This window comes from Mycobacterium sp. (genome assembly GCF_039583785.1).
Lineage (GTDB): Bacteria > Actinomycetota > Actinomycetes > Mycobacteriales > Mycobacteriaceae > Mycobacterium.
In genome coordinates, this window is record NZ_JAVKSG010000004.1 from 1 (window position 1) to 56,088 (window position 56,088).

The 56,088-nt window shown below is 67.2% G+C and carries 52 protein-coding genes and 7 pseudogenes; 31 read left to right on the forward strand and 28 right to left on the reverse strand.

The annotated features are described in order from the left end of the window. Positions 1-213 precede the first annotated feature (213 nt). Positions 214-1,452, forward strand: a complete 1,239-nt coding sequence (locus ABDV69_RS03460; protein WP_343571944.1) for an alpha/beta hydrolase — start codon at positions 214-216, stop codon at positions 1,450-1,452. A gap of 128 nt (positions 1,453-1,580) precedes the next feature. On the opposite strand, the gene ABDV69_RS03465 is transcribed toward ABDV69_RS03460, so the two are convergent. Then, positions 1,581-3,158 carry a helix-turn-helix domain-containing protein gene (locus ABDV69_RS03465; protein WP_343571945.1) on the reverse strand — a complete coding sequence of 526 codons (1,578 nt, stop codon included), beginning with the start codon at positions 3,156-3,158 and terminating at the stop codon, positions 1,581-1,583. Positions 3,159-3,241: 83 nt separating this feature from the next. Here ABDV69_RS03465 and pruA point away from each other — a divergent pair, with 83 nt between their 5' ends. Further along, positions 3,242-4,873, forward strand: coding sequence for an L-glutamate gamma-semialdehyde dehydrogenase (gene pruA / locus ABDV69_RS03470; protein WP_343571946.1), 1,632 nt, complete (start codon positions 3,242-3,244; stop codon positions 4,871-4,873). A gap of 62 nt (positions 4,874-4,935) precedes the next feature. Beyond that, positions 4,936-5,895, forward strand: a complete 960-nt coding sequence (locus ABDV69_RS03475; protein ID WP_343572014.1) for a proline dehydrogenase family protein — start codon at positions 4,936-4,938, stop codon at positions 5,893-5,895. Between the two features lie 120 nt (positions 5,896-6,015). Here the strand turns inward: ABDV69_RS03475 and ABDV69_RS03480 are convergent. After that, a pseudogene (locus tag ABDV69_RS03480) lies at positions 6,016-6,234 on the reverse strand (hypothetical protein); the annotation flags it as partial. Positions 6,235-6,362: 128 nt separating this feature from the next. On the opposite strand from ABDV69_RS03480, the pseudogene ABDV69_RS03485 reads away from it, so the two are divergent. Beyond that, positions 6,363-6,507: pseudogene (locus ABDV69_RS03485) on the forward strand (alcohol dehydrogenase catalytic domain-containing protein); the annotation flags it as partial. A 53-nt stretch (positions 6,508-6,560) separates the two neighbouring features. On the opposite strand, the gene ABDV69_RS03490 reads toward ABDV69_RS03485, so the two are convergent. The 8 genes and pseudogenes from ABDV69_RS03490 to ABDV69_RS03525 all read right to left on the reverse strand — a co-directional run. Then, a complete protein-coding gene (locus ABDV69_RS03490; protein ID WP_343571947.1) occupies positions 6,561-7,163 on the reverse strand; it encodes a TetR/AcrR family transcriptional regulator in 603 nt (200 codons plus the stop codon). Positions 7,164-7,166: 3 nt separating this feature from the next. After that, positions 7,167-7,988 (reverse strand): annotated as a pseudogene (locus tag ABDV69_RS03495) (hypothetical protein). Further along, the gene (locus tag ABDV69_RS03500) at positions 7,985-8,434 is read right to left on the reverse strand and encodes a MaoC family dehydratase (protein ID WP_343571948.1); all 450 of its coding nucleotides are present in this window, start codon (positions 8,432-8,434) and stop codon (positions 7,985-7,987) included. The pseudogene ABDV69_RS03495 and the gene ABDV69_RS03500 overlap by 4 nt, the downstream one beginning before the upstream one ends. Beyond that, entirely contained in the window at positions 8,431-8,886 is a 456-nt protein-coding gene (locus tag ABDV69_RS03505; RefSeq protein ID WP_343571949.1) for an acyl-CoA dehydrogenase family protein, read from the reverse strand. The genes ABDV69_RS03500 and ABDV69_RS03505 overlap by 4 nt, the downstream gene beginning before the upstream one ends. A gap of 1 nt (position 8,887) precedes the next feature. Then, complete coding sequence (locus ABDV69_RS03510; RefSeq protein WP_343571950.1) at positions 8,888-9,286, reverse strand: Zn-ribbon domain-containing OB-fold protein; 399 nt, start codon at positions 9,284-9,286, stop codon at positions 8,888-8,890. Further along, positions 9,286-9,828, reverse strand: a complete 543-nt coding sequence (locus tag ABDV69_RS03515; protein ID WP_343571951.1) for a MaoC family dehydratase N-terminal domain-containing protein — start codon at positions 9,826-9,828, stop codon at positions 9,286-9,288. Before ABDV69_RS03515 ends, ABDV69_RS03510 begins: the two co-directional genes overlap by 1 nt. Next, positions 9,825-10,053: pseudogene (locus ABDV69_RS03520) on the reverse strand (acyl-CoA dehydrogenase); the annotation flags it as partial. The pseudogene ABDV69_RS03520 and the gene ABDV69_RS03515, both read right to left, overlap by 4 nt. A 135-nt stretch (positions 10,054-10,188) precedes the next feature. Then, a pseudogene (locus tag ABDV69_RS03525) lies at positions 10,189-10,287 on the reverse strand (hypothetical protein); the annotation flags it as partial. A gap of 416 nt (positions 10,288-10,703) precedes the next feature. On the opposite strand from ABDV69_RS03525, the gene ABDV69_RS03530 reads away from it, so the two are divergent. From ABDV69_RS03530 to ABDV69_RS03545, 4 genes are all read left to right on the forward strand, one after another. Then, complete coding sequence (locus ABDV69_RS03530; protein WP_343571952.1) at positions 10,704-12,182, forward strand: aldehyde dehydrogenase family protein; 1,479 nt, start codon at positions 10,704-10,706, stop codon at positions 12,180-12,182. A gap of 15 nt (positions 12,183-12,197) precedes the next feature. Continuing rightward, positions 12,198-12,464: a hypothetical protein gene (locus ABDV69_RS03535; RefSeq protein ID WP_343572019.1), complete on the forward strand. Its 267-nt coding sequence runs from the start codon at positions 12,198-12,200 to the stop codon at positions 12,462-12,464. 9 nt (positions 12,465-12,473) lie between these two features. Further along, a complete protein-coding gene (locus ABDV69_RS03540; RefSeq protein ID WP_343571953.1) occupies positions 12,474-13,874 on the forward strand; it encodes an acyl-CoA synthetase in 1,401 nt (466 codons plus the stop codon). A 73-nt stretch (positions 13,875-13,947) separates the two neighbouring features. Beyond that, a complete protein-coding gene (locus ABDV69_RS03545) occupies positions 13,948-15,246 on the forward strand; it encodes an MFS transporter (RefSeq protein WP_343572015.1) in 1,299 nt (432 codons plus the stop codon). Between the two features lie 124 nt (positions 15,247-15,370). On the opposite strand, the gene dapD is transcribed toward ABDV69_RS03545, so the two are convergent. Further along, on the reverse strand, positions 15,371-16,324 hold the full coding sequence (gene dapD / locus ABDV69_RS03550) for a 2,3,4,5-tetrahydropyridine-2,6-dicarboxylate N-succinyltransferase (protein ID WP_343571954.1): 954 nt from the start codon (positions 16,322-16,324) through the stop codon (positions 15,371-15,373). 25 nt (positions 16,325-16,349) lie between these two features. Between dapD and dapE the strand changes: the two genes are divergently transcribed. The 3 genes from dapE to ABDV69_RS03565 all read left to right on the forward strand — a co-directional run bounded on the left by dapE (position 16,350) and on the right by ABDV69_RS03565 (position 19,925). Continuing rightward, positions 16,350-17,414 (forward strand): succinyl-diaminopimelate desuccinylase, encoded by a 1,065-nt coding sequence (gene dapE / locus ABDV69_RS03555; RefSeq protein ID WP_343571955.1) that lies wholly within the window; start codon positions 16,350-16,352, stop codon positions 17,412-17,414. 80 nt (positions 17,415-17,494) lie between these two features. Further along, on the forward strand, positions 17,495-19,381 hold the full coding sequence (locus ABDV69_RS03560) for an alpha/beta hydrolase (protein ID WP_343571956.1): 1,887 nt from the start codon (positions 17,495-17,497) through the stop codon (positions 19,379-19,381). 79 nt (positions 19,382-19,460) lie between these two features. Next, positions 19,461-19,925 (forward strand): hypothetical protein, encoded by a 465-nt coding sequence (locus ABDV69_RS03565; RefSeq protein ID WP_343571957.1) that lies wholly within the window; start codon positions 19,461-19,463, stop codon positions 19,923-19,925. A 43-nt stretch (positions 19,926-19,968) separates the two neighbouring features. Here the strand turns inward: ABDV69_RS03565 and ABDV69_RS03570 are convergent, their stop codons facing one another. Together ABDV69_RS03570 and ABDV69_RS03575 are read right to left on the reverse strand one after the other, a co-directional pair. Beyond that, a complete protein-coding gene (locus ABDV69_RS03570; RefSeq protein ID WP_343571958.1) occupies positions 19,969-20,277 on the reverse strand; it encodes a type VII secretion target in 309 nt (102 codons plus the stop codon). 74 nt (positions 20,278-20,351) lie between these two features. Next, complete coding sequence (locus tag ABDV69_RS03575; RefSeq protein ID WP_343571959.1) at positions 20,352-22,433, reverse strand: AAA family ATPase; 2,082 nt, start codon at positions 22,431-22,433, stop codon at positions 20,352-20,354. Between the two features lie 84 nt (positions 22,434-22,517). Between ABDV69_RS03575 and ABDV69_RS03580 the strand changes: the two genes are divergently transcribed. The 7 genes from ABDV69_RS03580 to ABDV69_RS03610 all read left to right on the forward strand — a co-directional run bounded on the left by ABDV69_RS03580 (position 22,518) and on the right by ABDV69_RS03610 (position 28,196). Further along, entirely contained in the window at positions 22,518-23,081 is a 564-nt protein-coding gene (locus ABDV69_RS03580) for a TIGR00730 family Rossman fold protein (protein WP_343571960.1), read from the forward strand. Positions 23,082-23,150: 69 nt separating this feature from the next. After that, a complete protein-coding gene (gene fadD6 / locus ABDV69_RS03585) occupies positions 23,151-24,932 on the forward strand; it encodes a long-chain-acyl-CoA synthetase FadD6 (protein ID WP_343571961.1) in 1,782 nt (593 codons plus the stop codon). Positions 24,933-25,095: 163 nt separating this feature from the next. Continuing rightward, positions 25,096-25,920, forward strand: a complete 825-nt coding sequence (folP, locus tag ABDV69_RS03590; protein ID WP_343572016.1) for a dihydropteroate synthase — start codon at positions 25,096-25,098, stop codon at positions 25,918-25,920. Further along, on the forward strand, positions 25,917-26,909 hold the full coding sequence (locus ABDV69_RS03595; protein ID WP_343571962.1) for a glucosyl-3-phosphoglycerate synthase: 993 nt from the start codon (positions 25,917-25,919) through the stop codon (positions 26,907-26,909). Before folP ends, ABDV69_RS03595 begins: the two co-directional genes overlap by 4 nt. A gap of 45 nt (positions 26,910-26,954) precedes the next feature. Further along, on the forward strand, positions 26,955-27,299 hold the full coding sequence (locus ABDV69_RS03600; protein WP_343571963.1) for a DivIVA domain-containing protein: 345 nt from the start codon (positions 26,955-26,957) through the stop codon (positions 27,297-27,299). Beyond that, entirely contained in the window at positions 27,289-27,891 is a 603-nt protein-coding gene (locus ABDV69_RS03605; protein WP_343571964.1) for a DNA-3-methyladenine glycosylase I, read from the forward strand. Before ABDV69_RS03600 ends, ABDV69_RS03605 begins: the two co-directional genes overlap by 11 nt. Before the next feature lie 137 nt (positions 27,892-28,028). Further along, the gene (locus ABDV69_RS03610; protein WP_003406247.1) at positions 28,029-28,196 is read left to right on the forward strand and encodes a DUF3117 domain-containing protein; all 168 of its coding nucleotides are present in this window, start codon (positions 28,029-28,031) and stop codon (positions 28,194-28,196) included. A gap of 8 nt (positions 28,197-28,204) precedes the next feature. Here the strand turns inward: ABDV69_RS03610 and glgA are convergent, their stop codons facing one another. Next, positions 28,205-29,383, reverse strand: coding sequence for a glycogen synthase (gene glgA, locus ABDV69_RS03615; RefSeq protein WP_343571965.1), 1,179 nt, complete (start codon positions 29,381-29,383; stop codon positions 28,205-28,207). Positions 29,384-29,566: 183 nt separating this feature from the next. Between glgA and glgC the strand changes: the two genes are divergently transcribed. Then, complete coding sequence (gene glgC, locus ABDV69_RS03620) at positions 29,567-30,781, forward strand: glucose-1-phosphate adenylyltransferase (protein ID WP_343571966.1); 1,215 nt, start codon at positions 29,567-29,569, stop codon at positions 30,779-30,781. Between the two features lie 59 nt (positions 30,782-30,840). Here glgC and ABDV69_RS03625 read toward each other — a convergent pair. The 3 genes and pseudogenes from ABDV69_RS03625 to ABDV69_RS03635 all read right to left on the reverse strand — a co-directional run. Then, positions 30,841-31,254, reverse strand: a pseudogene (locus tag ABDV69_RS03625) (ATP-binding cassette domain-containing protein); the annotation flags it as partial. Beyond that, complete coding sequence (locus ABDV69_RS03630) at positions 31,241-31,882, reverse strand: TetR family transcriptional regulator (protein WP_343571967.1); 642 nt, start codon at positions 31,880-31,882, stop codon at positions 31,241-31,243. The pseudogene ABDV69_RS03625 and the gene ABDV69_RS03630, both read right to left, overlap by 14 nt. A 160-nt stretch (positions 31,883-32,042) precedes the next feature. Next, complete coding sequence (locus ABDV69_RS03635; protein WP_343571968.1) at positions 32,043-32,708, reverse strand: O-methyltransferase; 666 nt, start codon at positions 32,706-32,708, stop codon at positions 32,043-32,045. 187 nt (positions 32,709-32,895) lie between these two features. On the opposite strand from ABDV69_RS03635, the gene sigE reads away from it, so the two are divergent. From sigE to tatB, 4 genes are all read left to right on the forward strand, one after another. Then, positions 32,896-33,657 carry an RNA polymerase sigma factor SigE gene (gene sigE, locus ABDV69_RS03640; RefSeq protein ID WP_343571969.1) on the forward strand — a complete coding sequence of 254 codons (762 nt, stop codon included), beginning with the start codon at positions 32,896-32,898 and terminating at the stop codon, positions 33,655-33,657. Positions 33,658-33,804: 147 nt separating this feature from the next. After that, positions 33,805-34,278, forward strand: a complete 474-nt coding sequence (gene rseA / locus ABDV69_RS03645) for an anti-sigma E factor RseA (RefSeq protein ID WP_343571970.1) — start codon at positions 33,805-33,807, stop codon at positions 34,276-34,278. 86 nt (positions 34,279-34,364) lie between these two features. Further along, the gene (locus tag ABDV69_RS03650) at positions 34,365-35,864 is read left to right on the forward strand and encodes a trypsin-like peptidase domain-containing protein (protein ID WP_343571971.1); all 1,500 of its coding nucleotides are present in this window, start codon (positions 34,365-34,367) and stop codon (positions 35,862-35,864) included. Beyond that, on the forward strand, positions 35,864-36,259 hold the full coding sequence (gene tatB, locus ABDV69_RS03655) for a Sec-independent protein translocase protein TatB (protein ID WP_343571972.1): 396 nt from the start codon (positions 35,864-35,866) through the stop codon (positions 36,257-36,259). The genes ABDV69_RS03650 and tatB overlap by 1 nt, the downstream gene beginning before the upstream one ends. 2 nt (positions 36,260-36,261) lie before the next feature. Here the strand turns inward: tatB and ABDV69_RS03660 are convergent, their stop codons facing one another. The 4 genes and pseudogenes from ABDV69_RS03660 to ABDV69_RS03675 all read right to left on the reverse strand — a co-directional run bounded on the left by ABDV69_RS03660 (position 36,262) and on the right by ABDV69_RS03675 (position 40,738). After that, positions 36,262-37,392 (reverse strand): Mrp/NBP35 family ATP-binding protein, encoded by a 1,131-nt coding sequence (locus ABDV69_RS03660; RefSeq protein WP_343571973.1) that lies wholly within the window; start codon positions 37,390-37,392, stop codon positions 36,262-36,264. 45 nt (positions 37,393-37,437) lie between these two features. Next, positions 37,438-38,772 carry a lytic murein transglycosylase gene (locus ABDV69_RS03665; RefSeq protein WP_343571974.1) on the reverse strand — a complete coding sequence of 445 codons (1,335 nt, stop codon included), beginning with the start codon at positions 38,770-38,772 and terminating at the stop codon, positions 37,438-37,440. Positions 38,773-38,975: 203 nt separating this feature from the next. Further along, positions 38,976-39,446: pseudogene (locus ABDV69_RS03670) on the reverse strand (DUF1003 domain-containing protein); the annotation flags it as partial. Beyond that, positions 39,443-40,738: a CBS domain-containing protein gene (locus ABDV69_RS03675; protein ID WP_343571975.1), complete on the reverse strand. Its 1,296-nt coding sequence runs from the start codon at positions 40,736-40,738 to the stop codon at positions 39,443-39,445. The pseudogene ABDV69_RS03670 and the gene ABDV69_RS03675, both read right to left, overlap by 4 nt. A gap of 35 nt (positions 40,739-40,773) precedes the next feature. Between ABDV69_RS03675 and ABDV69_RS03680 the strand changes: the two genes are divergently transcribed. After that, the gene (locus ABDV69_RS03680; protein ID WP_343571976.1) at positions 40,774-41,745 is read left to right on the forward strand and encodes a CoA ester lyase; all 972 of its coding nucleotides are present in this window, start codon (positions 40,774-40,776) and stop codon (positions 41,743-41,745) included. Here the strand turns inward: ABDV69_RS03680 and ABDV69_RS03685 are convergent. Beyond that, on the reverse strand, positions 41,742-42,272 hold the full coding sequence (locus ABDV69_RS03685; protein ID WP_343571977.1) for a DUF4190 domain-containing protein: 531 nt from the start codon (positions 42,270-42,272) through the stop codon (positions 41,742-41,744). The genes ABDV69_RS03680 and ABDV69_RS03685 overlap by 4 nt on opposite strands. A 164-nt stretch (positions 42,273-42,436) precedes the next feature. Between ABDV69_RS03685 and ABDV69_RS03690 the strand changes: the two genes are divergently transcribed. Genes ABDV69_RS03690 through ABDV69_RS03715 form a run of 6 tightly spaced genes read left to right on the forward strand, consistent with a single transcriptional unit; the run spans position 42,437 to position 47,818 of the window. Continuing rightward, on the forward strand, positions 42,437-42,967 hold the full coding sequence (locus ABDV69_RS03690; protein WP_343571978.1) for a general stress protein: 531 nt from the start codon (positions 42,437-42,439) through the stop codon (positions 42,965-42,967). A 3-nt stretch (positions 42,968-42,970) separates the two neighbouring features. After that, positions 42,971-44,365, forward strand: coding sequence for an extracellular solute-binding protein (locus tag ABDV69_RS03695; RefSeq protein WP_343571979.1), 1,395 nt, complete (start codon positions 42,971-42,973; stop codon positions 44,363-44,365). Beyond that, complete coding sequence (locus ABDV69_RS03700; RefSeq protein WP_343571980.1) at positions 44,362-45,228, forward strand: sugar ABC transporter permease; 867 nt, start codon at positions 44,362-44,364, stop codon at positions 45,226-45,228. Before ABDV69_RS03695 ends, ABDV69_RS03700 begins: the two co-directional genes overlap by 4 nt. Then, positions 45,218-46,042 carry a carbohydrate ABC transporter permease gene (locus ABDV69_RS03705; RefSeq protein ID WP_343571981.1) on the forward strand — a complete coding sequence of 275 codons (825 nt, stop codon included), beginning with the start codon at positions 45,218-45,220 and terminating at the stop codon, positions 46,040-46,042. Before ABDV69_RS03700 ends, ABDV69_RS03705 begins: the two co-directional genes overlap by 11 nt. A 4-nt stretch (positions 46,043-46,046) precedes the next feature. Further along, the gene (ugpC, locus tag ABDV69_RS03710; protein ID WP_343571982.1) at positions 46,047-47,225 is read left to right on the forward strand and encodes a sn-glycerol-3-phosphate ABC transporter ATP-binding protein UgpC; all 1,179 of its coding nucleotides are present in this window, start codon (positions 46,047-46,049) and stop codon (positions 47,223-47,225) included. Then, positions 47,222-47,818, forward strand: a complete 597-nt coding sequence (locus ABDV69_RS03715; protein WP_343571983.1) for a suppressor of fused domain protein — start codon at positions 47,222-47,224, stop codon at positions 47,816-47,818. Before ugpC ends, ABDV69_RS03715 begins: the two co-directional genes overlap by 4 nt. 89 nt (positions 47,819-47,907) lie before the next feature. Here ABDV69_RS03715 and ABDV69_RS03720 read toward each other — a convergent pair whose 3' ends face one another. Both ABDV69_RS03720 and ABDV69_RS03725 read right to left on the reverse strand, forming a co-directional pair. Then, positions 47,908-49,014: a magnesium and cobalt transport protein CorA gene (locus ABDV69_RS03720; RefSeq protein ID WP_343571984.1), complete on the reverse strand. Its 1,107-nt coding sequence runs from the start codon at positions 49,012-49,014 to the stop codon at positions 47,908-47,910. 141 nt (positions 49,015-49,155) lie between these two features. Next, the gene (locus ABDV69_RS03725) at positions 49,156-50,784 is read right to left on the reverse strand and encodes a peptide chain release factor 3 (protein WP_343571985.1); all 1,629 of its coding nucleotides are present in this window, start codon (positions 50,782-50,784) and stop codon (positions 49,156-49,158) included. A 112-nt stretch (positions 50,785-50,896) separates the two neighbouring features. Here ABDV69_RS03725 and ABDV69_RS03730 point away from each other — a divergent pair, with 112 nt between their 5' ends. Continuing rightward, on the forward strand, positions 50,897-51,151 hold the full coding sequence (locus ABDV69_RS03730) for a pyridoxamine 5'-phosphate oxidase family protein (RefSeq protein ID WP_343571986.1): 255 nt from the start codon (positions 50,897-50,899) through the stop codon (positions 51,149-51,151). An 18-nt stretch (positions 51,152-51,169) separates the two neighbouring features. Here the strand turns inward: ABDV69_RS03730 and ABDV69_RS03735 are convergent, their stop codons facing one another. The 4 genes from ABDV69_RS03735 to ABDV69_RS03750 form a co-directional block, all read right to left on the reverse strand. Beyond that, positions 51,170-51,568, reverse strand: a complete 399-nt coding sequence (locus tag ABDV69_RS03735; protein WP_343572017.1) for a MerR family transcriptional regulator — start codon at positions 51,566-51,568, stop codon at positions 51,170-51,172. Between the two features lie 176 nt (positions 51,569-51,744). Next, positions 51,745-53,130 (reverse strand): PPE family protein, encoded by a 1,386-nt coding sequence (locus ABDV69_RS03740; protein WP_343571987.1) that lies wholly within the window; start codon positions 53,128-53,130, stop codon positions 51,745-51,747. Positions 53,131-53,206: 76 nt separating this feature from the next. Continuing rightward, positions 53,207-54,445 carry a PPE family protein gene (locus ABDV69_RS03745; protein WP_343571988.1) on the reverse strand — a complete coding sequence of 413 codons (1,239 nt, stop codon included), beginning with the start codon at positions 54,443-54,445 and terminating at the stop codon, positions 53,207-53,209. Between the two features lie 76 nt (positions 54,446-54,521). Further along, positions 54,522-55,781 carry a PPE family protein gene (locus ABDV69_RS03750; RefSeq protein WP_343571989.1) on the reverse strand — a complete coding sequence of 420 codons (1,260 nt, stop codon included), beginning with the start codon at positions 55,779-55,781 and terminating at the stop codon, positions 54,522-54,524. Positions 55,782-56,088 lie beyond the last annotated feature (307 nt).

Consider the following 56,088-nt stretch of genomic DNA (forward strand, 5'->3'; position numbering starts at 1 on the left):
GCCAACCGCTCAGGTGTGGTGAGCACATCGAACGTCAGGTCCACGGCGCGTTTGTAATCGGCCTCGAGCGCGTCGAGCACCTCGACGACCTCCTCACGACTACTAGAACACATGTTCGAATAATAACGACGGCGTGTGACAAGTTTTCCGACCGCGAAACCCAAGTGGCGCAAGTGGTTTAAGTGGCTAAACTGCTGTGGTTAAGTGGTGGCCGTGAAGAAACTGGTAGCTGTGCTGGCTTCGCTGGCCGGCGTCGCGGTTACGGCCAATGGCTATCGACCGCTGAGCAAGCGTGGATATCTGTCGATGTATGCCTTCAGCTTCGGGGTGTTCGCATCGGAATTGCCGCTGCACGTGATGGCCGCTCACTTCGCGATGCTGGCCGAGGTGACCCGCAAAATCTCGCCGCAGCTGTGCAGATTCAGCTGGCTGGTGTCGGCGCTGTCCTGGTTGGGTCTGCTAGGTCTCAATCGCATCGGCCACCAGTCCGGGCAGCCGCTGACTGCGGCGCTCGATACTGGGCTGGGTCCCGACCGCCGCACCGACTCCGCAGGCTTGTGGAAGCGCCCGGCGGGCCCGGGCACGGCGAAGTCGCCGGGCGTGGTCCGAATGGCGCGCATCTACGGCGACTATGCGCACGACACCGATATCGCCTACGGGGAACACGGCACGCGGAATCATCTCGACATCTGGCGCCGACCCGACCTCGACCGTGGCGGTAAGGCGCCGGTGCTGCTTCAGGTGCCTGGCGGTGCCTGGATGGTGGGAAGCAAACGGCAGCAGGCGTATCCGTTAATGAGTCACCTAGCCGAGTTGGGCTGGGTGTGCATCGCGATCAACTATCGGCTCAGCCCGCGTTCGACGTGGCCGGACCAGATCGTCGACGTCAAGCGCGCGCTGGCGTGGACCAAGGAACACATCGCCGAGTTCGGCGGTGACCCGGAATGGGTGGCGATCACCGGCGGCTCAGCCGGCGGTCACTTGAGCTCGCTGGCCGCGCTGACGCCGAATGATCCGCAATTTCAGCCCGGGTTCGAGGATGTCGACACCAGCGTGCGGGCCGCGGTTCCGTTCTACGGCCTCTACGATTTCACCCGCGACGATGCGATCCATCCGCTGCTGGCGCCAACGTTGGCCAAGTATGTGTTCAAGTTGAGGCGAGCCGAGCTCCACGAAGCCTTCCGCGCCGCGTCGCCGATCACGTACGTAACCCCGGACGCACCGCCATTTTTCGTCTTGCACGGAACCAACGATTCACTGATACCGGTAGAGCAGGGCCGGGCGTTCAGCACGCGCCTCGGCGAGGTCAGCCGGCAGCCGGTGGTCTACGCCGAGCTACCGTTGGCGCAGCACGCCTTTGACATCTTCGGGTCGGCGCGGGCCACCCATGCCGCGGTGGCCGTCGAGCAGTTCCTCGCCGAGATCTACTCGAAAACCAAGGTTTCGGTCTAGCGGGCGCGGGCTTTGCTTGTCGAGCAGGGCGATCGCTTGCGCGGCCATTTCATCGGTGGCGATCCCAGCGCGCCGCTCTTTCAACTACGGTCACGGCGGGCGCAATTATTGCGCGATTTCGTGCCGGCTCAACAGGTCCGCTCGACGGCCCGGAGGCCCAGCGAAAGGAGGAGCCGGACGTCGGGGTCGGCCAGCGACGTCGTGAGCATCGTCTCTATCCGGCGAACACGGTAGCGCACGGTGTTGGGGTGTACGTGCAGCTCTCGCGCCGCCGCCGAGACGTCGCCGAACTCATCGAGGTAGACCCGTAGGGTCTGAACCAGTGCTGAGTCGCGGGCCTGTAGCTCGCGGACCCGCGGGTCCACCAGTCGCTCGTCGGCGCCGATGATCGTGACGATCTCGTCGAGGAGCACGGTGGTCCGGGCTTCGGCCAGCGACGTCACGGTCGGGAACGAATCCGGATGGCGTTCAACACTATCCAACACGCGATCGACTTCCGTCCGCACGGTGGGCAGGCCGGCCAATCCAGCCAGCGGTGCGGCGACTACCGCCCGCAGCTGCAGCCCCAGCTCGGTGTGCAGCCCGCCGATAGTGCCGCGAATCCAGGACTGCAGCGGCGACCGCTTAGTGCTCTGAGGGAACAGCACGTACACCCGTGACCCGCGCGATCCTACCTGGGCATCGGCACGAAAAGCGCTGGCGCTCATAGCTAGAACCTTGGCAAGTCGGTCGTGTCGGCTTGGGTTATGGCTGTCTGAGCTGTCAAAGGCGACCAACGCGGCCTCGCCGTCGGCGGCCACACCCAGCTCGCGCACGATCGCGGCCACATCGACGGGCCCGCCGTCGGTGAGACCGAGCAGTTGCTGTGCCCGCAAGGCGTGCGTCGACGGCTTGGCGGCCAGCCGGGAGATGATGCGCGCCGCCAGCACCGCGGCGCCGCGCAGCATCTCCTCGGCGTCGTCGGCCAGCGGCCGGAATCCCTGCTGTATCCAGATGGCGCCGGCGAAACTCGGTGCCCGACGGGCCGGTTGGTGAATGCCGATCGCAAGCCGCGGTCGCAGCCCGAGCTCCGGCCGCTCGGCGACGCGGACCACCTCATCGCCGGCCCGCAGCATGTCGAAGATGCCCCATTGGGCGATCCACCTGAGATGTTCGGGCGGGCCGGCACGACCCAGGATCGACAACCGTCGCAATTCGTCGGCTTCGTCGTTGGATGCCGAATAGGCCAGCACGTGGGATTGCTCGTCTTCGATGCTCACCATACCGTGGATCCGTTCGGCCAGCGATTGCGCCAACCCGAACAAGTCTGTGCCGGAATCATTCTCGGCATCGCCGTGATGCTCCAGGACGTGATCGACCCGCCGATACAGCCGCTCCCAACGGGCCCGCGGATCGACGGCCACCACCGCTGTCCCGGTCGCGACGGCCCTGGCCACCAGCGCAGCGGACGGCTCCTTGGCGAAGACGGCCACCGGGGCTGGGCCGGTGGCAGATGTTTCCACCCAGTGCTGTGCCTCAGTGTCGGGGACGCCGAGCAGAAAGAAGATGTCGGCGGAGTCCGCGCCCCGGCCCATTCCGAGGCGTACGTCGTCCGCATCGATCAGCGCCACCGAGGCGACGCTTAGGTCGAGGCCCCGGGGCGCATCGACCAGCCTGGCCACCGTCGTGTCCAGGGCCAACAGCAGCTCGCCGAGCCCCACGCCCATGTTGTCCGATTCTACCAACTGATTGGTCTAAGCTTGTCGGATCGGCTAAGACGATAAGGCGTCCGCGCTGAGATCCTTCGGACATGGACGCGATTACCGATGTTCCGCAGCCCGCCAACGAACCCATCTATGACTACGCGCCGCATTCGCCCGAGCGGGCCCGGTTGCAGACCGCACTCGCCGAAATCGCCGGCCATCCCATCGACCTGCCACATGTCATCGGCGGCAGCCACCGGATGGGTGATGGCGAGCGGATCGACGTCGTGCAGCCACACCGGCACTCGGCCACACTGGGCACGCTGACCAACGCCCAACACCGCGACGCCGCGGCCGCCGTCCAGGCGGCGTCAATGGCCCGAACCGAATGGGCGGCAACCCCGTTCGACGATCGTGCGTCGATCTTCCTACGCGCCGCCGACCTGCTGGCCGGCCCGTGGCGGGAGAAGATCGCCGCGGCGACCATGCTGGGGCAGTCCAAGACCGCCTATCAGGCCGAGATCGACGCATCGTGCGAGACGGCGGATTTCTGGCGATTCAACGTCGACTTCGCTCGCCAGATCCTCGCGCAGCAGCCGCTGAGTACCCGCGGTGAATGGAACCGCACCGACTATCGCCCGTTGGATGGATTCGTCTACGCGATAACACCCTTCAACTTCACGTCGATTGCGGCCAACCTGCCCACCGCGCCGGCGCTGATGGGAAATACCGTGGTATGGAAGCCGTCGGTGACCCAGACGCTGTCGGCGTACCTGACCATGCAACTGCTGGAGGCAGCCGGACTGCCACCCGGTGTGGTCAACATGGTCACCGGCGACGGCTACGCGGTATCCGAAGTGGCACTATCGGATCCGCGGCTGGCCGGCATCCACTTCACCGGATCGACGACGACCTTCCAGTCGCTGTGGCAGCAGGTAGGCACGAATATCGCTCGCTACCAAAGCTATCCGCGACTGGTGGGGGAAACCGGCGGCAAAGACTTTGTGCTCGCGCACCGCTCGGCGCAACCGGACGTCCTGCGCACGGCGCTGATTCGCGGAGCGTTCGACTACCAGGGGCAGAAGTGCTCGGCCGCGTCGCGGGCGTTCATCGCACGCTCGGTCTGGCAGCAGATGGGTGACGACTTCCTCGCGGCGACAGCTGAATTGCCGTTTGGCGACATCGTCGACCTGACCAACTTCGGCGGCGCGCTGATCGACCGACGGGCGTTCGCCAAGAACGTCGCTGCTGTCGAGCGGGCGAAATGCGCGTCCGGGGTCACGATTGCGGTCGGGGGCGAATACGACTCCAGCGAAGGCTATTTCGTGCGCCCGACGGTGCTGTTGTCCGACGATCCCACCGACGAATCCTTCTGCACCGAGTACTTCGGCCCGCTGCTGTCGGTCTACGTATACCCCGACAACGAGTTCGACCGGATGCTCCACGTCATCGACACTGGTTCGCGGTATGCGTTGACCGGAGCGGTGATCGCCGACGACCGCGACGCGGTGCTCACCGCTGCGAACCGGCTTCGGTTCGCGGCGGGCAACTTCTACGTCAACGACAAGCCGACCGGGGCGGTGGTGGGCCGCCAGCCGTTCGGCGGCTCCCGCGGTTCGGGTACCAACGACAAGGCCGGCTCGGCGCAAAATCTGTTGCGCTGGACGTCCGCCCGCTCGATCAAGGAGACGTTCGTCCCGGCGACCGATCACCGGTACCCGCACATGGCGGTGGAATGATGGCGGGGCGATCGCAAGCGCGGCGGAGTCGGGCGCAGCGGGTGGTCCCGTTTGGACGGGACGTGTTCACCAAGACGCTGCGACCGGCAATCCTGGCTGCCGGTCGATCACGCGGGCTGCAGCACACCGCCGAACGGCTACCCGTCACCCGAAGCGTGGTGCAGCGGTTTGTGCCAGGTGCGACCCTGGACACGGTGCTCGACAGCACTGCGATCCTGCGCGATTCGGGCCGACTGGTCAGCATCGACTACCTGGGTGAGCAGGTCACCGACGCGGACGGCGCCAACGCTACGCTGACTGCCTATCTCCATCTGCTCGACGCACTGGGCCGGCGGCCGGACGCCATCCACGACGGCGTGCGACCGCTCGAGGTGTCGCTGAAGCTGTCCGCGTTGGGGCAGGCGCTGAGCTGTGACGGCGAGAGGATCGCGCTCGCATACGCCCATCGCATCTGCGAAAGGGCCGAACAGGTCGGCGCCTGGGTGACGCTTGACGCCGAGGACCACACCACCACCGACTCCACCCTGTGGATCGCCGCCGAGTTGCGCACCGACTATCCGAGGCTGGGAGTAGTGCTACAGGCCCACTTGCGGCGAACGCTCGGTGACTGCGAACAGTTTGCCGCGTCCGCGGCCCGGGTTCGACTGTGCAAGGGTGCCTATGACGAACCGGCGTCGGTGGCCCACCGGGATGCCGCGGCGGTGACCGCCTCGTATGTACGCTGTCTGCGCGTCTTGATGGCCGGGCCGGGGTATCCGATGATAGCCTCGCATGACCCGGTGATCATCGACGCTGTGCCCGCACTGGCCCGCGAAACCGGCAGGAGTGCAAACGATTTCGAATATCAGATGTTATACGGCGTTCGCGACCCGGAGCAACGCAGGCTTGCGGGCGCCGGCAACCGGGTTCGGGTCTACGTGCCGTTCGGCACCCAGTGGTACGGCTACTTCATGCGGCGGCTGGCCGAGCGACCGGCCAACCTGAGGTTCTTCATGCGGGCACTCGCGGAGCGGGGTCACTGAGGGTCGATAGTCTCTGGCTGCTGGTTCCATCGGCTCTGATGAGGTCCGCCTGGCCGCTGTCACGACGGCGACCTTCGAAGCCAGCAGCGCCGTGACCGGGTCGCGCCGCCCGACCTTGAATGCCTCCCGCGCCCAGCGATCGGTACTCAGCACTCGACTCCGATCGAGTAGCAACCGAAGCTGGCCGCGGTTGAGCACCCAGCGCCACGGCTGGCTGTTGTGCAACGACGGGGCGCGGCACGCTGCCGTCACAGCATTTTCGATGACTTCGGCTTCCACGATGGTGGCAGGCGTTGTCGACCTCCAGTTTCGGCTGCCTTCAGGGTCGTGGAGGACCAGCCCCGTCGCCAGGGCCATTGGTCCTTTAGCCGAGCGTCCTGAGACCCACTGGGCTGTACCGGCAATCGGCAGACGGTACGACATGAAGGACAAAGCTGTCACGTGGCACGGCAAACGCGATGTTCGCGCCGATGGGCATCGTTCGCGAGGTCGGCAATTCGCTGGGCGACCTGCGGTAACGGTGACCGGGTGGTGATCCCGTTCCAGATGTCCTGCGGACAGTGTTGGACGTGCAACGAGCAGCTCTGCACCCGGTGCGAAACCACCCAGGTGTCGACACCTCGGCCAGTCACGTTCCGCCCCCGACGAGCCTGAGGCGTGCGGCCCTAGCCGCGGCGGGGGCGCGACCGGTCGTTGGCGAAGCCCTGGACGACGTGTGCGCGCACGAAATCGGCGACCACCTCCGGGTCGTTCATATCCAGTGTCGACGATGGTGTGCTGAACAGCGAGAACAGGATTCGGGCGAACCATTCGCCGCTGGCCTGGATGTCGAGATCCTTGCGCACCTCACCGGTGAGCTTGGCCGCTGCCAGGTGCGGCGCGAGAAAATCGACGCATTCGCGCAGCAGCACGGTGGCATCCTTGGTCAGCAGCAGGCTGACCGCCTCTTCGTCGAAGTATTTCTCGGAGGCGATGGCCCGTCGCGCCTGCGTCACGAAAATCGCTGCGCGGGAAAGCTTCTCCTCCAGCGAACCACCCCTGTCCATGGCGGAAGACATCTGCCGATAGAACTGTACGGAGGTGTGCTCGGCGCAGGCTTCGACGATCGCGGCCTTGTCGCGGAAGTACTCGTAGATCGTGCTGCGGGAAACGTTTGCCACCCTGGCGATGTCGACGATCGTCACCTTCTGCAGTCCCTGTTTGCGAAAGCAATTGAACGCGGACTCGATGATGAGTTCGCGGGTGTCGGCTGCGGTGGCTTGCGTCATGGGCTATCCGGTCGACGTCAGGATCAGCCCACTGGTCGGCACCCCGGTGCCCGACGTGACGAGCACGTGCTCGACGTTGTCCACCTGGTTGTGCGACGTACCGCGAATCTGTCGCACCCCTTCGGTGATGCCGTTCATGCCGTGGATGTAGGCCTCGCCGAGCAGCCCGCCGTTGGTGTTGATCGGTAGCTCGCCACCCAGCGACAGCCGCTCGACGGTGGCGAAGTCTTTTGCCTCGCCGCGTCCGCAGAATCCGAGTTCCTCGAACTGGGTGAACACGAATGGCGTGAAATGGTGGTAGATGAACGCGGTTTGGATGGCGCTCGGCTTGAGTCCGGAATCGCGCCACAGCGTGTCGGCGACCACGCCCAGCTCGGGCAGACCGGTGATGTCCTCGCGGTAGTAGCTGGTCATCATCTCGCCGTTGAACGCCGCGCCTTGCGCGGCCGCGGAGATGACGGCCGGCGCAGATCGCTGGCTCGCTCGGTGCTGGTGCGACCGCTGCCGCCGAACCGCATCCCGGAACGCTCGTTGAAGGCGCGGTAGTTGACCACGACGTCGGCGACCCCCGCCGTCGTGCGGCACGCGGGAGAAGAAGGTCAGATCGCCGATGCCGACATTGCGGGCCACCTCGATCTCGTCGCTGGAATCCATCGTGAACGTGACCATGCCGTCGACGTCGCTGGGCGAGAGACCGGCGTCGTCGAGCGCGGCGCTGACCGCCTCACACGCCAATTGCAGCTCGCTGCAGCGGGATTCCTTGGAGAACTCGGTCTGGCCGATGCCCGTGATGGCGGTGTTACCGGCCAACAGCGACGTGCTCATGCCCCCGTCCCGTCGAGCAGGCTCACGACCGCGGTGCCAAAGACGTGATTGCCGAGGCTGTTGGTCGCCTGGAAGGTGACCTCGACGAAATTTTCGCCGTCGACTCCTTCGTTCTTGCCGGTGACGTTGCCGGTGAAACGCAGTGGATCGTCCGGAAAGCATGGCACGCCAAGGCGAACCGCCAACTTGGCGACCATCGCCTCGGGGCCGGCCCAGTCGGTGAGGAAGCGCACGCAGTATCCGTTCGAGGTCAAGATGTTCATGAACAGGTTGGGCGAGCCCTGCTTGTTGGCGTAGGCCGCGTCGTGGTGTACCGGCATGAAGTCACGCGATGCGATGGCGCCGGCGACGATCATCGTGGTGGTCACCGGGATCAGCATCTGCGTCACCTCGTCGCCGACGTTGATGTCAACCCACTTGCGCGTGGAGGTACGGGAGATCGTCATAGCCGTCCTTTGAGGGTATGTGCTGCCGATGCCGCCGTGCACGTGCTGCGTGATGGCAGCGATCCGGGCGCCGGCCTCGGCGGCCCAGAACTTCGCGATTCGACCAGTCGGTCGCCGTCAAGCTTGTCGGTGAGGGTTGCGCCGTCGAGGAATACGTCGGCGTGCGGCTCGCGGTTGGTGTTGGCCACCGGCCGGACTTCGACGCCCGGCGCGTCGGTCGGCAGCAGCGTCGCGTAGGCCGGCACCGGAGCGACCGTCGACCCGACTTCGGCCAGCACAATAGCGAGCTCGACGAAGCCGTCGCCGCAAACGCAGGAGCCGCCCGACGACTCCGGTAGCGCGGTGCCGAGCAGGTCGACGCCGGCCAGCTCCTTCCACAGGGCGGCGTCATATCGGAGTGCACCCGCTAGCTTGCTGAGAGCCTCCTGCTCTGCGGTGAAGGTGAAGTCCATATCACTCCGCCGGCCGAAATTGGTGCAGCACAACGTCTCCATCGAACTTTTGGAAATACACCTCCACCGACATGCCGCCCTGCACATCGGCCGGGTCGATGCCGGTTAGGTTCGACACGATCCGGACGCCCTCGTCGAGTTCGATCAGCGCGACGATGTAGGGATAGTCGAAGAACGGGAATTGCGGCTGGTGCGGCATCACATAGCTGTAGAGGGTGCCACCACCCGAGGACTCGATCGGCTCCCAGTCCAGCGATCGGCATCGGGGGCACATCGGCTGCGGTGGGTTGCGGACGGTCTGGCAACCGCTGCAGTGCTGGATCAGCAGCTTGTGTTCGCGCGAGCCGTTCCAGAAGAACTCGGCTTCCGGGCTGATCGCCGGTGCCGGTCGGGTCGCCATCAGTTCGCCGGCTTGAATCGCAGGACCCGAAACCGTTGCTGCCCGAGCACTTCACCGTACTGATCGGTGTAGGTGAGCACCCAGGTGAGGAAGAACCCGGTGCCCAGTGCCGTCGCTTTCTCGTCGGAGACCTCCTCGTACACCGACGTCGCGCTGATCTCGTCACCCAGCTTGGGGTAGCGGTTGATCTCGAATTCCGAGTTGGTCGCCACGATGCCGGTGTAGCCGGCCTCGTCGAGAAAAGCGGTGGGGTTGCTGCTGATTTCGACGGGAGAGCCGCCGCGCTCGCCGATCCCTTCGAGCTTCGGAGCGGGCATCGTCCAGGTTTGCAACATCACCGGCGGTGACACGATGCCGCCGAATCGAGACTTCGCCGCGAACTCCGGGTCGAGGTACACCGGGTTCATGTCGTCCAGCGCATGCGCCCAATGCCGGATCATCGGCTGGTTGACCGGATCCGGCGCCAGTGAAGGCTTTCCGGAGCCGCCGGTGGGCTTGCCGACGAGAGCCTTCAGTTGGGCGTGCAGGTCGATGTCGGTCACGCAGTTGTTCCTCCTGATTTCTCGGTTGCGCGAAGGTCACGTGGCGCGCGCGGCATGCCCAGTCCGGCCATCGCGATGACGTCTCGTTGGATTCGATGCGCACCGCCACCGAAGGTGCTGATCACTGCGACCCGGTAGGCTGATTCCAGCGTGCCGCGTAGCGGGGGCATCGGTACCGCAGCGTAACCCGTTGTGGTCCAGCACTTCCAGCAGCTGACGGGCCACGGGTCGGTGCGGGCGGCCAGCCAGATGTAGTCGGCGGAGCCGGCACCGCTGATGCACATCTTCTGGCCGTTGATCAGATTCTTTCGGCCATTCGACGCCGAGTAGGCCGGCCGCGGCCAGGGCCTGTACGCATTCGCGGACGGCGGCCTGGCGCGCCGGCGTCATCACCGTCTGCATGGTGGCGCGGACCTCGTCGCGCAGTTGCTCTTGTTCGGGGGTGTAGTCGAGGCGCATCTGCTCAGAAGCCCAGCCTGACCGGCATCCGCTTGACCCCGGGAACCATGGTGGCCCGCATCCGGTCGACCTCGCCGACCAGCTCGAGTCGGGGGAAGCGGCGCAGCAGCTCCGCTCAGCTCGATCAGGTTGCGCGTCGTCTCGTTGCCGGCCACCAGCAACAGGAAGGCAAAGCGGGACCGTCGAGCTGGACGTGACGTGCACCCAGGCCTCCTCGACGCTGATCGGACAGATGCTGATGATCTGTCCGGTTCAATTTGTCTACTCTGGGGCCACCGGGGATGTCAATATGCCTGCTGTGGAACTGAAATACCGGTGTGCACAGCGCGACCATTGACGACAACGGGCGGACGGGTGTAGACCAAACGGTGAGCCGCCGGACCGTCCACCGGCCCCGGATCTGCTAAGGAATGAAGATGGCTGACCCACGCTCACTGATCGACACCTACGCGGTCTACATCGACGGCCAGTGGGTCGAGCCGGACAGAACTGCTGGGGCCGGGGGTCGCTACGACGACATCAATCCGGCCACCGAGGCGGTGATCGCCTCGGCGCCCGACCCCAGTCATGCCCAGGTCGCCGGGGCGATCGCCGCGGCCAGGGCGGCGTTCGATTCCGGTCCGTGGGCCGATTCCGGACCCGAGCGGCGCGCGGCGTATCTCAACCAGCTGGGCGAGGCGTTGCTGGCGCATGCCGACGCGTTCTACGAACTCGCGCAGCAGGAATGGGGGTGCACGTCCAACGAGCGGGTGATCCATGTCGAGGGGCCGGCGTTCGCGGCGCTCAACGCGGCCGAACTGGCCACCCATCCGGTCGAAGAGCCGATCGACGCCTACGGCGCGGCGGGCAAGACGCTGCTGCGCTACGAGGCGCTGGGCGTGGTGTCGATTCTGACGCCGTGGAACTTCCCGCACACCCTCAACGTGATGAAAGTCTGCGCCGCGCTGGCCGCGGGCAACACCGTCGTGCTGAAGCCCTCGCCGCTGGCACCGCTGGCCGGTCTTGCGCTGGCCCGAATCATCCACGAGCACACTGACATTCCGCCGGGTGTGGTGAACGTGGTGACGCCGGCCGACATCGAAGCCAGCAAGCTGCTGACCGTCGACCCCCGCATCGACATGGTCAGCTTCACCGGGAGTTCGGTGGTCGGTCGCGAGGTGATGACCGCGGCCGGCGCGACCATGAAGCGGCTGCTGCTGGAATTGGGCGGCAAGTCCGCCAGCATCGTGCTCGACGATGCCATCATCGACGACGAGCGATTGCAGCGAATGCTGTTCGAGTCGTGCTCATTTCACGCCGGTCAGGCCTGCATCCTGCACAGCAGGCTACTGCTACCCGACGCCATCCACGACGAGGTGGTCGACAGGCTGGTCGCGCTGGCGCAGTCGGTGAAGGTCGGTGACCCTACCGATCCGGACGTCCAGATGGGTCCGTTGATCAGCGACGCGCAATGCAAACGCGTTCAGGCACATGTGAAGCGGGGGCTCGACGACGGCGCCAAGCTGGCCACCGGGGGCGGCCGGCCACCCGGGTTGGATCGCGGCTTCTACTTCGAGCCGACGATCCTCACCGACGTCACGCCGGACTCGACGATCGCCCAGGAAGAGGTGTTCGGGCCGGTGCTGTCGGTGCTGCGCTACCGCAGCGACGACGAGGCGGTGCAGATCGCGAACAACTCGCAATACGGGCTGTCCGGCGCGGTGTGGGGTACCGATGTCGACCGTGCGGTGGCCGTGGCCCGCCGGGTGCGCACCGGCCAGATCGCGGTCAACGGGTTCGGCCCGGGCGGCGCGCCGTTCGGCGGATTCAAGCAGAGCGGGATCGGCCGAGAAAGCGGCGGCATCATCGGAATTCGTCAGTACATGGAGCCGAAGGCCATGGGACTGCCGGCGTGACGCGCGCCGGCGACGATGCAGAGCGAAGCGATACTGAGGAGTGGCGCCAAGGTGCTCGACGCGCTGCCGTCGATGCTGCCGTATCCGATGCTGATGTGCGAACGCATGCGCGCCACGGGGTGGCCGCTGCGCATCACGCCGGGGCCGGCGCGTCAGCACCGCTTCACAGCGCCCACCCTCGGCCAGCACAACGACGAGATCCTCGGTGGCCTTGGACCGTCCGGTGCTGACCTGGACGTCCTGCGCCGTGACCTGGTGATCGGTGAACGGCCGATGGGCTAGCCTGCTGAGGTGCTGCTGACCTCGCTCGACCCGTCCGTTGTCGCAGGTGGCCGCGATCTCGAGGATGCCGTCCGGTTCGGTGACCTCACGCTGCGCCGCAGTGACGTGGTCGGGGCCGCCAACTCGGTCGCCGAACGAATCCGCGGCGCGGGCCGGATCGCGGTGCTGGCCACCCCCACCGTGCCGACCGCGCTGGCCATTGCCGGCTGCCTGATCGCCGGCGTTCCGGTGGTCCCGGTGCCCGCCGACGTCGGGCAGGCCGAACGCCGTCACATCCTGAGCGATTCGGGCGCGCAGGCCTGGTTGGGCCCGGTGCCGGACCAACCGGAAGGATTGCCGCACATCCCGGTTCGCACGGGTGCGCGGTCCTGGCACCAGCAGCCCGAGCCGTCGCCGCGCGATACCGCGCTGATCATCTACACCTCGGGCACCACGGGTCCGCCCAAGGGCGTGCAGTTGAGCGCTCAGGCGCTTGCCGCGGACCTGGATGCGCTCGCCGAGGCCTGGCAGTGGACCGCCGACGACACGCTGGTGCACGGTCTGCCGCTGTTTCACGTGCACGGTCTGGTGCTGGGGCTGCTCGGATCGCTTCGGGTCGGAAACCGCTTCGTGCACACCGGGAAACCGACACCGGAGGCCTATGCGGCGGCGAACGGGACACTGTATTTCGGGGTGCCGACGGTGTGGTCGCGGGTGGTCGCCGACTCGGCGGCCGCCGAGGCGCTGCGCTCGGCGCGGCTGCTGGTGTCCGGCAGCGCGGGGCTGCCGGTGCCGGTGTTCGACCAGTTGGTCCGGCTCACCGGGCATGCACCCGTCGAACGCTACGGCGCCACCGAGTCGCTGATCACGTTGTCCACCCGGGTCGACGGTGAACGTCGCCCCGGCTGGGTCGGCCTGCCGCTGGCCGGCATCGAGTCCCGCCTGGTCGGCGACGACGGAACCCCGGTACCGCACGACGGGGAAACCATTGGGCGGCTGCAGGTTCGGGGCCCGACGCTGTTCAACGGCTACCTGAACCGGCCGGACGCCACCGCGGAGGCCTTCGACGACGACGGTTGGTACCGCACCGGCGACGCCGCGGTCATCGACGGTGACGGGATGCACCGCATCGTCGGACGCGAGTCGGTCGACCTGATCAAGTCCGGTGGATACCGGGTCGGCGCCGGCGAGATCGAGACCGTCCTGCTCGGTCATCCGGGCGTGGCCGAGGCGGCGGTGGTCGGCTTGCCCGACGAGGACCTGGGCCAGCGCATCGTCGCGTTCATCGTCGGTGACGCCCAACCCCAGGAGCTGATCGACTACGTGGCCCAACAGCTTTCGGTGCACAAGCGACCGCGTGAGGTCAGGGTCGTGGACGAGTTGCCGCGCAACGCGATGGGTAAGGTGCTCAAGAAGCAGCTTCTGGGCTGACGGCGCGGCGAGTGTGACAGCAGCGTTGGTTTCTCCTACCGTCGTACCCGTGCACCGAAGCAGTGCAGCGCCGATGCGACGAGTCGCGGCCGCGTGTCTGGTTGGCTCGGCAATCGAGTTCTACGACTTCCTGATCTACGGGACCGCGGCTGCACTGGTTTTTCCCACCGTCTTTTTTCCTGACCTCGGTTCCACGCTGGGCACGATCGCGTCGATGGGTACCTTCGCCAGCGCGTTCGTGTCCCGGCCGATCGGAGCCGTTGCTTTCGGCCACTTCGGAGATCGGTTGGGCCGCAAGAGGACGTTGATCATCACGATGCTGCTGATGGCCGTTGCCACCGTGTCCGTGGGCGTCGTTCCCGGCACGGCGGCCATCGGAACGGCAGCCCCGTTGATCCTGATTGCGCTACGGCTCGTGCAAGGGTTCGCTGTCGGCGGCGAATGGGCCGGTTCGGCATTGCTGAGCGCCGAACACGCGCCAGCCGGCGAGCGCGGCCGGTACGGCATGTACACCCTGCTCGGCGGCGGAACTGCCGCGGCGCTTTCCAGCCTGACGTTTCTCGGCGTCAACGTCACCATCGGGGAGAACAGTCCCGCTTTTATGCAGTGGGGTTGGCGCATACCGTTTCTGATCAGCGCCGCCCTGATCGCCGTCGCTTTGTACGTGCGATCGCGTATCGATGAGACACCGGTGTTCACGGCAGAACGGGCGCGCACCTCGGCGGCCGCCGCACCGCTGACCGAATTGCTGCGCGTGCAGCGTCCGAGGATTCTGCTGGCCGCGGGAAGCATTCTCGGCGGATTCGGCTTCGCCTACCTGGGCAACACCTACTTCATCGGGTACGCCCACTCTCACCTCGGATACAGTCGCAGCTTCATCTGGGCGGTCGGCGCGCTGGCCGGGTTGGCGAGCATTGTGTGTGTCGCATTTTCCGCGACTCTGTCCGACCGAGTCGGTCGTCGCCGGATGATGCTGCTCGGCTGGGCCGGGTGCGTGCTGTGGTCGGCGGCGGTCATTCCGTTGATGGACAGCGGCACGCCGGCGTTCTACGGAATTGCGATCGTCGGGATGTCCGCGGTGGCCGGGATCGGTTCCGGCCCGACGGGCGCGCTCATTCCCGAATTGTTCGCCACCCGCCACCGTTACAGCGGTACCGCGCTGGCGGTAAACCTTGCCGGTGTGGTCGGCGGCGCCGCGCCGCCACTGGTCGCCGGGACTCTGCAGGCAAGCTATGGCAGCTGGGCCGTGGCACCCTTGTTGGCCCTGCTGCCCACGGCGAGTTTCGCCTGTACCTACCAGCTTCCCGAGACCAAAGGGACCGCCCTGCACCGTGCGCTGGGCGCAGAAGCCGCACAGGTGTCAAGCCACTGAAAGCTCCGCACGGATGTTCGCCGGGCCAGCGTTCGCCGGGCCTGCGACCGACGGTCACCACGCAGCCGTCGTTCCGCGCTGCGGCGTCAAGCCGAGCGCGATGCCCCGACAGGCGTTCGTGTGATCAGTTGGCGTGCAGATCCTCGTTCAGCGTGATCCCGCGGCCGTCGCGGGACACCACCTCGACCGCGCCGGTCACCGAGTTGCGGCGGAACAGCAGGTTGTTGCTACCGGCGAGTTCCCGTGCTTTGACCGAATTGCCATCAGGCAGGGCGACTTTCGTTCCGGCGGTGACATACAGGCCGGCCTCGACGACGCAGTCGTCGCCCAGCGGGATGCCCAGCCCGGAGTTCGCGCCCAGCAGGCAGTGCTTGCCCAGCGAAATGACTTCGGTGCCACCGCCGGACAGCGTGCCCATGATCGAGGCGCCGCCGCCGATGTCGGAGCCGTCGCCGACCACCACGCCCGCCGAGATGCGGCCTTCCACCATCGAGGCGCCCAGGGTGCCGGCGTTGAAGTTGACGAAGCCTTCATGCATCACCGTGGTGCCAGACGCCAGATGCGCGCCGAGGCGCACCCGGTCGGCGTCGGCGACGCGGACACCGCTCGGCACCACGTAATCGAGCATCCGCGGGAACTTGTCGATGCCGTAGACGGCGACCGGCCCGCGGCGGCGCAGCCGCGCCCGTACCGTCTCGAAACCCTCGACGGCGCAAGGCCCGTGGCTGGTCCACACCACGTTGGTCAGCACCCCGAACAGCCCGTCGGCGTTGAGCCCGTGTGGCGCGACCAGGCGGTGCGAGAGCAGGTGCAGCCGAAGGTAACCGTCGTAGGCGTCGGCGGCCTTCTCATCGAGTGAGCCGATCACGGTGCGGACCACCACGGTTTCGACGTCACGCTCCTCGTCGCGGCCGGCCAACGCGCCAAGCTCGTCGGGCACCTCGACCACCGACAACCGCGTCGTGCCGGACTCGCCCGAGGAGATGAGTTCCGGTGCGGGAAACCAGGTGTCGAGAACCGATCCGTTGGCGGCGATGGTCGCCAGCCCAATACCCGAAGCTGCAGTCACGGGCCCCACGCTACCCACCCACTACGCTGGGGCTGTGCTGGACCTACGCGGTGACCCGATCGAGTTGACGGCGGCTCTGGTCGACATTCCCAGCGAGTCGCGGCACGAAGAACGCATCGCCGACGAGGTCGAGGCCGCGCTGCGGGCGCAGACGAGCGGCTTCGAGATCATCCGCAACGGTAACGCGGTGCTGGCCCGCACCTCGCTGGGCCGTTCGACCCGGGTGCTGTTGGCCGGCCATCTCGACACCGTGCCGGTGGCGGGCAATCTGCCGAGCCGCCGCGACGCCGAGTCCCTGCACGGTTGCGGCACCACCGACATGAAGTCCGGCGACGCGGTCTTCCTGCACCTGGCCGCTACTGTCACCGCGCCGGCGCACGACCTGACGCTGGTGTTCTACGACTGCGAGGAAATCGAATCCTCGGCCAACGGTTTGGGCCGTATCGAACGCGAGTTGCCGGACTGGTTGAGCGCGGACGTGGCGATCCTGGGCGAGCCGACCGGCGGTTACATCGAAGCGGGGTGTCAGGGCACCCTGCGAGTTGTCCTGAACGCCAGCGGCACTCGTGCGCACTCAGCGCGATCGTGGCTGGGCGACAACGCGATTCACAAACTGGCTGCGGTGCTCGAGCGCCTCACCGGCTATCAACCGCGCAGCGTCGACATCGACGGATGCGTCTACCGCGAGGGGCTGTCGGCGGTACGCGTCGACGGCGGGGTCGCCGGCAACGTGATACCCGACGCGGCGTCGGTGACGGTGAACTTCCGCTTCGCGCCGGATCGGTCGGCGGACGCCGCGCTGCGCCACGTCCACGAGGTGTTCGACGGCCTCGACGTGCACATCGAGCAGACCGACTCCGCCGCCGGCGCGCTGCCCGGCCTGTCCAATCCGGCCGCCAAGGACCTGGTCAACGCTGCCGGTGGGCAGGTGCGGGCGAAATACGGCTGGACCGACGTGTCGCGGTTCGCCGCCCGCGGTGTCGCCGCGGTCAACTACGGGCCGGGCGACCCCAACCTCGCGCACACCCGCGACGAGTCGGTGCCCATCCAGCAGATCACCGACACCGTGACCATGCTGCGCGCTTACCTGAGTAGTTAGGCCGCCCACGCCCGTCTTGGTGCACCGGGTCATGTCGACCGTGTGGCAGCATCAGAGCTGGTCGATGGGAGCAAGGGCGGATGGCGGTTTCGATATCGGCGGTGCGGGCGTCTCAGCCGAACACGCTGCTCGACGCTGCCGACGATGCCGCACACAAGCATGACGAGCTGCAGACGATCATCGCCGACGAGCGCGAAATGCTGTCGTCCCTGCAAGACCATTGGACCGGCTCGGCGGCTACGGCAGCAATAGGGCAGGTCCTACGGCAGATCGGTGTCCAAGAGCGCGTCGAGATCCGATTGCAGCAGCTGCAGTCCGCATTGCGGAACGCCGGTGACCAGCTGCGTGGTCTCCGGAGCACGATCCTCGAATACGTCTCCGCGCTGAGCCGATTGGGTTTTTCGGTGGCCGACGACGGGACCGTGACGCCGCATCAGTGGCTGATCGGCGACCTGCTCGAGGGCATCGCCAACAAGGCTTCGGCGGTGCTCAAGAAGCTGTTGCAGCTGTTCGACGACGTCGACCGCCAAACCGCCGCGGCGATCGCCGAGGCGGCCGGACCGTCGATACCGAACACACCGGTCGAGGTCAACGGCCAGGAGATCGAGATTCCTTCCCCGGACACCGCACCCGAAGATGTGCAGAGCTGGTGGAATTCACGCAGCGATGAACAGCGCAAACAGCTGATTGCCCAACATCCGTCGCTGCTGGGCAATCTCGGCGGCATTCCGGCCGATGTGCGTGACCAGGTCAACGTGAAGGTGATGGACGACGACCTCGACCGCGTCGAGAACACCGTGCGCCAGCACGGCGTGTCAGCCGCTGACGTGGTCAAAGACCCTGGCCGTTACGGTCTTTCGGCGGACGACATCACTCGCTACCAGAACGCACAGAAGACCCAAGATGGTTTGCTACATGACCTGGGTGTCGACACCAGTCAAGACCATCGTCGATACCGCGACATCAGTCCGGAAGAAAGACTGCAGCGCAACCTCAGGCCGACGATGTTGTGGGCCTACGACCCGACGGCGTTCAACGGCCGCGGCAAAGCGGCCATCGCGATCGGCAACCCGGACACATCACCGAACACCGCCGTGATCGTGCCCGGCACCGGCAGCAGCGTGAAAGATGGCTGGCTGTCCGACGGGCACAACGATGCGAGAAACCTCTACGACCAATCGCAACGGGCCGACCCGAGCCACCCAACCGCCGTGATCGCCTGGATGGGCTACGACACTCCGGAAAGCTTCACCGACCCCAACATTGCCAACCCGGGACTGGCGCGCGCCGGGGGTGACCTGCTGGCCTGGGATGTCAACAGTCTCGGCGTCACGCACGCGGCCGGCGTTCCCCAGCATGTGACGGTGATCGGCCATTCCTACGGATCGACGACGGTCGCGGACGCGTTCGCGAACAGCGGCATGCACGCCAACGACGCGATCCTGCTGGGCTGCCCGGGAACCGACGTCGCGAAATCGGCCGCCGATTTCCATCTTCCGCCCGGGCATGTCTTCGTCGGTGACGCCTCGACGGACCCGGTCGGGTGGCTGGGTGAGGCGGGGCCGGGACTGCCTAATGTCTTCAACCATTCGCTCGGCGATCTGATCGGATCATCAGCGGGTCTGGGTTCCGACCCGGCCCACGAAGGTTTCGGCGCGGTGCGTTTTCGGGCGGAAGTCCCAGACGCGGAGAGCGTCAAACCGACCGATCATTCGCACTATTACCACAGGGGCAGCGAATCATTGTTCAGCATGGGCAATATCGTGTCCGGCCATGCGTCGGAGCTGGCCGGCGACGGGATGCTCGCCGGCGCGAGAACGGACCAAACGGTGCTCAAACCACCCGTGGTGAACATCCCGGGGATCGGAGACGTCACGTTGCCAATCGGTGACACAACCGTTCCGGTTATTCATGACCCCGAATGGGACCGTCCCGGAAGCTCAGTGCACGATGACCATGGCTTCTAATATGCACCGGATTCGCAGGGGCGTAGCACTCAGCGCCGTAATCGTCTCTGTCGCAACGATTCCAGGAGGATGCTCGGTCATGTCTCCCTCCCAGCGCAACGCACACGCCGGCCCCTCGGTGCAACCGCTCTCCGACGAACAGGCGCGCGCGCAGGTCGTCGGTCCGGCCCGGGAGGTTGTCAAAGCCGCCAACTTGGACATCACGTACGCGACGTTCGAGTGGAGTTCGTGCAACGATCAAGGCGATCCGCCGTATCAAGGTGAGGTCAATGTGGCGTTCGTGGTTCCGCCGGGCGCCGACGCGCAGACGTTGAGCAGACAAGCAGCTGCGGCCGTCGCCAAACAGCCGGGCTGGGCTGCCGGCGCGCCGGCGGGCATGCACCTATTCGGCGAACTCGCCCACAAGGGCAACGTCGTGGCGATCGTCGGCTCCGGGAACTATCCCGAACGTGGCTCTGTCCAGGTACTCGGCGAGTGCCGGAACATGAGCGACCATCACGGCCACACCGGACCCTTCGAGATCACCGATCAGCTGCGTGGGTAGCGGCCCGCGATCAGAAGCCCACGGCGGCAAACATATTCAAGCGCTACCTGCCGAACGCGTCGCCGGCGTGTGTGACGTTCTGCCCGGTGCTCGCATCCGTGGACTCATAGCTGTCTGCGGCCTTGCGAAGGCCCTGTGCCACCGAGTTCAGGTTCCACCCGAGTTGCTTGAACTGCGCGTCGAATGCGGTTGCGGCGCGGGCACACGCGGCGCCGGTTTGCAGCCCTGCCATACCGTGCGCCGCACTGTCCAGCGATCGGGTGGGGCTTTCGGCTGCGAGTTCGTCGGCCACCTGGCCAAGATGGCCGCCGGTTGAGCGTACGACGCCTGGATCGACCCTCAGCTTTGTCATGCCTTCGATGCTAGGTCCGCGGTGCACACCGCGCGTGCACCAATTTCGGCATCGCCGACGAGCGATTCGAGTGCCTAGGCGCGCTGTGCTTGGGCTGCGGCATCGGCGGCCGCGGGATGTAGGCCCCGGTCGGCCAGGTCGGCCGCGACGCCGGTCAGCGCCGCGGCGTCGCCGTCGGCCAGCGCCCGGGCATGCGCCAGCGTCAACCGCCCCAGCACGCAGTCCACTTCGCCGGCCAGGCGGCCGGCCCGCTGTACGGCGCGCACGTCGCCCAGGCGCGTCGCGTCCTGCAATGCGCGCAGGGCGATCGCCGACTGCCCGCCGCGCTCGGCGGTCTGGATCGCCTCGCGCGCGGCTTCGATCGCGCCGGTGCTGTCGCCGTGGGCTGCCTTCGACCACGCCTTGGCCAACGCCAATTCCGGAGCGAACAGCGACGACTTGAGACCATGCAGCGCCTCGGCCCGGCTGAAAACCTTCGCGGCTTGCAGCTGTTCGCCTTGTTGGCCGAGCGCCTGGGCCAGCAGCATCAGCGCCAGCGGTCCCCAGGAATAGCCGGTGCGGGCCAGCGGGTCGGCGGCCCGGCCGAGCAGTGTCACGGCGGCGTCGAAGTCGCCCTGCGCGATCGCCACATAGCCCACCAGCGTCTCGGCGATCGCCCGGCCCGGTTGCTGTAACTCGGCGAAGTCGGTGTAGCGCTGGGCCAGCGTGCGGGCCTCGGCCAATCGGCCCGCCATGATCAGCGCGGTGATCCGGCCGAAGCCGCTGGTGAACCGCAGCAGGCCGGGATGGTCGGCGGCGGTCGCCCGGCGGGCCAGCGCCTCGACCTCGTCGAATTGTCCGGTGCGGGCCGCGCTCAGCGCTGCCGCCGAGGCGGCCCATCCCACGGCCACCGCGTCGGCGTGCGGCGAGGCCAGCACCTCGTCGGCAATGCGCAGGGTGCGTAGCGGCGTGCCGGAGTTCATCGCGAACGTCGCCGTCAGCGCGTCGAGGGTGGCCTGCGCGCCCGGCGAGTCGACCCGGTTGCGGATGGTTCGCAGAAACGCGGTGGCCTGCGCCGGTTCGCTGAGCATCCAGAACTGGTTGGCCGCCCGCGGCAGGGCCCACGCCATCAGCTCGGGCGGCGACAACCGGTCCGGATCCACCGCGCTCAGCGTGGCATCGGCTTCTAGCCCGCGGCCCTGCCAGGCGAGTGCGTAGCCGAGCGCCAGCCGCGCGGCCAGTCCCTCCGCGCGGTCCAGTGCCGCACGGGCCAGTCGCTCGGCCAGCGTGAGCTCGCCGAAGCGCAGCGCCCGCTGAGCCGCGGTCACGGTGTCGACGGGAGCGTCGGTGTCGACGGCGAGTGCCGCGAGCCGCAGCGGATCGCCGACATGGTCGGACGGGCCGGCCGCGAGCCGCTCGACCAGCGACATGCGCAACGCCCGCGCGGTGTCGGGTGCCAACGCCTTGACGGCGCGCTCTGCGTAGAGCGGATGAGCCGGGTAGACGTGTCCGTGGTCGCCGACCGTGACCGTGCCGGCCTTTTCGGCTTGCTCGACGGCGTCGTCGCCGGCCAGCGCGGTCAGGTCGTCACGCCGCAGCGGCGCGGCCAGTGCCAGATAGTCCAGCGCCGTACGCACCGGCGACGGCAGGCCGGACAGGTAGTGGTCGATCTTGGCCGGCAACGTGGCCGCTGCGCCGTCGTCCTGCGGGGCGACCTCGATCCGGTTCAACAAGCCGTCGGTCCACAACGCTTCGACCGCGTCGGGCACCTCGGAGTCGGATCGGACCGTGACGATCAGCCGTGCCGACCCGCTCAGCGCCAGCTGGTAGACGAGCGTGGCGGACAACCGGTCGAGGTAGTGGGCGTTGTCGACGACGAAAAGTTGCTCGTCGACCAGCTTTTCCTGGGCAGCCCGGAGCAGCTCGGCCGGCCGGGCGGTGTCATCGGTGTCGGTGCCGGCCAGCAGTGCGCGGAAGGCGCCGAACGGGATGGCCTGCTCGGGGGCGGTGCCGATCACCCAGTGGGCGGCAGGCGAGGCGGCGGCGCGGGCGAGCACCGTCTTGCCGACACCGTCGACCCCGCGGATCACCACGCCGGCATGCTGCGGATCGTCCAAGGCGGCCGCGACGTCGCGCAGCACGGCCTCTGGCGGCTCGACAACCCAAGCACTCGGCACCGCCGGATTTTATGGTGCGGGCGCCGCAGCGCATGCGGTTAGGCCCAAATGCGCTCCGCGGCAACGGTGGTCTACGTTTCGTGGGTGCCCCCCACACGCGATGCGCCCCAGCCATGGGCGGTCTGCGTGTACTGCGCTTCGGGACCCACCCATCCGGAGTTGCTGGCACTGGCCGCCGAACTCGGCGAGGCGATCGCCGACCGCGGCTGGACCCTGGTCTGGGGCGGCGGCAATGTCTCGGCAATGGGAGCGCTGGCCACCGCCGCCCGCGCCCGCGGCGGCTGGACCGTCGGCGTCATTCCGACGATGCTGGTGCGGCGCGAGGTCGCCGACCACGACGCCGACGAGCTGATCGTCACCGACACCATGCGCGAGCGCAAACAGATCATGGCGGACCGCGCCGACGCGTTCATCACGTTGCCGGGTGGCATCGGCACGCTCGAGGAGTTCTTCGAGGTCTGGACCGGCGGGTATCTTGGCATGCACGACAAGCCGGTGGTGATGCTGGACCCCGGCGGGCACTACGACGGTCTGCTCGCCTGGTTGTCCGGGCTGGCCGGCGGCGGATACGTCTCGCAGACCGCGATGGACCGGCTGCTGGTCGTCGACGAGATCGACGCGGCCCTGGCGGCCTGCACACCCCGCTGAGGCCGTTTGATCCGCCTCCTCTGCAGACCGCTCCGCGTTCTGCATCGTCGGCTGGCTAAGCTCACCGCCATGTCCGAACACAACTCCGGTGCCCAGACGTCGGTCGGGCTGCTCGACATCGCCAGCCAGTTGCCCGGCTTACTGGCCGACACCCCGGTGATCGTCCGCGGTGTGGTCACCGGTCTGCTGGCGCGCCCGACGTCGAAAACGTCGATCGGCAAGGTCTTCCAGGACCGGGCCGCCAAGCTGGGCGACAAGGTCTTCCTCCGGTTCGGCGATCAGCAGCTGACCTACCGCGAGACCAACGACACCGCCAACCGGTATGCGGCGGTGCTGGCGGCGCGCGGTGTCGGCCGCGGCGACGTCGTTGGGGTCATGCTGCGAAATTCACCCAACGCGGTGCTGATGATGCTCGCCGTGGTCAAGTGCGGTGCGATCGCCGGGATGCTCAACTACCACCAGCGCGGTGAGGTGCTGGCCCACAGCCTGGGTCTGCTGAACGCCAAAGTGCTTGTCGCCGAAGCTGATCTGGTCGAAGCGGTGGAAGAGTGCGATGGACAGGCCATCGCGCCGACCACGATCGAGGAGATTGAGCGGCTGGCGGCCACCGCGCCGACCACCAACCCGCCGTCGGCCTCGGCCGTGCTGGCCAAGGACACCGCGTTCTACATCTTCACGTCCGGCACCACCGGTCACCCCAAGGCCAGCGTGATGACGCACAAGCGGTGGCTGGCCGCGCTGGCCGCATTCGGCGGACTTGGCTTGCGACTCAAGGGTTCCGACATACTGTACAGCTGCCTGCCGCTCTATCACAACAACGCGCTGACCGTTGCGGTCGGCTCGGTGATCAACTCGGGCGGCACCCTGGCGCTGGGCACGTCGTTCTCGGCATCGCGATTCTGGGACGAGGTGATCGCCAGCAACGCAACGGCATTCATCTACATCGGCGAGATCTGCCGGTATCTGCTGAACCAGCCGGAGAAGCCGACCGACCGGGCGCACAAGGTACGGCTGATCGCCGGCAACGGGCTGCGCCCGGAGATCTGGGACGAGTTCACCACCCGGTTCAACATCGCCCGGGTGTGCGAATTCTACGCCGCCAGTGAGGGAAACACCGCGTTCATCAACATGTTCAACGTGCCGAAGTCGGCCGGCTGCACGCCGATGCCGGCGGCCTACGTGCAGTACGACACCGACACCGGCGCGCCGCTGCGCGGTGCCGACGGCCGGGTGCAGCGGGTACCGACCGGCGAGCCCGGTCTGCTACTCAGCCCGGTGACCAGGCTGCAACCGTTCGACGGCTACACCGATCCGAGCGCAAGTGAGAAGAAGTTGGTGCGCAACGCTTTTCGCGATGGCGACTGCTGGTTCAACACCGGCGACGTGATGAGCCCGCAGGGCATGGGGCATGCCGCGTTCGTCGACCGGCTCGGCGACACGTTCCGCTGGAAGGGTGAAAACGTCGCCACCACCCAGGTGGAGCGGGCGCTGGCGTCCAATAGGGGCGTCGAGGAATGCACCGTCTTCGGTGTGGAGATTCCGCGTACCGGCGGTCGCGCCGGAATGGCTGCGGTCAAGCTGCGCGAGGGCAGCGAATTCGACGGTAAGGCCCTGGGCGGGACGGTCTACCAGGAATTGCCGGCCTACGCGATGCCGCTGTTCGTGCGCATCGTCGACTCGATGGAACACACCACCACGTTCAAGAGCCGCAAGGTCGACCTGCGCGAGCAGGCCTACGGCCACGACGTCGAAGATCCGCTGTACGTGTTGGCCGGCCGCGACGAGGGCTACGTGCCGTTCTACGACGGCTACGCCGACGACGTCGCGGGGGGCAAGCGGCCGCAGGGGTAAGGGCCTGGCCGGCGTCGAGTGTGCACTGAGGGTGGCGACACGCCGCTACGCCGAGGTTACACACCTGCGCCCTGAGCGGTGCACCGACAGCGACGACGGGCACCATGGACATGTGCAGTCCACCCTGTGTGGTCGCCCCGTGAGCGATCAACGCGCGCTGATCATGGCGATCGTCAACCGCACCCCGGACTCGTTCTACGACCGCGGCGCGAATTTCGGCGACGACGCCGCCCGGGCCGCCGTGCACCGCCTGATCGCCGAGGGGGCCGACGTGATCGACGTGGGCGGCGTCAAGGCCGGTCCGGGGGAGCGCATCGACACGCAGGCCGAGATCGCCCGGGTGGTGCCGTTCATCGAGTGGCTGCGCGGCGCCTACCCCGGCCAACTGATCAGCATCGACACCTGGCGTTCGGAGGTGGCCCGGTTCGCCTGCCGGGCGGGCGCGGACCTGATCAACGACAGCTGGGGCGGCTATGATCCCGCGATGCCTGAGGTCGCGGCCGAATTCGGCGCCGGACTGGTGTGTTCGCACACCGGCGGCGCGCGACCACGGACGCGTCCGTTCCGGGTCAATTACGGGACCAGCACCCGCGGGGTGGTCGACGACGTGATCGGCGAAGTCAGCGCGGCAGCGTGGCGGGCTGTCGCCGCCGGGGTGGCTCGCGATCGTGTTTTGATCGACCCGACGCACGACTTCGGCAAGAACACCTTCCACGGGCTGGCGCTGTTGCGCCACCTGGAAGATCTTGTTAACACCGGATGGCCAGTGTTGATGGCGTTGAGCAACAAAGATTTTGTCGGGGAGACTCTTGGGGTGGAGCTGACCGAACGGCTGGAGGGGACCCTGGCCGCGACCGCGCTGGCAGCTGCGGCGGGGGCCCGGATGTTCCGGGTTCACCAAGTCGGGCCCACCCGACGGGTGTTGGAGATGGTGGCGTCGATCCACGGGCAACGCCCGCCGGCGCGGACGGTGAGAGGACTGGCATGACGGCATCTGAGCTGGTCGATCTCACCGCCGGGGGCGCGTTGGCCGCGGCGCCCGGCGACATCTGGCTGGCCGACCGCAGCTGGACCCGGCCGCAGTGGACGGTCGAGGAGTTGGAAGCGGCAAAAACACAAGGGGCCGGCAAGACCGTTTCGGTGGTGCTGCCCGCCCTCAACGAGGAAGACACCGTCGAATCGGTGATCGAGAGCATCGCACCGCTGGTCGGCGGGCTGGTCGACGAGCTGATCGTGCTCGACTCGGGATCCACTGACGACACCGAGATCCGGGCGATCGCGGCCGGGGCGAAAGTCGTCACCCGCGAACAGGCGCTGCCCGAGATCACGCCGCGGCCCGGCAAGGGCGAGGTGCTCTGGCGTTCGCTGGCGGCCACCAGCGGCGACATCGTGGTGTTCGTCGACTCGGATCTGATCGAGCCGCACCCGATGTTCGTGCCGCGGCTGCTCGGGCCGTTGCTCACCGAGGACGGCATTCACCTCGTCAAGAGCTTCTATCGCCGTCCGCTGAACGCCCATGACGCGAGCGGCCGCGAAGGCGCCACCGGCGGCGGGCGGGTCACCGAGTTGGTGGCGCGGCCCCTGCTGGCCGCCCTGCGGCCCGAGCTGGGCTGCGTGCTGCAGCCGCTGGGCGGCGAATATGCGGCCACCCGGGAGCTGCTGACGTCGGTGCCGTTCGCCCCCGGCTACGGCGTCGAGATCGGCCTGCTGGTCGACACCTACGACCGGCTGGGCCTGGCCGCCATCGCCCAGGTCAACCTCGGCGTGCGGGCGCACCGCAACCGGCCGCTGGCCGAGCTGGGCCCGATGAGTCGTCAGGTCGTCGCGACGCTGCTGTCGCGCTGCGGGGTCCCCGACTCCGGGGTCGGGCTGACCCAGTTCTTCGTCGACGGGGACGGGTATGTGCCGCGCACCTCGACCGTGTCGCTGGCCGACCGGCCGCCGATGAACGCCATCCGGCCGCCGCAACCGCGCTAACAACCCTGCACACCCCCGTCGGACTGATAGGGCAATATCGGTGCCGTGGCATTGGTGTTGCTGTACGTGGTGGTCTTGGTCCTGATGGCGATCGTGTTGTTCGGGGTGGCCAGTCTGCTGTTCGGCCGGGGGGAGTCGCTGCCACCGCTGCCCCGCGGAACGACGCCGACGGTGCTGCCGGCTTCCGGCGTCACCCACTCCGACGTCGACGCGGTCAAGTTCACCCAGACGCTGCGCGGATACAAGACCAGCGAGGTGGACTGGGTGCTGGACCGGCTCGGGCGAGAGCTCGACCTGCTGCGCGGCCAGCTGTCGTCGGTGCACGCCGCGGCCGCTGCCGGCTCCGACGACGATGAGGACGACGCCGGGGCTGAGCCCAGTGACCCCTGACGACGGCTTGGTCCGCTGCGACTGGGCGGTCGGCAAACCCGGCAGCGCGGATTTCCAGCTCTACCGCGACTACCACGACAAGGAGTGGGGCCAGCCGTTGCGCGGCCGGGCGGCGCTGTTCGAGCGGATGAGCCTGGAGGCCTTTCAGAGCGGCCTGTCCTGGCTGATCATCCTGCGGAAACGGGAGAACTTTCGCGACGCCTTTGCCGGTTTCACACCCGAGAAGGTCGCCCGATTCACCGACGCCGACGTGACCCGGCTGATGGCCGACGAAGGCATCGTCCGCAACCGGGCGAAAATCGACGCGACCATCGCCAACGCACGGGCCGTCGCCGATCTAGACGACCTCTCGGAGCTGCTGTGGTCGTTCGCTCCGGCCAGGCGGGCGCGTCCGGAGACCTCAGCTGACGTCCCGGCCAGCACACCGGAATCCACCGCAATGGCACGCGAATTGAAGCGCCGGGGATTCCGCTTCGTCGGCCCCACGACGGCCTACGCACTGATGCAGGCGACCGGGATGGTCGACGATCACCTGCGGGCGTGCTGGGTGCCTTCGCACGCCGACAATGCGGCTCGCCGCGCGGGCCGCTGAGGAGGCGGGCAATCGAGCCCGAGCCGCCGCCTGAAACGCCGAGCCGGAGGTCATGTGCACCCATTCACGCGGATAGGGAACAATGGTGTGGTGCATGTGCAGTTGACGGGCCAGCTCGAATCTGGAGGGAGCGCTCGATGGCGGCGATGAAGCCCCGGACCGGTGACGGTCCACTGGAAGCGACGAAGGAGGGGCGCGGCATCGTGATGCGAGTACCGCTGGAAGGCGGTGGCCGACTCGTCGTCGAGCTGACACCCGACGAAGCCGCTGCACTGGGCGACGAGCTCAAAGGCGTCACCAGCTAGAACCGCCGTTACGCGCAGACTTTCCGATAGATCTCCAGCGTCTGCCGCGCAATCTGCGCCCAGGAGAACTCCGCGATGCAGCGCTGGCGTCCCGCCCGGCCGTAGCGCTCCGCCCGCTCCGGATCGGCGACCACGGCGTTGACCGCCTGCGCGATCCGGGCCTGGTAGCCGGCCGCATCGCCCGCGTCGTAGTGCACCAGCGACCCCGTCACCCCGTCCGCGACCACCTCGGGTATGCCGCCGACGTCGGAGGCGACCACCGCCGTACCGCACGCCATCGCTTCGAGGTTCACGATCCCCAGCGGCTCGTATACCGATGGGCACACGAAAACCGCTGCAGCCGAGAGTATTTCGCGAACCTTGCCGATCGGCAGCATTTCCCGGACCCAGAACACCCCGGCGCGCGAAGCCGCCAGAGCGGCGACTCCCTCGCTCACTTCGGCGGCGATCTCCGGTGTGTCGGGCGCCCCGGCACACAGCACCAACTGCACGTCGGGATCGAATTGGTGCGCGGCGGCCAGCAGATGCGAGACGCCCTTCTGCCGGGTGATCCGTCCGACGAACGCGACCACCGGCCGGCTGCGATCGACCCCGAGGTCGGCCAGCACCGACGCACCCGGCGCCGGCTCGCCCTTCAACGGCTGGGTCGGATACCACACGTCGGTGTCGATTCCGTTGCGCACGACGTGGACTCGGGCTGGATCGATCGTCGGGTACACCCGCAACACGTCGTCCCGCATGCCCGAACTGACCGCGATCACCGCGTCGGCGGCGTTGACTGCGGTGTGCTCCACCCACGACGAGATCCGGTAGCCGCCGCCGAGTTGCTCGGCCTTCCACGGCCGCAACGGTTCCAGCGAATGCGCCGTCAGCACATGCGGCACGCCGTGCAGCAGCGATGCCAGGTGCCCGGCCATTCCGGTGTACCAGGTGTGGGAGTGCACGACGTCGGCCCCGGCGGCGGCACCGGCCATCACCAGATCCGTCGACAGCGTGGACAGCGCGGGGTTCGCTCCGCGCAGTTGGGGGTCGGGCTGGTACGCGAACGCTCCTGCCCGCGGTGCGCCCTGGCAGTGCACGTCGACCTGGCACAGGTTGCGCAGTTGCGCGACGAGTTGGGTCACGTGCACTCCGGCGCCGCCGTAGACCTCCGGCGGGTACTCCCGAGTCATCATCGCCACGCGCATACCCCGCACCGTAGTGGTCGCTGCCCGAGCCCGCCGGGGCCGACCCCTCGACCACATATGACCGTCGTCTCGTCGCAACGATTCAAATTTGTTGATGGACAGTTCCTCCGCGTGGGTAGTCGCTAGTTTGACTGGGCAAGGTTTGATCTGGCAGGGGTTCGCGACGGCCGTTAGGTTTGAGGCATGAGGGAAGCACCGCACGTGCTGGGCATCGTCTTGGCCGGGGGTGAGGGCAAACGGCTGTATCCGCTGACCGCCGACCGCGCCAAGCCGGCGGTGCCCTTCGGCGGCGCGTATCGCCTGATCGATTTCGTGTTGTCCAATCTCGTCAACGCCCGGTATTTGCGAATCTGTGTTCTCACGCAGTACAAGTCGCATTCCCTGGACCGTCATATTTCGCAGAACTGGCGGCTGTCCGGTTTGGCCGGCGAGTACATCACCCCGGTCCCGGCTCAGCAGCGACTCGGCCCCCGCTGGTACACCGGCTCCGCAGACGCGATCTATCAGTCGCTGAACCTGGTGTACGACGAGGATCCGGACTACATCGTGGTTTTCGGCGCCGACCACGTCTACCGGATGGACCCCGAGCAGATGCTTCACTTCCACGTGGAGAGCGGGGCCGGGGCCACGGTGGCCGGGATCCGGGTGCCCCGCGCGGAGGCGAGCGCGTTCGGCTGCATAGACGCCGACGAATCCGGGCGCATCCGCGGCTTCGTCGAGAAGCCGATTGACCCGCCCGGCACGCCCGACGACCCGGAGGCCACGTTCGTCTCGATGGGGAACTACATCTTCACCACCAAGGTGCTGATCGACGCGATCCGCGCCGACGCCGACGCCGATCATTCCGATCACGACATGGGCGGCGACATCATTCCGCGCCTGGTGGCCGACGGCATGGCCGCGGTCTACGACTTCGACGACAACGACGTGCCCGGCGCCACCGACCGCGACCGCGGTTACTGGCGTGACGTCGGGACGCTGGACGCGTTCTACGACGCTCACATGGATCTGGTGTCGGTGCATCCGGTGTTCAACCTCTACAACAGGCGCTGGCCGATCCTCGGCGCCTCGGAGAATCTGGCACCGGCCAAGTTCGTCAACGGGGGATCGGCCCAGGAGTCGGTCGTGGGGGCGGGCAGCATCATCTCGGCCGCCTCGGTGCGTAACTCGGTGCTGTCGTCCAACGTCGTGGTCGACGACGGCGCGATCGTCGAAGGCAGCGTGATCATGCCGGGCGCGCGGGTCGGCCGCGGCGCGGTGGTCCGCCACGCGATTCTGGACAAGAATGTCGTCATCGGCCCGGGCGAGATGGTCGGGGTCGACATGGAGAGGGACCGCGAACGCTTCGCGATCAGCGCCGGCGGCGTGGTCGCGGTGGGCAAGGGCGTCTGGATCTAGCTTCTTGGTTTCACCCGTCGCGAAACAGAAGCCAGGGTCGCCGATCGGCCAATTCCGCAGCCGCTGCTCGGCTCGTCGAGCAGCAGCAGCCGGGCCCGCGACGAGAACGCGGAGATCAGCGAGACCTTCTGGCGATTGCCCTTGGAGTAGGTGCGAGTCTTCTTGTGCGGGTCGGGTTCGAAGCGCTCGATCAGCTCGGTCAGATTCGGCCACAGCGTGACATCGCCTGGTGCATAGGTTATCTGGCGGTGCGGGTCTACCGCGTCGGCTCAGGGATCGCCGCCGAGCAGACGCACGGTCCCGCTGTCGGCTTTCACCACGCCCAGCAGAATCCGGCTCGTGGTCGACTTCCCGGCCCCGTTCGGTCCGAGGAAGCCGTGCACCTCGCCCTCGCGCACGGTCAGCTCCAGGCCGTCGAGCGCCCGGGCCTTGCCGAAAGCCTTTGTCAGGTTGTGAATCTCAATCGGATGCATCGGTTTCTCCTTCTGCCCGGGCCAGAAATGCGTCGTACATGTGACTGTCGGTCATCAGGCCATCGGTGTACAGCTCGAGCGCGGGCTGCACCATGTCGTTGGCGTAGTCGCGTAGCACGGCCCGCAAATCGGTTGGGGTCTGGTGCATTTGGATGTAGAGCAGGAATCCGCCGCCACCGGTGATCGCGAGATACTTGGCCCGGGCGGCCGGGGCCCGGCTGGGCTTCAGGACGCCGCTGGCGACCCCCTCGTCCAGGTAGCTCTCGGCGTTGTCGATCATCGTGCGCCAGAACGTCTTGGCCAGCTCGCCGCCGGCCTGCATGCTGCGCAACAGGTAGGCCATCAGCGGCGCGTATTCCTCGATTTCGGTCATCGCGGCGAACCAGGTTGCCGGGTCGCTGGAGTTCATCGCCGCGGACTTGCCGCTGCGGATCTCCTCGGCGACGTGGTCGTCGCAGGCCTTACGCAGACCGTCTTTGGAGCCGAAGTGGTGGATGACGAGCGCCGCGCTCACCCCGGCCGCCTCGGCGATCGAGCGCAGCCCGACGCCGAAGCCCTGCTCGCCGAACCGCTCGATCGCCGCGTCGCGGATCCGGGCCGCGGCGGTCAGATCGTCGACTGAACGCATGTTCAGAATACTAAACAGTCGTTCGGTCGAACGTCAAGTAGGCGTCCCGGTTTCCACGCCGAGCAGACGCAAAATCGCATCAGAAGGCCGCCAACCGTGCGATTTTGCGTCTGCTCGCCGGCGTCTGGTTGCCGGGGTCTGGGGGCGTGAGGGATTGAGCTCAGTCGCGAACGGCGGCCAACAGGCCGCCGCCCAGCGGCACCAATGCCGGCGTGAGCTGCTCGTTCTCGGCAATCAGCCGCGTCGCCTCACGCACCGCGGCCACCTCGTCGTCGTGGGCCGCCGGATCGCCGGCCCGTCCGCCCGCCGCCGCGCCGTGCACGACGATCACGCCGCCGGAGCGCAGCAGTCGCACCCCCTCGACCACGTAGTCGGGCTGGTCAAGCGGGTCGGCATCGATGAAGACCAGGTCGTAGGAGTCGTCGGCCAGGCGGGTCAGTACTTCCTGGGCGCGGCCACTGATCAGCCGCGTGCGCGACGGGCCGATGCCGCCGTCGGAGAACGCCTCCTTGGCGATCCGCTGGTGCTCGGGCTCGATGTCGATCGTGGTCAGCACGCCGTCGTCGCGCATCCCGGACAGCAACCACAGACTGCTGACGCCGGCACCGGTGCCCACCTCGACGACGGCTTTCCCGCCGCTGAGTTTGGTCAGCAGGCTGAGCAGCGCTCCGACGGCCGGTGTGACGGCTCCGGCGCCGATGTCGGCGGCGCGCTCGCGGGCGGCCAGCAGAACGGTGTCTTCGGAAATCGATCCTTCGGCGTGCGCCGAGAGGGACTCGGCTTGACTCTTCGCCGGCTGGCCGGGCGTGCGGTCGGTCGTGGCCATGGCGTGAGCGTATGTCCAACCTCTGCCGGGTGCGCTCAGGCGGGCCCGCGACACGCTCAACGAATCGGCGTGATCAAAATGTGATGTGATCGATTTTGCCAGCGCAGCGGGGGTTTTTGCGTCGTTCTCAGTCAAAGTTCAGTGCGGCCATATACCGCACATACGCCGATGGACGACGGTGTTTCTCATGGAGCGTGGAGGCCGCTGGTCCGGGAATACATCTCGATATTTTCGCGTTGTCCGCGGTGATGAATTGCCCAGCCTTCACGGCAGTCTGAACCCGGAGGATTTCACCATCACGACTTTGATGAGCCCGTCCAGCATGTCGCACCCGGAGCGGTACCGCGACGCCGGCTGGGTCGAGCCTTCCGACCAGCCGCACGGCACGGCGGTCTTCGACGCGACCGGCGACAAGACGGCGATGCCGTCGTGGGACGAACTGGTTCGCCTACACGCCGACCGCGTCTACCGGCTCGCCTATCGCCTGTCCGGCAACCTGCACGACGCCGAGGACCTGACCCAGGAAACATTCATTCGGGTTTTCCGGTCGGTGCAGAACTACCAACCGGGCACCTTCGAAGGCTGGCTGCACCGCATCACCACGAACCTGTTCCTGGACATGGTGCGTCGCCGCAGCCGGGTGCGGATGGAAGCGCTGCCCGACGACTACGACCGGGTGCCGGCCGACGAGCCGAATCCGGAACAGATCTATCACGACGCGCATCTGGGTCCTGACCTGCAGGCGGCGCTGGATGCGCTGCCGCCGGAATTCCGCGCGGCGGTGGTCCTTTGCGACATCGAAGGACTGTCCTACGAGGAAATCGGCGCAACGCTGGGCGTCAAGCTCGGCACCGTGCGCAGCCGCATCCACCGCGGACGGCAAGCGCTGCGCGATTACCTGGCAGTGCGCTCGGACGGTGCCATTGCGGCCGACGGCCGCCGAATCTGAGACATTCGCAGCCTGATCGGCTGCGACACACGCGGCCTGATCGGCTGCTTACTGATGTTCGGTATCTGTCGGCGCGCTACATTCGTGGTAGTGCCGCATTTGAGGCCGTGCCGCAAGGGCCTGACGCGATGCCGAGAGGAGTTGGTGATGGTCGAGCCGGGACATGTGTTCCGCCGAGCCTTCTCCTGGTTGCCCACCCAGTTCGCCTCGCAAAGCAATGCGCCGGTCGGAGCTCCACGGCAATTCGGTTCCACCGAGCACCTGTCGATCGAGGCCATCTCGGCGTTCGTCGACGGCGAGTTGCGGATGAACGCCCACCTGCGCGCTGCGCATCACATCTCACTGTGTCCGGAGTGCGCAGCCGAAGTGGACGGCCATCGCCGGGCCCGTGCCGCGCTGCGCGACTCACATCCGATCAGGGTCCCCAGCGCGCTGCTGGGATTGCTGTCGCAGATCCCGCACTGCCCGCTCGAGGACGAGGTGGAAACCGAGCGGAACTACCAACCGCGCGATCCCCGCGCGCGGGGCAGCAGCGGCCCGCCGCCGGACCGTGGTCGGCCGACGACCATGCGCGATCGGTTCTCCGACGGCAACAGGCGCGATCGCCCCGAGCCTCGGTAGGGTGGTGAGCAGTTTGGCCGAGCCGGTGCGCGGCGCCGTGCTCGAATCCACAAGCGTTCGTGTGCCTAGCGCCGGAAGAGGATGACGTGAGCTCCGATCAAGACAACAACGGCGCCCCCCGCCTGGCGCCGCGTCCCGTGTCCCGGCCGCCGGTCGACGCCGCGACGGGTCAGGCCTTCAGTCGTCCCGACGGGGTGCAGGGTTCCTTCGTCGCCGAGCGGGTCCGGCCGTCGAAGTACCGCGACCCCGGCGAGTTCAGACCGCACACCGAACCTGCCGACCCGGTTCTCACCGAGGCGTTCGGCCGTCCCTTCCCGGGAGCCGGCTCCCTGCAGCGCCACCCCGCCGATGCGGACGCACTCGACGACGGCAGAGTCAACGGCGAACTCGAGGATCCCGAAGACCCGTGGCGTGATCCAGGCGCCGCGGCCGCGTTAGGTGACCCGGCGGTCACGCGTTCCGCCCAGGGCGCCGAGGTCGTCCGTGACGTGCTCGGTGTGCGCGACGTGCTGTTCGGCGGCCGGGTGTCGTACCTGGCGCTGTCGGTGCTGGCCGTACTCGCGTTGCTGATCGGTGTGGTCGGCGGCGTGGTGGGGCGCAAGACAGCCGAGGTCGTCGAGGCGTTCACCACCTCCAAGGTGACCCTGTCGACCAACAACAACAACGAGTCTCCCGCTGGCCGGTTCGCCAAAGTGGCTGCAGCAGTGGCGGATTCGGTAGTAACGATCCAGTCGGTCAGTGACCAGGAGGGCATGCAGGGATCGGGCTTCGTGGTCGACGGCCGCGGCTACATCGTCACCAACAACCACGTGATCTCCGAAGCGGCCAACAGCCCGAGTCAGTTCAAGACCACCGTGGTGTTCAACGACGGCAAGGAAGTTCCCGCGCACCTGGTCGGCCGCGACCCCAAGACCGACCTGGCCGTGCTCAAGGTCGACAACGTCAATAATCTCTCAGTTGCCAAACTCGGTGACTCCGACAAGGTTCGCGTCGGCGATGAAGTCCTCGCCGCAGGTGCGCCGCTGGGTCTGCGCAGCACCGTCACGCACGGTATCGTCAGCGCGTTGCACCGTCCGATTCCGTTGTCGGGGGAGGGTTCTGACACCGACACCGTGATCGACGCCATCCAGACCGACGCCTCGATCAACCACGGAAACTCCGGTGGCCCGCTGATCGACATGGACTCTCAGGTCATCGGGATCAACACCGCCGGCAAGTCGCTGTCCGACAGCGCCAGCGGGCTCGGTTTCGCGATTCCGGTCAACGAGGCGAAAGTCGTTGTGCAGACGTTGATCAAGGACGGCAAGATCGTCCACCCGACGCTGGGCCTGAGCGTCCGATCGGTGAGCAACGCGATCGCCCAGGGCGCCCAGGTCGCCAACGTCAAGGCCGGCGGTCCCGCCGAAAAAGCTGGGATCAAAGAGAACGACGTGGTGGTCAAGGTCGGCACCCGCGGGGTTGCCGACGCCGACGAGTTCGTGGTTGCGGTGCGGCAGTTGACCGTTGGGCAGCCCACTCCGATCGAGGTGGTCCGCGACGGTCGCCACGTCACGCTCACCGTGACCCCGGGGCCGGACGGCGGCTAGTGTTCGCCAACGTCGGCTGGGGCGAGATCCTGGTCCTCATCGTGGTCGGCTTGGTCGTCTTAGGACCCGAGCGTCTGCCCGGCGCGATCCGGTGGACGTCCACCGCCCTGCGGCAGGCCCGCGACTACCTCAGCGGAATGACGACCCAGCTGCGCGAGGACATCGGGCCCGAGTTCGACGACCTGCGCGAGCCGCTGTCCGAGTTGCAGAAGCTACGTGGCATGACGCCGCGGGCGGCGCTGGCCAAGCACCTGTTCGACGGTGACGACTCGCTGCTCCGCAGCTTCGACCAGCCGATCGGCAGCCCTGCGGAAAACATTGCGCGCCAACCGGTGACACCGCCGCCGCCGCAACCCGTCAGTGGGCCGGCGCCGTTCGACCCGGACGCCACCTGAGCTCAGTGTCGGCTGGTGTCCAATCCCAGTGACATGCCGGCCAATCCGCGGCGGCGGGCCGACAAACTGTCGGCGACCCTCTGCAACTCCTTGCCGACCGGTGAGTCGGGAGCGCTGAGCACGACCGGCACCCCGGCGTCGCCCGCGGCGACCAGCGCCGGATCCAGCGGAATCTGGCCCAGCAGTGGCACGTCGGCGCCCATGGTCCGGGTCAGTCGTTCGGCGACCTGGGCGCCGCCGCCTGCACCGAAGATCTGCATCGTCGAGCCGTCCGGCAGCAACAGCCCGGACATGTTCTCCACCACGCCGACCACCCGCTGCTTGGTCTGCAGGGCGATGCTGCCGGCCCGCTCGGCCACCTCGGCGGCGGCCACTTGCGGTGTTGTGACAACGATGATTTCGGCGTTCGGGATCAGCTGAGCGACCGAGATCGCGATGTCGCCGGTGCCCGGCGGCAGGTCGAGCAGCAGCACGTCCAGGTCGCCCCAGTACACGTCGGCCAGGAACTGCTGCAGCGCCCGGTGCAGCATCGGCCCGCGCCACACCACCGGGGTGTTTTCCTGGGTGAATTGGGCGATCGAGATGACTTTGACCTCGTGCGCGATCGGCGGCAGGATCATCGACTCCACCTGGGTGGGCCGGTCGGTGGTCCCCATCATTCGCGGGATCGAGTGGCCGTGGATATCGGCGTCGAGCAACCCGACCGAGATCCCGCGCGCGGCCAGCGCCGCGGCCAGGTTGACCGTCACCGTCGATTTGCCGACGCCGCCCTTGCCGGAGGCGATGGCGTACACCCGGGTCAGTGACCCCGGCTGGGCGAACGGGATGACCGGCTCGCGGGAATCGCCGCGCAGCTGCTTACGCAGTTCGGTGCGCTGCTCGTCGTTCATCACGTCGAGGCTCACCTGGACGGCGCCGGTGCCGGGCACGTCGGCCACGGCCTGGCTCACCCGCTCGCTGATTTCGGTCTTCTTCGGGCATGCGGCGGTGGTCAGGTAGATCTCGACGTGCACATCGCCGCCGGGGCCCACCTCGATACCTTTGACCATCCCGAGTTCGGTGATGGGGCGCCGCAGTTCAGGATCGATCACCTTCGCCAGCGCGGCGCGTACGTCTGCAGTCGGATCGGACATCACGCCGAGTCTAATGCGGAGCGGGTGACGTGCCGAAACGGCCGGTCAGCCCGGCGGCGCCGGCACGTTGAGTGGTGGGACGTTGGGCGGTGGGGTGTTTGGCGGTGGGGTGCTGGGCGGCGGGGTGTTGAAGCTCTGCAGCGGTCCGGGACCTTGGTCGCCGATGCAGATCACCGTGCACGACGGGTTGTAGCCGGCCGGGCCCTGCGCAGACCACGGATCGCCGTTACCGGGGGTGCCGCTGAGGTCGATCAATGGCATCCGGGCCAGCGGGTCGGTGGACGGCAGGCCGTGCATGTTCAGCGGCAGGTTCGGCCCGAGGCCTTCGGGATGCTCGAGATGGGCGTCGCCCAGCGGCGGCGGGGGCCCGGTCAACGGCGGCAGGTCGACCGGGACCACACCGGTGGCGTAGGCGGCGGCCCAGCCCAGCACGTTCTGGGCGTACGGCATCGAGTTGTTGTAACGCAGGATCGAGGCCAGCACCTGGGACTGGTCGCGCAGGTTGAGATTGCCGCTGCACAGGTAGCGGGCGGCGGCCAGCGTGGCGTCGTAGAGGTTCTGCGGATCGGCTACCCCATCGCCGTCACCGTCGGAGGCGTAGCGCGCCCAGGTGCCCGGCAGGAACTGCATCGGTCCCACCGCGCGGGCGTAGCTGACGCGTCCGGGGCCGCTGCTCTGCACGACCACCTCGTTGCCGGGCAGCGTGCCGTCCAGGGTCGGTCCGTAGATCGGCCGGACCGCGGTACCGCGGGCGTCGGTGGCGCCGCCGCCCGCGTGGCCCGACTCGATGCGACCGATGCCGGCGAGCAGATTCCAGCTGATGCCACAGGCCGGGTCCGAGACAGCCATCATGCGTTCGGCGTTGCGGTACGCGGTCAGCGCGACCGCGGGAATGCCGAGCGCGCCCAGGCTGCTCACCACGAGGGTCGGCGGGGGAGCGGATGCGGCGGCTTCGGCGATGTGGAAGCCGACCTTCGGGTGCGGAGCGGCGACCACCAGTGGGCCGGTCGGGTCGGTGGACGCCGGCGCGACGGCGGCAACCGCGGTGATGGCGGCGTCGTGCACCGTCGATTTGGCCAGCGGGAACGGTGGGGCGATGGCGCCGTCGACGCTCGGGTAGATCAGGCAGGCGATTATCGCCACACCGAACGCCGGCGACTTACCGGTGCGCGTCAGAGTTTGCTGGACGGTGGTGCTGACGGTTTCCGCGGCGTCCGCGAGGATGTCATAGCCATCCAGGATTCTGCTGGCGTCCGCTGCGCGATACACCGCGTCGCCGATCGCTGACGCCGTATTGCCAACGGCTGCGGTAAGTTTCAGGGTTTTTGGAATGCGCAGAACCCGCTGCCGCATCGTTGCAAGGGCCGGGCGTAAGCCCATGCGTCCCCCTACCCGCACTCGACCTGCCTAGTACTCGAGAGCCTCGTGATCTAGGTCACCATACCTAACACCGGTGACTGCAGTGACAACAATGGCGGACTGGCTGCCTGTGAAAACGCCGTGTTCAGACGACCGTGTCAAGTAGACGACCCGGCGTGCTGGTCCACCTCGTCGTCGCTGTCTTGCGGCGCACCGGGCAGCCGTTCCTGCAGAAGACCGTGCAGGTCCTCGAGTTCGCGGCGCAGATGTTCACGGGTCTTGGACACGTCACCGATGGCCAGCCGCAGCGCCGCCAGTTCGCGGGCCAGATACTCGGTGTCGGCCTTGGTTTCCGCGGCGCGTCGGCGGTCCTGCTCGAGCGCGACGCGGTCGCGGTTTTCCTGGCGATTCTGGGCCAACAGGATCAGCGGCGCCGCGTAGGCGGCCTGGGTGGAAAACGCCAGGTTGAGCAGGATGAACGGGTACGGGTCCCAGCGCAGGCTGACCGCGAAGATGTTCAGCATGATCCAGACCACCACCGCGATGGTCTGGATCAGCAGGTAGCTGCCGGTGCCGAAAAACCGGGCGATGGACTCGGTGAATTTGCCGACGGCCTCGGCGTCCACCCGCGGTGCCGACAGCCGCGAGATGCGCGGGGTGTACAGCCGCGCCCGCGGCGGTGCGGACTTGCTCATGACCGGCCTCCCGCGCTGTCCAGCGCCGGTTCCTCGGTGCTGTCCCGCCAGTCGTGCGGCAGCAGATGATCGAGCACGTCGTCCACGGTCACGGCGCCGAGTAGATGATGCTGCCCGTCGACCACCGGACCACAGACCAGGTTGTACGCGGCGAAATAGCGGGTCAGCACGGCCAGTGAGGTATCGGGCTCCAGCCAGGGCAGGTCGGCGTCGACGATCCCGCCGACCAGCATCGACGGGGGTTCGCGCAGCAGCCGCTGCAGGGTGACGCAGCCCAGATACTGGCCGGTCGGGGTGGCCGTCGGCGGCCGGACCACCAGCACCAGCGACGACAACGCCGGCGTCAGGTCGGGATCGCGGACCCGGGCCAGCGCCTCGGCGACCGAGGTGTCCGGGGTCAACACCACCGGCTCGGAGGTCATCAGGCCACCGGCGGTGTCGGGGGAGTGCTTCAACAGCCGTCGCACCGGGTCGGACTCCTCGGGATCCATCTGCCGCAGCAGCCGCTCGGCCAGCGTCGGAGTCATGGTGCCGAGCAGGTCGGCGGCGTCGTCGGGATCCATCTCCTCGAGCACGTCGGCCGCGCGCTCGTCGCCCAACTGCATCAGCAACTCGGCCTGTTCCTCCTCCGGTAGCTCCTGCAGGATGTCGGCCAGCCGGTCGTTGTCGAGGGCCGCGATCACCTCGTGGCGTCGCTTGGCCGGCAGCTCGCGCACCGCGTCGGCCACCTCGATCGGGCGCCATTTCTCGAATTGGTGCAGCAGCTGCGCGACCGCCTGGCCGGGCATGGCCAGCGCCGACGGGGTCAGTCCCTGCACGTTGCGCCAGCCGACGATGTGGGTGGTGCTACGCCGGCCCAGGCGTCGTGGCACCCGCACCGACACCCGCGTGACCATCCAGTCCCGGGTCCGGGTCTGCTCCAAGCCCAGATCGGTGACGACGACGTCGGTGTCGGCGAGCTCCGGCAGTTCGGGGTCGTTGACCCGCACCTTGGTGTCGACGATCTGACCCAGCACGAGAACTTCGCCGGGCCGCTGTTGGAACCGCAGCATCGAGACGTTGTTGGTGGTGAGCGTCACCGCCTGCGGCTCGATCGCGGAGACGCGCAGGATCGGCACGAAAATCCTTCGCCGCGAAGCCATTTCGACGACGAGGCCGAGGACTCGGGGTTGCTGGCGAACGATGCTGATGCTGACCACCACGTCGCGCACTCGGCCGAGGGCCTCGCCCATCGGGCCCAGGACCTGCATTCGCGCCAGTCGCGCGGCGTACACCCTGTTGATCGAGGCCATAGCTCAATAGGGTATTCAAGAGGGGTGAGTGGGGTGTGAGCAACGTGTACCGGCCCCGTCGCACGTGCCTGTCCGTGCCGGGCAGTAGCCAGAAGATGATCGACAAATCCAAAGGCCTGCCGGCCGACGAGGTCTTCCTCGATCTGGAGGACGCCGTCGCCCCGGACGCCAAGGCCGACGCCCGCGGCCGGGTGGCCGCCGCGCTGGCCGCGCCGGGGTGGGCGGGCCAGTTGCGCGGGGTGCGGGTCAACGACTGGACCACGCCATGGACGCACGCCGACCTCATCGAGGTGGTCTCCGCCGTCGGGGCGGCGCCCGAGGCCAAGCTCGATGTGGTGGTGCTGCCGAAAGTCTCTGACGTAGCGCATGTTCAGGCGCTCGATCTGCTGCTGACCCAATTGGAGACGGTGCACGGACTGCCGGTCGGCGAGATCGGGATCGACGCGCAGATCGAAGACGCCCGCGGGCTGACGAACATCGACGCGATCGCCGCGGTGCCGCGGGTGCAGGCTCTGGTGCTCGGGCCCGCGGACCTGATGGCGAACCTCAACACCCGCACGTTGGTCGTCGGTGAACAGCCCGAGGGCTACGACGTCGGCGACGCCTACCACCACGTGCTGATGACGATCCTGGTGGCCGCCCGCGCCCACGGAAAAGCGGCCGTCGACGGCCCGTACCTCAAAGTGCGTGACACCGAAGCGTTCCGCCGGGTGGCGGGCCGGTCGGCGGCGTTGGGCTACGACGGCAAATGGGTGCTGCATCCCGACCAGATCGCCGCCGGCAACGCGATCTTCAGCCCCCGCCAAGCCGATTACGATCACGCGGAGCTGATCCTGGAGGCCTACCAGTGGCACACCTCGGCTGCCGGCGGCGCCCGGGGCGCGGTGATGCTGGGCGACGAGATGCTCGACGAAGCCAGCCGCAAGATGGCTCTGGTGATCGCCGCTAAAGGACGCGCCGCGGGCATGGAACGCCAAGGCGACCCGTTCGAGCCGCCGAGGCGCTAGCGGATGAACGTCGGCGAATGCAACGCCGCGGCGGTGACGATCACCATGATCAGCACGAGTAGCGCCGCGGTCGCGCTACCGATCGCGACCCCGGCGATCGCCATCCCGCGGCCCTGCTGCCCGCTCCGCTTGATCTGACCGAGCGCGATGCCGCCCAGCACCGCGCCGACGACGGGGATCACCCACCCGATGTAGCAGAAGATGGCCAGCGGGATGCCGAGCACGACGCCGGCGATCGAGGTGACCAGCGACGCGCCGGCCAGGCCGTTGGTCTGAGAGGGATAGGGCTGGTAGGGGTCGTAGGGACCGGGGTACATCGGCGGGCCATACCCAACGGGTCCGCCGTAGGGCGGCGGCGGGACATAGCCGTAAGGCGGTGGCTGCTGCGGGCCGGGAGGCGGCCCGGGATAGGGATAGTCCGGGTAGTTCAACGGCTCACGCGGATCGACCGGTGGGTGCTGGTGCTGCGGCCACGGGCCTGGCTGAGCGCGATACTGCTCGCCGTAGTCACCGCCCGGACCTGTCATGCTGTTCAACCTAGCGGCGAGCGACGTTGACTCTGCGCAGAGGGCGTCAGCTACTCGCACTTCTGCGCCACAGACGCAGAGTCAATGGACCCATCGCGGAACGTGGCAGCCGCGGTTCGGAGGTCGCAGCGAATCGGCGGCCCTCGAGAGCGCACAATGAACCCATGGGCAGCCCCTTTCAGCCAAGACAGGTTCCCGGTGCCGCGCCCGGCACCCCGTCCGGGAGCCGGCGGGCCCCCGGACTGCCGACACCGCCGAAAGGCTGGCCGGTGGGGTCTTACCCCACCTACGCCGAAGCCCAGCGAGCCGTCGACTACCTGTCCGATCAGCAGTTCCCGGTGCAGCAGGTCACCATCGTGGGCGTCGACCTGATGCAGGTCGAACGGGTGACCGGGCGGCTGACGTGGCCGAAAGTGTTGGGCGGCGGGATAATCAGCGGGGCCTGGCTGGGGCTGTTCATCGGCCTGATGCTGAGCTTGCTGTTCTCCAGCCCGCATCCGGTGGAGGCGTTGACCACCGGGTTGGTCGCCGGTGTGTTCTTCGGTCTCATCACCTCCGCGATTCCCTATACGATGGCGCGCGGTACCCGGGACTTCAGTTCGACGCTGCAATTGGTGGCCGGCCGATACGACGTTCTCTGCGACCCGCGGAACGCCGAGCAGGCCCGGGATCTGCTGGCCCGCTTGGCCATCTGACTCGTGCGTCGCCGGTTGGGCGCGGTCGCGCTGGCGGTGTTGTCTGCCGCGTCGGTGCTGTCCGGCTGCGGCGCCCGCGACGACGGTCGGGTGATCAGCCTCTACACCCCGGCCGGCGACGAAGTCACGTTCACCGCGCTGGCGCAGCAATGCTCCGACGAGTTCGGCGGCCGGTTCACCATCCGGCAGTTCAGCCTGCCGCGGGCAGTCGACGACCAGCGCATCCAGCTTGCGCGTCGGCTCAGCGCCAACGACCACACCGTCGACGTCATCGCGATGGACGTGATCTGGACGGCCGAGTTCGCCGAGGCGGGTTGGGTGCTGCCGCTGTCTGACGATCCGGCGCACCGGGCGGAGGCCGACGCCATCGCCGACACGCTGGCCGGTCCGCTGTCGACTGCGACCTGGCGTCACCGGCTCTATGCTGCGCCCGTCGCCAGCAACACCCAATTGCTCTGGTATCGGCCGGATTTGATGGACAGTCCGCCGGCAACGTGGGATGCCGTGGTCGACGAGGCGACCCGGTTGCACGCCGCCGGCGAACCCAGCTGGATCGGCGTGCAGGCCAACCAGAACGAGGGCGTGGTGGTGTGGTTCAACACGCTGCTGGAAAGCGCTGGCGGCCAGGTGCTTTCCGACGATGGCCACACCGTCGCACTCACCGATACTGCCCAGCACCGGGCCGCCACCGTCAAGGCGCTGCAGATCATGAAGTCGGTGGCCACCGCGCCGGGCGCCGACCCGTCGGTCACCCGCGGCGACGCCGGCACCGCGCGGTTGGCGTTCGAGCAGGGCAGATCCGCACTCGAGGTGAACTGGCCCTACGCGCTGGCGTCCATGCTGGAGAACGCGGTGAAGGGCGGCGTGCCGTTTCTGCCGCTGAACCGTCGCCCGGACCTGACCGGCAGCATCGACGAGGTCGGCTCGTTCGCGCCCACCGAGCAGCAGTTCCGCGAGGCATACCAGGACAGCAGAAAGGTTTTCGGTTTCGCGCCGTACCCGAGCGTGCAACCGGGACAGCCGGCCAAGGTGACCATCGGTGGGCTCAACCTCGCGGTGTCGGCGACCAGCCACCACAAGGCCGAGGCGTACCAGGCGATCCGGTGCCTGCGCAGTCCGGGCAGCGAGAAGTATCTCGCGCTGAAAGGCGGCCTGCCGGCCGTGCGTACCTCGCTGTACGCCGACCCGCAATTCCAGGCGAGGTACCCGATGTACGACATCATCCGCCGGCAACTCGCCGACCCCGCGGTGCGGCTTGTCACGCCGGCCTACCAGTCGGTGTCGACCCGGATGGCGGCCACGCTGGCCCCGATCACCCGGATCGATCCGGAGCGCACGGCCGACGAGCTGGCAGTGCAGGTGCGAAAAGCGATCCAAGGCAAGGGTTTACTGCCATGAAAACCGAACGGAGACTCGCTTTTGCCCTGATCGCGCCCTCGGCGTTGCTGATGCTGGCGGTCACGGCGTACCCGATCGGCTACGCGGTCTGGCTGAGCCTGCAGCGCAACAACCTGACCGCGCCGAACGACACCCGGTTCATCGGTTTCGGCAACTATCAGACGATCCTCGCCGATCGGTACTGGTGGACGGCGCTCGCGGTGACGCTGGCGATCACGGTCACGTCGGTCTCCATCGAGTTCGTGCTCGGCCTGGCGTTGGCGCTGGCAATGCACCGCACGCTGATCGGCAAAGGCCTGGTGCGGACCGCGGCGCTGATCCCGTACGGCATCGTGACGGTGGCTGCGTCCTACAGCTGGTACTACGCGTGGACGCCGGGCACCGGCTACCTGGCCAACCTGCTGCCGCACGGCAGCGCGCCTCTTGCACACCAGTTTTCGGCGTTGGGGGTGGTGGTGCTCGCCGAGGTGTGGAAGACCACGCCGTTCATGTCGCTGCTGCTGCTGGCCGGCTTGGCGCTGGTGCCGGCCGATCTGCTGAAGGCCGCCGAGGTGGACGGTGCCGGCGCGTGGCGGCGGCTGGTCTCGATCACCCTGCCGTTGATCAAGCCGGCGATCCTGGTGGCGCTGTTGTTCCGCACACTGGACGCGTTCCGGATCTTCGACAACATCTACGTGCTCACCGGTGGCGCCGGCAACACCGGATCGGTGTCGATCCTCGGCTACGACAACCTGTTCAAAGGCTTCAATGTCGGCCTCGGATCGGCGATTTCGGTGCTGATCTTCTGCTGCGCGACACTGATCGCATGGGTGTTCGTCACGGTATTCGGCGCGGCGGCACCGGGCGGTGGCGATGGGCGCTAGGCGGGCGGCCGGGTGGGTGATCGTCGACGCGCTGATCCTGACGTACGCGCTGACCCCGGTGCTGTGGATTCTCAGCCTCTCGCTCAAGCCGACGTCAACGGTCAAGGACGGCAGGCTGATACCGTCGTCGCCGACGTTTGACAACTATCGCGGCATCTTTCGCGGTAATTACTTCAGCTCGGCGCTGGTCAACTCGGTCGGCATCGGGTTGATCACCACGGTGATCGCGGTGGTGATCGGCGCGATGGCGGCGTATGCGGTGGCGCGGCTGGAGTTTCCCGGCAAGCGGACGTTGATCGGCGCGGTGCTGTTGATTTCGATGTTCCCGGCCATCTCGCTGGTCACCCCGCTTTTCGACATCGAACGCACGCTCGGGCTGTTCGACACCTGGCCCGGTCTGATCATCCCGTACGTCACGTTCGCATTGCCGCTGTCGATCTACACGCTGTCGGCGTTTTTCCGGGAGATTCCGTGGGATCTGGAGAAGGCGGCCAAGATGGACGGGGCCACAGCCGCGCAAGCCTTTCGCAAGGTGATCGTGCCGCTGGCGGCGCCGGGCATCGTGACCACCGCGATCCTGGTCTTCATCTTCGCGTGGAACGACCTGCTGCTGGCGTTGTCGTTGACCGCCACCAAGGCGGCGATCACCGCGCCGGTGGCGATCGCGAACTTCACCGGCAGTTCGCAATTCGAGGAGCCCACCGGGTCGATCGCGGCCGGCGCGATGGTGATCACGGTGCCGATTATCGTTTTTGTTCTAGTCTTCCAACGACGGATTGTGGCGGGTTTGACGTCCGGTGCGGTGAAGGGATAGCGCGATGGCCGAGATTGTGTTGGACCGGGTGAGCAAGAGTTACCCCGACGGTGCGCAGGCCGTGCACGAACTGAGCCTCACCATCGCCGAGGGCGAGTTCATCATCCTGGTCGGCCCGTCCGGCTGCGGTAAATCAACAACGTTGAATATGATTGCGGGCCTTGAAGATATCTCGTCGGGGGAGCTGCGTATCGGCGGCGAGCGGGCGAACGAGAAGCAGCCCAAAGACCGCGACATCGCGATGGTGTTCCAGTCCTACGCGCTCTACCCGCACATGACCGTCCGGCAGAACATCGCCTTCCCGCTCACGCTGGCGAAGATGAAGAAGGCCGCGATCACCGAGAAAGTCGAAGCGACCGCGAAGATCCTGGACCTGACCGAGGTGCTCGATCGCAAGCCCGCGCAACTGTCCGGCGGACAACGGCAACGGGTGGCCATGGGCCGGGCAATAGTGCGTCAGCCCAAAGCATTCTTGATGGACGAGCCGCTGTCCAACCTGGACGCAAAGCTGCGCGTGCAGATGCGGGGCGAGATCGCCCGTCTGCAGCGGCGGCTGGGCACCACCACCGTCTACGTCACCCACGACCAGACCGAGGCGATGACGCTGGGCGATCGGGTGGTGGTGATGCGCGGCGGCGTGGTGCAACAGATCGGCACGCCCGACGAGTTGTACGAGCGGCCGGCAAACCTGTTCGTGGCGGGTTTCATCGGATCACCGGCGATGAACTTCTTCCCCGCGCGGCTCACCTCGACCGGGCTGGCCCTGGCCTTCGGCGAGGTGACGCTCACCCGACCCGTCCTCGACCACCTGGCCACCCATCCGGCGCCGGAGAACGTCGTCGTCGGCGTCCGTCCGGAGCATCTGAAGGACGCCGCCCTGATCGACGCCGACCAGCGGATCAGCCCGCTGAACTTCGAGGTGCAGGTCGACTTGGTCGAGTCGCTGGGCGCCGACAAGTACGTCTACTTCAGCACCGAAGGAGCGGCGGTGCACTCCGACCAGCTGTCCGACCTGGACGGCGAATCCGGTGTGGGCGAGCACGAATTCGTCGCCAGGGTGCCGGCCGCGTCGAAAGCGGCGACGGGAGCGACGCTCGAATTGGCCCTCGACATCGCCGAACTCGCGGTGTTCGACCCCGAAACCGGGGTGAACCTGACCGTCACCCCGCCGCCCAAAAAGTGACCACGCCGTTGCAGCGGGTCCGCGCACACCTCGATGCCCACTTCGGTAACGCCGAGCCCGACGTCGCCGGCGTGACCTTCCTGGGCGCCGAAGCCATCGACGTGCTCCGCTACCGACCCGAACCGGACGGTGTGGTGGCCTATGTGTCACTGGGCTGCTCGCGGTATCCGATGGTCGACCCGACCGGCATCATTGCCGATCCCGAGCTCGGCCCGCGCGCCGAAGTCGTTTTGCGCCTGCGTAATACGCCGGCTATCACCGGCCTGGCCCGCAGCCTGGCGATCGTCGCGGCAGCACCGGTGGTCGAGGGAGTGGTGCTGACCAGCGATGCCCTGGTCGACCTCGGCGGGCCGCTGTGGGTTCGTCCGTCCGCAAAAGTGCCGTTCACCGCGGTGCTGTTGGGCGACAGCGAGATTGCCGAGTTGCCATTGGACCCGCCCCGTGATCCGGTGCGCTTTCTGTCCGCGACCCCGATCACCGCGACCGAGGCCGCCTGGGTCCGGCTCAAGGGTGCCGCGGCGATGCGCGAAGCCTGGCGCAGCGACGGTGTCGATGTGCTGGACCCCAATCGCCCTGCCGCGCAACCTCGTTGATCGTTGAGTCTGCGCTCACGGCGACAAAGTGCGACCCGCCGTCAACGCAGAGTCAACGTCGACTGGCCCCGGAGTTACAACCAGCCGTGCTACAGCCAACCGTTACGGCGGAAGTTCCGGTACAGGAACAGGCAGATCGCCACCGTCCCGAAGATCGTCGCCGGGTAACCCCAATGCCATTTCAGGCCGGGCATGTACTCGAAGTTCATCCCGTAGATACCGGCGACCATCGTGGGGACCGCCAACAGTGCCGCCCACGCCGACATCTTGCGCATGTCGGTGTTCTGCTGCATCTCGACCCGGGCCAGCGCGGCCTGCACCAGCGAGCTGAGGTTCTCGTCGTAGCTGGCGATCTGGTCGGCGGCATGGGTGTGGTGGTCACCGACGTCGCGCAGGTAGCGCCGGACCTCCTTGGAGATCAGGTCCTTGTGCTCGGTCTGCAGCCGGGCGAACGGCACCGACAGCGGGTTGACCGACCGGCGCAGCTCCACCACCTCGCGCTTCATCTGATAGATCGGCTCGATCGCCGTGCGGTGGTCTGGCGCGAAGGCCTCTTCCTCGATGGCGTCGATGTCGCCTTCCATCAATTGGGTGACCTCGAGATAGTGGTCGACGACGGCGTCGGCGATCGCGTGCATCACCGCGAACGGACCCAGCCGCACGTGCTCGGGGTCGGAATCCATCCGCTTGCGCACGTCCGAGAGCCGGCCGTGGTCACCGTGCCGGACCGTCACCACGAAGTCGCGGTTGACGAAGACCATGATCTCGCCGGTCTCGACGATCTCGCGGGCCAGCAGCGCCGACTCGTGCGGCACGTAGTTCAGCGTCTTGAGCACCAGGAACAGCGACTCGTCGTAGCGCTCCAGCTTGGGCCGCTGGTGAGCACAGACCGCGTCCTCGATGGCCAGCTCGTGCATGCCGAACGCGTCACCCACCTCCTGCATCTGATGCTCGGTGGGGGCGTGCAGGCCGATCCAGGCGAAGGCTTCCTGGCCGCCCAATTGCAGATCGCTCACCCGAGCCCGGGCTTCGGCGTAACCGAACGTTCCGGGCAGTCGTTCGCCGTCGACGTAGATACCGCAGTCGACGACCGCCTGATCGGCGGGCGGTTCGGCAGGCATCGGACTGGGAGGCTCGTCCCGCTCAGGCCGTGCCAGAGGACGCAGCGTTTCCGGTATGTCGCGAAACGAAGGCATCCTGCACCTCCCGTCGCAGCTCGGATCGGATCAAGACCCGGTCATGCTACGCGCCGTGAATGGCAATCGGCTGCCAGCAGATGACGCGCAGGGGTGACCTACCGGACCCGCGCTGGGCTGGGGCGAGGAGGGGTCGCGGTGCTACCCCCCGGCGTCGACCAGGGGGTTGAGCATCAGGTCTGGGTGGTTGCGCTGGTGCATTTCCATCCGCCATGTGTCGCTGAACAGCGCGAGCAGCGCTCCGTCGGTGCGGATGAGCACCTCGACGTCGGACTGGGCGTTGAGAAAGTCGGCGTCTTGTGCACGGGTCCGGCGCACGACGCTGTAGTTGAGGCGTTCCAGCGTGATGGGCGTTTTCAATTCATTGGCCATGCGGTGGCTGGTGACTTCGAACTGCATCGGGCCGACCGCGGCCAGCACCGGGGCCTGGTCACCGCGCAGGTCGGAGCGCAACACCTGGATCACGCCTTCCTGTTCGAGTTGGATGATGCCGCGGCGGAAGGCCTTGTGCTTGCTGGGGTCAGCGGCGCGGGCGACGACGAAGTGTTCGGGGGTGAACTGCGGTACCGGGGGATATTGGACATGGTCGCCGCGATAGAGGGTGTCGCCGACACGCAGTGCGGTGGCGTTGACCAGACCGATGACGTCGCCGGGCCACGCGGTGTCGAGGGTGGCGCGATGTTGGCCGAAGACCGATTGCGCGTACTTGGTGGCGAAAGGTCGTTGGGTCGCGGCTTGGGTGACGATGTCGCCGCGCTGAAACACACCCGAGCAGACCCGGGCGTAGGCGAGCCGGTCCCGATGAGAACTGTCCATACCGGCTTGCACCTTGAACACGAACGCACTGAACTCGTCATCGACCGCACGCGGATCCCCGGTGATGTCAACTTTGGCGGCCGGTGCCGGTGCGTGCTGCACGAGGGTGTCGAGCAGCTGGTTGACACCGAAATTGAGCACCGCCGAAGTGAACAGCACCGGGGTGCTGACACCGGTCAGAAATGTGTCCGGGTTGAAGTCGGCGCCGTCGGCGGCCAGTAGCTCGCATTCCTCGACCGCCTGCTCCCAGTCCGATCCGGCCACCCGCTGCGCCTGCGGGGGGTCGAGGTGTTCTTCGGGGGCGATGGTCGACCCACCGGCGGTGCGGGTGAAGCGGATGAAGCGACCGCTGCGGCGGTCGAGCACGCCATGGAAGTCCCCGGCGATCCCGACCGGCCAGGTCAGCGGGGTGGGCCGTAACCCGATCCGGGCTTCGATCTCATCGAGCAGTCCCAGCGCGTCGCGCCCGGGCCGGTCCCACTTGTTGATGACGGTGATGATCGGTATCCGGCGCTGCCGGCACACCTGAAAGAGCTTGAGGGTCTGCGGCTCTAGGCCTTTGGCGGCGTCGATGAGCATCACCGCGCAGTCGACGGCGGTGAGCACCCGGTAGGTGTCTTCGGAGAAGTCGGCGTGACCCGGTGTGTCGAGAAGGTTGATCACATAATCGGTGCCGTCGGCTGAGTGGTAGCCGAACTGCAGCGCAGTCGACGTGATGGAAATGCCACGCGCCTTCTCCATATCCATCCAGTCCGAGACGGTGGAACGCCGCCCGGCTTTGCCGTGGATCGCTCCGGCCTCGGCGATCACCCGCGCGTGCAGGGCCAGCGCCTCGGTCAGGGTGGACTTACCGGCATCGGGATGGCTGATGACGGCGAAGGTCCGTCGTCGCCGCGACTCGGCAATCACCAGCGACGCCGAAACTTGCTCGGGCACGGGTAGTTCAGAGCTCATGAATTGTGCGATCGCCAATCCTCGACAGGGCGGTCACCTCCCTGAGCAGAACATACTATAACGTGATAGGAGTTTACCGTGCCGCCGTGCGAGTTGTCTCGGTGCGGCCGGGTTGGCCAATCACAAGGTCAACATCTCCTACGCCGGTGCGATGACGTCGGTGTCGATCTCCGGCACAGCGACGTACACGTCGAATCCCACGTCAGTCTCTGCTCAATGGCATCACGGGCTCAATCCATGGTTCCCACGCGGCGCGGTGGATGCGGCCCTGATCGAGGTGACTATCGACGAGGCGCGGTTTTGGACTGCCCTCGCGCACGCTGATTGCCGCCGGCCGCAGGAGCAGCTTTCCGGTATGGCCGGATAGCCCGTGGAGATGCGCGTGTCAGCGTCGTCGGACCGTGCCGACGTCGGTTTTGGCGCGGTCGGCCAGCAGGTCCGCGAGCTCCTCGGCGTAGGACAGCTGTTGGCGCAACCGGTCAGCGCTGTCATCGGTTTTGATGCGGTACTCGCCTAAGCATTGGACCGCCGACTTGCGTTCGGCCGTCGAGGCTTTCGGGTCGTCCAACAGAGTTAGTGCGGCGAGAAGGTCTTTCATCTCTGCGAGAGTAAAACCCAGCGGCTTCATCCGCCGTATCACCAGCAGCCGGTGGACGTCGGCATCAGTGTAGAGCCGAAAACCACCTGCACTTCGCGCCGACGGCGTCACCAACCCGACATCGTCATAGTGACGGACCGTGCGGATCGACAGTTGGGTTTGCGCCGCAACCTGCCCGATCTGCATATGGACATCCTGCACGTCATGCACCGTGACTTACCTCCCGTCCACTGGCCGTCCAGTCGAGCAGCCAAGGCAAGCAGCTATCCGCTTCGCAACAGTGACTCTACCGTGACGTATGGGTAGCTTACTCCGTCAGGCACGAATTTCACCTTGTCATCCGATTACTCGTGGTCATACGGTCAGATCGATTGCGTCCTCGGCGGTGTCATCTTCGGCTTGCCGCTTTGCACGTGCACCGCGTGGGTGCCCGGCTTTTGCCGCAGCTCGGCCAGCAAGCTGTCCAGGTTTTCCGCGTCGGTGTGCCAGTGCTGCACACTTTCGGGCCTATCCGTCATTGCGGCCGCAAGAGTTTGCAGGTTCTGCGGCGCGTCGCCCGCCTTGACGTCCTTGCGATCTTTGCCGACCGCGCTGCGGCCTCTGACTCCGGTGCCCGTGGCGCGGGGAACCGCGCCACCAACGGCGCTTCCGGCCATAGCTGCCGCGGCCACTCCCGCGAAAAGGCTTTCCTGGCTCATGGTGACAGCTGGTACGACACCGTCCGCCGCGCCCGATAACACCGCTGTGATCGTCCTGAACGCCGGGGTGGCCGCGGTCCAGCCCTGCGGAACCGCCAACCCGCCGAGACGTTCGGCCAGGCCGACCTGCGCCGACACCACTGGCCCCGCTGCGGCCATACCCGCAGATCCCGACACTGCCCCGCCGAAACCGAGTCCCGCGGCCCCGCCGGCGGCTTCGGCGAAGTCGCGAGCCCGCGTCCCGATCGCGATGCCCATAATGGTGTTAATCAGGGTCGAGTTGGCGGGCAAAATAGCTTGCGGCACAATTTCGAGGTTCGCGGCGATCGTCTCCAACGGGGAGCCACTCAACCCGCTCAGGAAAGTCGTGAGTCCTGTCAGCGGGTCGGTGGCGGTGGGGGCTGCGAGGCTTTGTAGCGCGTTCGGTGTGGCCGATGTCAGCTGTGTCAGGATCGACTGGGCGTTTGACCCGGCCGAGGTGCCGGTTGCTTGGGTGGCTGCGGCGCTTTGGGCGGCGGTGGCGGCCGGGTTGGTGGTGTGTGGCGGCGGGTTGAAGGGCGTCACCTGGGTGGCTGCGGCGGATTGGCCGGCGTAGCGGTACATGGTGATGGAGTCTTGGGCCCACATGTTGGCGTAGTGGGTTTCGTTGGCGGCGATCGCGGCGGTGTTTTGACCGACGATGTTGGTCGACACCAGCGACGCGAGTTCGGCGCGGTTCGCTGCGATCACCGGTGGGGGCACGGTTGCCGCGAACGCGGTTTCGTAGGCGCTTGCCGCTGTCCTGGCTTGGTTGGCGGTGTGCTCGGCTTGGGCTGCGGTGGTGGTCAGCCAGGTCGTGTAGGGCGCGGCTGCGGCGGCCATATTGGCTGATGACGGGCCGCGCCAGGCCGTGGTCAATCCGGAGATCACCGACGCTTGAGAGGTCGCGGTGGAGCGTAGTTCAGCGGCCAGGTTGTCCCAGGCTGCGGCGGCGGCCAGCATGGTTTCCGATCCGGCGCCGGTGTACATGCGGGCGGAGTTGATTTCGGGTGGGAGGGCTCCGTAATCCATTACCGGACTCCTTTGGTGGTCGTTACCGCTGCGACGGATTCAGTGATCGACGCCGGCCTCGCGCCGACAGCGATGGTCATTCGTGGGCCCTGGCGGTGACAAAATAGATGTTGGCGGTGACCGCGGACGCTCCGGCGACAGCGGCGTCCCCGACGCCCGCAGACCGCGCTGCGACACCGCCGGACCCGGCAACGACCCGCCCGGCCAGACTGGACAGCGCAATAGTGCCGAACAGAGTGTCTGGGCCCTCCGCTGGCAACGCCGCCGGGACAGCACCGTCTGCCGGGCCGCCCTGGGGCAGCGCCGCGGCGGCCGTCCTGATCACCGGTGCGGCGCTGGCGGGCGGACCGCTGTCCGGCAGCATCGCAGCGGCCGTCTTGATCGCCGGGGCAGCCGAGGACCAGCTCTGCGGCACCGACATTCCCCCGATCAGGCCGCTGCCGCCCATCCTCGTCGTTACGCCGTCCAAGCCGGCTGGGCCCGGCTCGCCCGATTCTTCGGGGATAGTTCCGCCTTCTAACACGAGGCCCAGAGTGTCCACCCCGACGAACTGAGGGGTTGACGGAATGATGAACAGGTTCCCAGGCGACAACGGCGACGCGATGAAGCGGTCGATAGCCAACAACGCGCTAAGCGGTGAGGACGGATCGGCGGTGGCGGTGGGGGCTGCGAGGCTTTGTAGCGCGTTCGGTGTGGCCGATGTCAGCTGTGTCAGGATCGACTGGGCGTTTGACCCGGCCGAGGTGCCGGTTGCTTGGGTGGCTGCGGCGCTTTGGGCGGCGGTGGCGGCCGGGTTGGTGGTGTGTGGCGGCGGGTTGAAGGGCGTCACCTGGGTGGCTGCGGCGGATTGGCCGGCGTAGCGGTACATGGTGATGGAGTCTTGGGCCCACATGTTGGCGTAGTGGGTTTCGTTGGCGGCGATCGCGGCGGTGTTTTGACCGACGATGTTGGTCGACACCAGCGACGCGAGTTCGGCGCGGTTCGCTGCGATCACCGGTGGGGGCACGGTTGCCGCGAACGCGGTTTCGTAGGCGCTTGCCGCTGTCCTGGCTTGGTTGGCGGTGTGCTCGGCTTGGGCTGCGGTGGTGGTCAGCCAGGTCGTGTAGGGCGCGGCTGCGGCGGCCATATTGGCTGATGACGGGCCGCGCCAGGCCGTGGTCAATCCGGAGATCACCGACGCTTGAGAGGTCGCGGTGGAGCGTAGTTCAGCGGCCAGGTTGTCCCAGGCTGCGGCGGCGGCCAGCATGGTTTCCGATCCGGCGCCGGTGTACATGCGGGCGGAGTTGATTTCGGGTGGGAGGGCTCCGTAATCCATTACCGGACTCCTTTGGTGGTCGTTACCGCTGCGACGGATTCAGTGATCGACGCCGGCCTCGCGCCGACAGCGATGGTCATTCGTCGACCTCGGATATCACGAAGATGTTGGAGACGTTGGTTGCGTCGGCGCGATCTGCGACAGCCAAAGCGCCTCTGGTGCTGGCTGCAGACCGGCCCCCGGCCACACTTCGCTGCCCGCCCCCACCCAGCGGCGGCGGCATACTGTTGACGGCGCTCTGCTGGCCGTCAGCCGCGAGTTCCATGGGGACAGCATCGCCGGCCGGGCCGGACGGCGGCACTGTCGTAGCGGCCGTCTTGATCGCCGGGGCGGCTGACGTCCAGGATTGGGGCACCGACACTTTCCCGATCAGGTCCGCGCGACCCATACCGGCCGATACGCCGTCCAAGCCTGCTGAACTGACCAGACGGGTGCCCGAGTCAAGTCCGCCCTGCACTGACCCGCCGCCGACTGTCACGATTTCAGGAACTGCCGCTGCAGGATCACCGAGGAGGTTCGACAACGCTTGAGGTAGCAAATAACCCTGTGCGCCGAGAAGTTCAGGGATCGCGACCACCTCGTTTAGCAATATCGGCGATAACGGTGAGGTGATGTACTTGTCGAGTGCCGCGAGTACAGACGTTGGATCGGTCGTTGCCGCGGCGGCCGGGACCGCTGAGGTATGAGGTGAGGCGAGGCCGTGCAACGACTGCGGCGATGCCGACAGCAACTGCGGCAACGTCTGCGCGTGCGTACTGGCCACCGTCTCGGCGGCGTGGGCCACCGCCGCGGTTTGGCCGGTAGCCCCGGCCGGGTTCGTGGTTCGTGGCGGCGGGTGGAACGGCACCACCTGGGCAGCGGTCGCGGATTGGCCGGCGTAGCCGTACATTGCGGTGGCGTCCTGGGCCCACATCTCGGCGTAGTGCACCTCGGTCGCCATGATCGCGGGGGCGTTTTGACCGAAGAAGTTGGTGGCGATCAGTGACATCAGCAGCGCACGGTTGGCCGCGATCACCGGCGGGGGCACCGTCGCCGCGAACGCGGTCTCGTAAGCGGCCACCGCGACTCGGACCCGCATCGCAGTGTCCTCGGCCTGGGCGGCCGCGCCGCTGAACCACGATGTGAGGGGTGTGGTTGCGGCTGCCATCGCGGCCGAGGACGGACCGTGCCAGTCGGCCGATAGATCAGAGATGACCGATGCGTGTGTTGCCGCCGTCACATACAACTGGTCGGCCAACCCGTCCCACGCCGCCGCGGCGGCGAGCAGCGGGCCTGGCCCGGCGCCGGTATACATGCGGCCGGAGTTGATTTCCGGCGGCAGTAAACCAAAGTCCATGTGCTCTCGCCTTCTGATGTCCTGGTTTGCTGCGGTGCATCGCTGGCCTCTGTGGCCGCGCACGGATCGGCAGCGAGCGACGTCGAGGCCGCTACTTTCTGCTGAGCCGGTATTGACTACCGGCTAGTGACAACGCTCAAGCTGAGCCGGTAGCGTTGCGGATGCGACCCGCGAGCGCGGATCGACGCAGCCGCCGACCATTCGCATGTGCTCCTTTGCGGTGAAGACTTCCTGACCGGGAAAGGCAGTCGCGGTCATTTACGCATTCTGCGGACGTGGCCAGTGACGTTCATGTCGTACGCTACCC

What these genes read in the sequence shown, in the direction of transcription:
- ABDV69_RS03465 (WP_343571945.1), bottom strand. Translation starts at nt 3,158, where the DNA reads ATGGGCGTGGGGCTCGGCGAGCTGCTGTTGGCCCTGGACACGACGGTG.
- pruA (WP_343571946.1), top strand. Translation starts at nt 3,242, where the DNA reads ATGGACGCGATTACCGATGTTCCGCAGCCCGCCAACGAACCCATCTAT.
- ABDV69_RS03490 (WP_343571947.1), bottom strand. Translation starts at nt 7,163, where the DNA reads ATGACGCAAGCCACCGCAGCCGACACCCGCGAACTCATCATCGAGTCC.
- ABDV69_RS03500 (WP_343571948.1), bottom strand. Translation starts at nt 8,434, where the DNA reads ATGACGATCTCCCGTACCTCCACGCGCAAGTGGGTTGACATCAACGTC.
- ABDV69_RS03505 (WP_343571949.1), bottom strand. Translation starts at nt 8,886, where the DNA reads ATGGACTTCACCTTCACCGCAGAGCAGGAGGCTCTCAGCAAGCTAGCG.
- ABDV69_RS03510 (WP_343571950.1), bottom strand. Translation starts at nt 9,286, where the DNA reads ATGGCGACCCGACCGGCACCGGCGATCAGCCCGGAAGCCGAGTTCTTC.
- ABDV69_RS03530 (WP_343571952.1), top strand. Translation starts at nt 10,704, where the DNA reads ATGGCTGACCCACGCTCACTGATCGACACCTACGCGGTCTACATCGAC.
- ABDV69_RS03535 (WP_343572019.1), top strand. Translation starts at nt 12,198, where the DNA reads ATGCAGAGCGAAGCGATACTGAGGAGTGGCGCCAAGGTGCTCGACGCG.
- ABDV69_RS03545 (WP_343572015.1), top strand. Translation starts at nt 13,948, where the DNA reads ATGCGACGAGTCGCGGCCGCGTGTCTGGTTGGCTCGGCAATCGAGTTC.
- ABDV69_RS03560 (WP_343571956.1), top strand. Translation starts at nt 17,495, where the DNA reads ATGGCGGTTTCGATATCGGCGGTGCGGGCGTCTCAGCCGAACACGCTG.
- ABDV69_RS03565 (WP_343571957.1), top strand. Translation starts at nt 19,461, where the DNA reads ATGTCTCCCTCCCAGCGCAACGCACACGCCGGCCCCTCGGTGCAACCG.
- ABDV69_RS03570 (WP_343571958.1), bottom strand. Translation starts at nt 20,277, where the DNA reads ATGACAAAGCTGAGGGTCGATCCAGGCGTCGTACGCTCAACCGGCGGC.
- fadD6 (WP_343571961.1), top strand. Translation starts at nt 23,151, where the DNA reads ATGTCCGAACACAACTCCGGTGCCCAGACGTCGGTCGGGCTGCTCGAC.
- folP (WP_343572016.1), top strand. Translation starts at nt 25,096, where the DNA reads ATGGCGATCGTCAACCGCACCCCGGACTCGTTCTACGACCGCGGCGCG.
- ABDV69_RS03595 (WP_343571962.1), top strand. Translation starts at nt 25,917, where the DNA reads ATGACGGCATCTGAGCTGGTCGATCTCACCGCCGGGGGCGCGTTGGCC.
- ABDV69_RS03610 (WP_003406247.1), top strand. Translation starts at nt 28,029, where the DNA reads ATGGCGGCGATGAAGCCCCGGACCGGTGACGGTCCACTGGAAGCGACG.
- glgA (WP_343571965.1), bottom strand. Translation starts at nt 29,383, where the DNA reads ATGCGCGTGGCGATGATGACTCGGGAGTACCCGCCGGAGGTCTACGGC.
- glgC (WP_343571966.1), top strand. Translation starts at nt 29,567, where the DNA reads ATGAGGGAAGCACCGCACGTGCTGGGCATCGTCTTGGCCGGGGGTGAG.
- ABDV69_RS03630 (WP_343571967.1), bottom strand. Translation starts at nt 31,882, where the DNA reads ATGCGTTCAGTCGACGATCTGACCGCCGCGGCCCGGATCCGCGACGCG.
- ABDV69_RS03635 (WP_343571968.1), bottom strand. Translation starts at nt 32,708, where the DNA reads ATGGCCACGACCGACCGCACGCCCGGCCAGCCGGCGAAGAGTCAAGCC.
- sigE (WP_343571969.1), top strand. Translation starts at nt 32,896, where the DNA reads ATGGAGCGTGGAGGCCGCTGGTCCGGGAATACATCTCGATATTTTCGC.
- rseA (WP_343571970.1), top strand. Translation starts at nt 33,805, where the DNA reads ATGGTCGAGCCGGGACATGTGTTCCGCCGAGCCTTCTCCTGGTTGCCC.
- ABDV69_RS03660 (WP_343571973.1), bottom strand. Translation starts at nt 37,392, where the DNA reads ATGTCCGATCCGACTGCAGACGTACGCGCCGCGCTGGCGAAGGTGATC.
- ABDV69_RS03665 (WP_343571974.1), bottom strand. Translation starts at nt 38,772, where the DNA reads ATGGGCTTACGCCCGGCCCTTGCAACGATGCGGCAGCGGGTTCTGCGC.
- ABDV69_RS03675 (WP_343571975.1), bottom strand. Translation starts at nt 40,738, where the DNA reads ATGGCCTCGATCAACAGGGTGTACGCCGCGCGACTGGCGCGAATGCAG.
- ABDV69_RS03685 (WP_343571977.1), bottom strand. Translation starts at nt 42,272, where the DNA reads ATGACAGGTCCGGGCGGTGACTACGGCGAGCAGTATCGCGCTCAGCCA.
- ABDV69_RS03690 (WP_343571978.1), top strand. Translation starts at nt 42,437, where the DNA reads ATGGGCAGCCCCTTTCAGCCAAGACAGGTTCCCGGTGCCGCGCCCGGC.
- ABDV69_RS03700 (WP_343571980.1), top strand. Translation starts at nt 44,362, where the DNA reads ATGAAAACCGAACGGAGACTCGCTTTTGCCCTGATCGCGCCCTCGGCG.
- ABDV69_RS03705 (WP_343571981.1), top strand. Translation starts at nt 45,218, where the DNA reads ATGGGCGCTAGGCGGGCGGCCGGGTGGGTGATCGTCGACGCGCTGATC.
- ugpC (WP_343571982.1), top strand. Translation starts at nt 46,047, where the DNA reads ATGGCCGAGATTGTGTTGGACCGGGTGAGCAAGAGTTACCCCGACGGT.
- ABDV69_RS03720 (WP_343571984.1), bottom strand. Translation starts at nt 49,014, where the DNA reads ATGCCTTCGTTTCGCGACATACCGGAAACGCTGCGTCCTCTGGCACGG.
- ABDV69_RS03725 (WP_343571985.1), bottom strand. Translation starts at nt 50,784, where the DNA reads ATGAGCTCTGAACTACCCGTGCCCGAGCAAGTTTCGGCGTCGCTGGTG.
- ABDV69_RS03735 (WP_343572017.1), bottom strand. Translation starts at nt 51,568, where the DNA reads ATGCAGATCGGGCAGGTTGCGGCGCAAACCCAACTGTCGATCCGCACG.
- ABDV69_RS03740 (WP_343571987.1), bottom strand. Translation starts at nt 53,130, where the DNA reads ATGGATTACGGAGCCCTCCCACCCGAAATCAACTCCGCCCGCATGTAC.
- ABDV69_RS03745 (WP_343571988.1), bottom strand. Translation starts at nt 54,445, where the DNA reads ATGGATTACGGAGCCCTCCCACCCGAAATCAACTCCGCCCGCATGTAC.
- ABDV69_RS03750 (WP_343571989.1), bottom strand. Translation starts at nt 55,781, where the DNA reads ATGGACTTTGGTTTACTGCCGCCGGAAATCAACTCCGGCCGCATGTAT.